42 protein-coding genes and 1 other RNA gene are annotated in these 53,797 nt (G+C 58.7%); 27 read left to right on the top strand and 16 right to left on the bottom strand.

Annotated elements, in window-relative coordinates:
- Positions 1-104 precede the first annotated feature (104 nt).
- The 3 genes from M9827_RS05585 to M9827_RS05575 all read left to right on the top strand — a co-directional run bounded on the left by M9827_RS05585 (position 105) and on the right by M9827_RS05575 (position 3,507).
- Entirely contained in the window at positions 105-905 is an 801-nt protein-coding gene (locus M9827_RS05585; RefSeq protein ID WP_250604064.1) for a glucose 1-dehydrogenase, read from the top strand.
- Entirely contained in the window at positions 898-2,724 is a 1,827-nt protein-coding gene (locus M9827_RS05580; protein WP_250604062.1) for a glycoside hydrolase family 15 protein, read from the top strand. Before M9827_RS05585 ends, M9827_RS05580 begins: the two co-directional genes overlap by 8 nt.
- A gap of 393 nt (positions 2,725-3,117) precedes the next feature.
- The gene (locus M9827_RS05575; RefSeq protein WP_250604060.1) at positions 3,118-3,507 is read left to right on the top strand and encodes a hypothetical protein; all 390 of its coding nucleotides are present in this window, start codon (positions 3,118-3,120) and stop codon (positions 3,505-3,507) included.
- A gap of 1 nt (position 3,508) precedes the next feature.
- Here M9827_RS05575 and M9827_RS05570 read toward each other — a convergent pair whose 3' ends face one another.
- Entirely contained in the window at positions 3,509-4,492 is a 984-nt protein-coding gene (locus M9827_RS05570; RefSeq protein WP_250604058.1) for a GlxA family transcriptional regulator, read from the bottom strand.
- A gap of 90 nt (positions 4,493-4,582) precedes the next feature.
- On the opposite strand from M9827_RS05570, the gene inhA reads away from it, so the two are divergent.
- From inhA to M9827_RS05555, 3 genes are all read left to right on the top strand, one after another.
- Positions 4,583-5,269 carry an isonitrile hydratase gene (gene inhA, locus M9827_RS05565; protein ID WP_250604056.1) on the top strand — a complete coding sequence of 229 codons (687 nt, stop codon included), beginning with the start codon at positions 4,583-4,585 and terminating at the stop codon, positions 5,267-5,269.
- Between the two features lie 230 nt (positions 5,270-5,499).
- Positions 5,500-6,291: a CPBP family intramembrane glutamic endopeptidase gene (locus M9827_RS05560; RefSeq protein ID WP_250604054.1), complete on the top strand. Its 792-nt coding sequence runs from the start codon at positions 5,500-5,502 to the stop codon at positions 6,289-6,291.
- Between the two features lie 101 nt (positions 6,292-6,392).
- Entirely contained in the window at positions 6,393-7,958 is a 1,566-nt protein-coding gene (locus M9827_RS05555; RefSeq protein WP_250604052.1) for a methyl-accepting chemotaxis protein, read from the top strand.
- Positions 7,959-8,766: 808 nt separating this feature from the next.
- On the opposite strand, the gene M9827_RS05550 is transcribed toward M9827_RS05555, so the two are convergent.
- Together M9827_RS05550 and M9827_RS05545 are read right to left on the bottom strand one after the other, a co-directional pair.
- Positions 8,767-9,132, bottom strand: coding sequence for a DUF6124 family protein (locus M9827_RS05550; RefSeq protein WP_250604050.1), 366 nt, complete (start codon positions 9,130-9,132; stop codon positions 8,767-8,769).
- 539 nt (positions 9,133-9,671) lie between these two features.
- Positions 9,672-12,539 carry an AAA family ATPase gene (locus M9827_RS05545; RefSeq protein WP_250604048.1) on the bottom strand — a complete coding sequence of 956 codons (2,868 nt, stop codon included), beginning with the start codon at positions 12,537-12,539 and terminating at the stop codon, positions 9,672-9,674.
- Positions 12,540-12,812: 273 nt separating this feature from the next.
- Between M9827_RS05545 and M9827_RS05540 the strand changes: the two genes are divergently transcribed.
- Both M9827_RS05540 and M9827_RS05535 read left to right on the top strand, forming a co-directional pair.
- Positions 12,813-16,778: a DUF4365 domain-containing protein gene (locus M9827_RS05540; protein ID WP_250604045.1), complete on the top strand. Its 3,966-nt coding sequence runs from the start codon at positions 12,813-12,815 to the stop codon at positions 16,776-16,778.
- Between the two features lie 635 nt (positions 16,779-17,413).
- Positions 17,414-18,469 (top strand): hypothetical protein, encoded by a 1,056-nt coding sequence (locus M9827_RS05535; protein ID WP_250604043.1) that lies wholly within the window; start codon positions 17,414-17,416, stop codon positions 18,467-18,469.
- 209 nt (positions 18,470-18,678) lie between these two features.
- Here M9827_RS05535 and M9827_RS05530 read toward each other — a convergent pair whose 3' ends face one another.
- Positions 18,679-19,359: an alpha/beta family hydrolase gene (locus M9827_RS05530; protein WP_250604041.1), complete on the bottom strand. Its 681-nt coding sequence runs from the start codon at positions 19,357-19,359 to the stop codon at positions 18,679-18,681.
- 94 nt (positions 19,360-19,453) lie between these two features.
- On the opposite strand from M9827_RS05530, the gene ccoN (M9827_RS05525) reads away from it, so the two are divergent.
- From ccoN (M9827_RS05525) to M9827_RS05480, 10 genes are all read left to right on the top strand, one after another.
- Entirely contained in the window at positions 19,454-20,878 is a 1,425-nt protein-coding gene (ccoN, locus tag M9827_RS05525) for a cytochrome-c oxidase, cbb3-type subunit I (RefSeq protein ID WP_221399117.1), read from the top strand.
- Between the two features lie 10 nt (positions 20,879-20,888).
- Complete coding sequence (ccoO, locus tag M9827_RS05520; protein WP_003223389.1) at positions 20,889-21,497, top strand: cytochrome-c oxidase, cbb3-type subunit II; 609 nt, start codon at positions 20,889-20,891, stop codon at positions 21,495-21,497.
- Positions 21,498-21,502: 5 nt separating this feature from the next.
- Positions 21,503-21,700 carry a cbb3-type cytochrome oxidase subunit 3 gene (locus M9827_RS05515; RefSeq protein ID WP_250604039.1) on the top strand — a complete coding sequence of 66 codons (198 nt, stop codon included), beginning with the start codon at positions 21,503-21,505 and terminating at the stop codon, positions 21,698-21,700.
- Positions 21,697-22,650 (top strand): cytochrome-c oxidase, cbb3-type subunit III, encoded by a 954-nt coding sequence (gene ccoP / locus M9827_RS05510; RefSeq protein ID WP_250604037.1) that lies wholly within the window; start codon positions 21,697-21,699, stop codon positions 22,648-22,650. Before M9827_RS05515 ends, ccoP (M9827_RS05510) begins: the two co-directional genes overlap by 4 nt.
- A gap of 482 nt (positions 22,651-23,132) precedes the next feature.
- On the top strand, positions 23,133-24,575 hold the full coding sequence (gene ccoN / locus M9827_RS05505) for a cytochrome-c oxidase, cbb3-type subunit I (protein WP_123463551.1): 1,443 nt from the start codon (positions 23,133-23,135) through the stop codon (positions 24,573-24,575).
- Positions 24,575-25,183 carry a cytochrome-c oxidase, cbb3-type subunit II gene (gene ccoO / locus M9827_RS05500; protein ID WP_007905434.1) on the top strand — a complete coding sequence of 203 codons (609 nt, stop codon included), beginning with the start codon at positions 24,575-24,577 and terminating at the stop codon, positions 25,181-25,183. Before ccoN (M9827_RS05505) ends, ccoO (M9827_RS05500) begins: the two co-directional genes overlap by 1 nt.
- A gap of 5 nt (positions 25,184-25,188) precedes the next feature.
- Complete coding sequence (locus M9827_RS05495; protein WP_003175465.1) at positions 25,189-25,374, top strand: CcoQ/FixQ family Cbb3-type cytochrome c oxidase assembly chaperone; 186 nt, start codon at positions 25,189-25,191, stop codon at positions 25,372-25,374.
- Complete coding sequence (gene ccoP / locus M9827_RS05490; protein WP_123463553.1) at positions 25,371-26,354, top strand: cytochrome-c oxidase, cbb3-type subunit III; 984 nt, start codon at positions 25,371-25,373, stop codon at positions 26,352-26,354. Before M9827_RS05495 ends, ccoP (M9827_RS05490) begins: the two co-directional genes overlap by 4 nt.
- A 530-nt stretch (positions 26,355-26,884) precedes the next feature.
- Positions 26,885-27,139 carry a type II toxin-antitoxin system Phd/YefM family antitoxin gene (locus M9827_RS05485; protein WP_191630901.1) on the top strand — a complete coding sequence of 85 codons (255 nt, stop codon included), beginning with the start codon at positions 26,885-26,887 and terminating at the stop codon, positions 27,137-27,139.
- Positions 27,139-27,558, top strand: a complete 420-nt coding sequence (locus M9827_RS05480; RefSeq protein WP_250604035.1) for a type II toxin-antitoxin system VapC family toxin — start codon at positions 27,139-27,141, stop codon at positions 27,556-27,558. Before M9827_RS05485 ends, M9827_RS05480 begins: the two co-directional genes overlap by 1 nt.
- Positions 27,559-27,595: 37 nt before the next feature.
- Here the strand turns inward: M9827_RS05480 and M9827_RS05475 are convergent, their stop codons facing one another.
- The gene (locus M9827_RS05475; RefSeq protein ID WP_250604034.1) at positions 27,596-28,600 is read right to left on the bottom strand and encodes a metallophosphoesterase family protein; all 1,005 of its coding nucleotides are present in this window, start codon (positions 28,598-28,600) and stop codon (positions 27,596-27,598) included.
- 579 nt (positions 28,601-29,179) lie between these two features.
- Between M9827_RS05475 and ccoG the strand changes: the two genes are divergently transcribed.
- From ccoG to hemN, 6 genes are all read left to right on the top strand, one after another.
- Positions 29,180-30,595 (top strand): cytochrome c oxidase accessory protein CcoG, encoded by a 1,416-nt coding sequence (ccoG, locus tag M9827_RS05470; RefSeq protein ID WP_250604031.1) that lies wholly within the window; start codon positions 29,180-29,182, stop codon positions 30,593-30,595.
- An 11-nt stretch (positions 30,596-30,606) separates the two neighbouring features.
- A complete protein-coding gene (locus M9827_RS05465) occupies positions 30,607-31,146 on the top strand; it encodes a FixH family protein (RefSeq protein WP_250604029.1) in 540 nt (179 codons plus the stop codon).
- A gap of 320 nt (positions 31,147-31,466) precedes the next feature.
- The gene (locus tag M9827_RS05460; protein WP_250604027.1) at positions 31,467-33,917 is read left to right on the top strand and encodes a heavy metal translocating P-type ATPase; all 2,451 of its coding nucleotides are present in this window, start codon (positions 31,467-31,469) and stop codon (positions 33,915-33,917) included.
- Between the two features lie 24 nt (positions 33,918-33,941).
- Entirely contained in the window at positions 33,942-34,154 is a 213-nt protein-coding gene (ccoS, locus tag M9827_RS05455) for a cbb3-type cytochrome oxidase assembly protein CcoS (RefSeq protein WP_016984738.1), read from the top strand.
- Positions 34,147-34,830: a sulfite exporter TauE/SafE family protein gene (locus M9827_RS05450; RefSeq protein ID WP_016984739.1), complete on the top strand. Its 684-nt coding sequence runs from the start codon at positions 34,147-34,149 to the stop codon at positions 34,828-34,830. The genes ccoS and M9827_RS05450 overlap by 8 nt, the downstream gene beginning before the upstream one ends.
- Positions 34,831-34,997: 167 nt before the next feature.
- Positions 34,998-36,380 (top strand): oxygen-independent coproporphyrinogen III oxidase, encoded by a 1,383-nt coding sequence (hemN, locus tag M9827_RS05445; RefSeq protein WP_250604025.1) that lies wholly within the window; start codon positions 34,998-35,000, stop codon positions 36,378-36,380.
- On the opposite strand, the gene M9827_RS05440 is transcribed toward hemN, so the two are convergent.
- Complete coding sequence (locus tag M9827_RS05440; protein WP_250604023.1) at positions 36,377-36,859, bottom strand: hypothetical protein; 483 nt, start codon at positions 36,857-36,859, stop codon at positions 36,377-36,379. The two genes, hemN and M9827_RS05440, sit on opposite strands and share 4 nt — an antisense overlap.
- A 154-nt stretch (positions 36,860-37,013) precedes the next feature.
- Between M9827_RS05440 and fnr the strand changes: the two genes are divergently transcribed.
- Together fnr and M9827_RS05430 are read left to right on the top strand one after the other, a co-directional pair.
- Positions 37,014-37,748, top strand: a complete 735-nt coding sequence (gene fnr / locus M9827_RS05435) for a fumarate/nitrate reduction transcriptional regulator Fnr (protein ID WP_123448571.1) — start codon at positions 37,014-37,016, stop codon at positions 37,746-37,748.
- Between the two features lie 78 nt (positions 37,749-37,826).
- Positions 37,827-38,375: an adenine phosphoribosyltransferase gene (locus M9827_RS05430; RefSeq protein WP_034152844.1), complete on the top strand. Its 549-nt coding sequence runs from the start codon at positions 37,827-37,829 to the stop codon at positions 38,373-38,375.
- A gap of 90 nt (positions 38,376-38,465) precedes the next feature.
- Here the strand turns inward: M9827_RS05430 and M9827_RS05425 are convergent, their stop codons facing one another.
- The 5 genes from M9827_RS05425 to dnaX all read right to left on the bottom strand — a co-directional run bounded on the left by M9827_RS05425 (position 38,466) and on the right by dnaX (position 44,239).
- Complete coding sequence (locus M9827_RS05425; RefSeq protein WP_250604021.1) at positions 38,466-39,614, bottom strand: acyl-CoA dehydrogenase family protein; 1,149 nt, start codon at positions 39,612-39,614, stop codon at positions 38,466-38,468.
- Between the two features lie 154 nt (positions 39,615-39,768).
- Positions 39,769-40,371, bottom strand: coding sequence for a recombination mediator RecR (recR, locus tag M9827_RS05420; RefSeq protein WP_122607290.1), 603 nt, complete (start codon positions 40,369-40,371; stop codon positions 39,769-39,771).
- 66 nt (positions 40,372-40,437) lie between these two features.
- Positions 40,438-41,472, bottom strand: coding sequence for an NADPH-dependent curcumin/dihydrocurcumin reductase (curA, locus tag M9827_RS05415; protein ID WP_250604019.1), 1,035 nt, complete (start codon positions 41,470-41,472; stop codon positions 40,438-40,440).
- Between the two features lie 264 nt (positions 41,473-41,736).
- The gene (locus M9827_RS05410) at positions 41,737-42,075 is read right to left on the bottom strand and encodes a YbaB/EbfC family nucleoid-associated protein (RefSeq protein ID WP_016984747.1); all 339 of its coding nucleotides are present in this window, start codon (positions 42,073-42,075) and stop codon (positions 41,737-41,739) included.
- A 67-nt stretch (positions 42,076-42,142) separates the two neighbouring features.
- Positions 42,143-44,239 carry a DNA polymerase III subunit gamma/tau gene (dnaX, locus tag M9827_RS05405; protein ID WP_250604017.1) on the bottom strand — a complete coding sequence of 699 codons (2,097 nt, stop codon included), beginning with the start codon at positions 44,237-44,239 and terminating at the stop codon, positions 42,143-42,145.
- A 145-nt stretch (positions 44,240-44,384) separates the two neighbouring features.
- On the opposite strand from dnaX, the gene M9827_RS05400 reads away from it, so the two are divergent.
- Positions 44,385-45,134 (top strand): substrate-binding periplasmic protein, encoded by a 750-nt coding sequence (locus tag M9827_RS05400; RefSeq protein ID WP_250604015.1) that lies wholly within the window; start codon positions 44,385-44,387, stop codon positions 45,132-45,134.
- Between the two features lie 211 nt (positions 45,135-45,345).
- Here M9827_RS05400 and ffs read toward each other — a convergent pair.
- The 5 genes from ffs to smc form a co-directional block, all read right to left on the bottom strand.
- An RNA gene (gene ffs / locus M9827_RS05395) (signal recognition particle sRNA small type) lies at positions 45,346-45,442 on the bottom strand.
- Between the two features lie 134 nt (positions 45,443-45,576).
- On the bottom strand, positions 45,577-46,740 hold the full coding sequence (locus M9827_RS05390; RefSeq protein WP_250604013.1) for a zinc-binding metallopeptidase family protein: 1,164 nt from the start codon (positions 46,738-46,740) through the stop codon (positions 45,577-45,579).
- A 186-nt stretch (positions 46,741-46,926) separates the two neighbouring features.
- Positions 46,927-49,284: an NAD-dependent DNA ligase LigA gene (ligA, locus tag M9827_RS05385; protein ID WP_250604011.1), complete on the bottom strand. Its 2,358-nt coding sequence runs from the start codon at positions 49,282-49,284 to the stop codon at positions 46,927-46,929.
- Positions 49,285-49,429: 145 nt separating this feature from the next.
- Positions 49,430-50,293, bottom strand: a complete 864-nt coding sequence (gene zipA / locus M9827_RS05380; RefSeq protein ID WP_250604009.1) for a cell division protein ZipA — start codon at positions 50,291-50,293, stop codon at positions 49,430-49,432.
- Positions 50,294-50,553: 260 nt separating this feature from the next.
- Positions 50,554-53,797, bottom strand: a 3,244-nt coding sequence (gene smc / locus M9827_RS05375; protein ID WP_250604007.1) for a chromosome segregation protein SMC, incomplete at its 5' end; no start/stop codon positions are given.

Raw genomic sequence — 53,797 nt, 5'->3', positions numbered from 1 at the left:
TGGCGAAACCGTCGGCGAAATCACCACAGCCTTTTCTGCCGAATGAACTCTCACTATTGGCAACCGGTCAGCTATGTAGGCCCTCACTCAAGGCGCGATTTTGCATGCATATTTCCCTCGCCCGACAAACAGCCCTGATCACCGGCGCCAGCTCCGGCATCGGCCAGGCGTGCGCCAAAGCCCTGGCCGATGCCGGCGCGGCAGTGGTCATCAACTACAACCGCCAGGCCGAACCTGCCGAAGCACTGGCCCGGCAAATCATCGCTGACGGTGGGCAGGCCATCGCCATTCGCGCTGATGTCTCCAAGGAAGACGAGGTGGAGCAACTGTTCTCGGCGGCCATCGATGCCTTTGGTTCGCTGGATATTCTGGTGGCCAACTCGGGTATGCAAAAAGATGCTGCCGTTGTGGATATGTCACTGGACGACTGGAACACGGTGATTGGCGTCAACCTCACCGGACAGTTCCTCTGCGCCCGCGCTGCCCTGCGGATTTTCAATCGCCAGGGCGTTCGCGAAGGTGTATCGCGCGCGGCCGGCAAGATCATCCACATGAGTTCGGTGCACCAGCGCATTCCCTGGGCCGGGCACGTCAATTACGCCGCGTCCAAGGGTGGCGTCGATCAGTTGATGCAGACCCTCGCGCAGGAAGTCAGCCACCAACGCATTCGTATCAACGGCGTCGCGCCGGGGGCGATTCGCACGGCGATCAATCAAGATGCTACAGAAGGCGCAGCCGGCGAGAAGCTGCTTGATCTGATTCCCTACGGGCGCATCGGCGACGCGGAAGACGTCGCCAACGCCGTGGTGTTTCTCGCCTCGGATGCCTCCGATTACATCGTTGGCACCACCCTGTTCATCGACGGCGGCATGAGCCTCTATCCGGAGTTTCGCGGCAATGGCTGAGCATCACCTGGAACGACAAAGCCCGATCGACGCCCACGGCATCATCGGCGACATGCGCAGTGCGGCACTGGTCAACGACCGGGGCAGCGTGGATTTTTTCTGCTGGCCGGAGTTCGACAGTCCATCGATTTTCTGTTCGTTGCTGGACACCCCGGACGCGGGGATTTTCCAGTTGGCGCCGGACTTGCCCGACGCCCGCCGCGAACAGATTTACCTGCCCGACACCAACGTTCTGCAAACCCGCTGGCTGAGTGAACGCGCCGTCGTCGAAGTCACCGATCTGCTGCCGGTGGCGGACAACGCCGATGACCTGCCACTGTTGATGCGTCGGGTGCGCGTGGTCAGCGGCGAAGCGACTTTCACGATGCGCTGCGCCGTGCGCCACGATTACGCCCGAGCCGACACCCGAGCTCAGATGGATCAACAAGACGTGACATTTAGCGCCTCCGGCCAACCGTCACTGCGCCTGGCTTCGGACCAGCCGATGCAGATCGACGCGCAAGCGGCGGTGGCACAATTCACGCTCAAGCAAAATGAAACGGCGGCGTTCATGCTCGGGGCGACTGATGATCCACGATTCGCCGAAGGCGCCGGACACTTGTGCATGGAACGCACATTGAAGTTCTGGCGCGACTGGATCGGCCAGTCGATTTACCGTGGACGCTGGCGGGAAATGGTCCACCGCTCCGCCCTCGCCCTCAAGCTGCTGACCTCGCGCAAACACGGCGCGATTCTCGCCGCCGCCACCTTCGGTCTGCCGGAAACCCCGGGCGGCGAGCGCAACTGGGATTACCGTTACACGTGGATCCGAGATGCCTCGTTCACGGTGTATGCCTTTATGCGCCTGGGCTTTGTCGGCGAAGCCAATGACTACATGCGCTGGTTGCGCGGACGGGTCAGCGATTGCTGCGGCAAGCCGATGAAGTTGAACATTCTCTACGCCATCGATGGCCGTCAGGAATTACCGGAAACCGAACTTGATCACTTGTCGGGACACGGCGACGCAAAACCGGTGCGCATCGGCAACGGCGCGTACGACCAGGTCCAGCTCGACATCTTTGGCGAGTTGATGGACGCCGTGTATCTGGTCAACAAATACGGCGACGCAATTTCCCACGAAGGTTGGCAACACGTGCGCGAAGTGGTCGATCAAGTCTGCGAGACCTGGCAGACCAAGGACGTCGGCATCTGGGAAATGCGCGGCGAGCAACACCACTTTCTGCATTCGCGGCTGATGTGCTGGGTGGCGCTGGACCGGGCCATTCGACTGGCTTCGAAGCGCTCGCTGCCGGCACCGTTTGCGCAATGGGACACGACCCGGCAGGCAATCTACGCGGATATCTGGGACAACTTCTGGGATGAAGAACGCGGGCACTTCGTCCAGTACAAGGGCGGCACGGCGCTGGATGGCTCGATGTTGTTGATGCCGTTGGTGCGCTTCGTCAGCGCCAAGGATCCGCGCTGGCTCTCCACTCTTGAGGCGATCGAAAAGACCCTGGTGCGCGACGGCATGGTTTACCGCTATCGCAATGACGACAGCAATATCGATGGCCTGGCCGGCACCGAAGGCGCCTTCGCCGCATGTTCGTTCTGGTATGTCGAATGTCTGGCTCGCGCCGGGCAAATTGAAAAAGCGCATCTGGAGTTTGAGCAATTGCTGCGTTATGCCAATCCGCTGGGCCTTTACGCCGAAGAATTCGACGCCCATGGCCGGCACTTGGGCAACACCCCGCAGGCCTTGACGCATCTGGCGTTGATCAGCGCGGCGAGTTTTCTCGACCGCAAGTTGAGTGGGGAAAAGAGTTATTGGCAGCCGTAATTGTCACCAAGCTCTGTAGGAAATAGTCCGCATCAACAGCCAATTGTAGGACTGACACCTACGCAAAAGCAGGCTCACTCCCACCCCCTATGGCGAGGGAGCTTGCTCTCGCCGGGTCGCGAAGCGGCCCTGAAACCTGCCTCCCCAATCCCATTGAAGCACCGGGTTGCCTGACTTTGCGTCTGCTGCGCAGCCGAGCGGGAGCAAGCCCCTCGCCACAGTTTTCACTCGCCAGAAGACTACAAGCGGTCAACATTCTCTGACCCGTGCATACGCTGCAACTCGCAGTCACACCCGGTAATACCCTGTTGCCAGCTGTTACATCCACCCCTACCATCCACCGCAACGGGCACAGCGGAGCTGTCCAATAAAACCCGAATTCAAGGAACCAGAATGACCCAGCATGTCCACCGCACCATCGACACGCCCCTTCGTAGCGGCCTGACCCGCGACCAACTCTGGGAAGCCGCGGACAAAGGCCTGATCAAATGCTGGGAAATCGGCCGCCAGCGCGCCACCCGCTTCCCCGACCTCGCGCAAAAATGCCTTGCCGGCGAACTGCCCGTGCTCGGCTGGAAAGGCGGCGTCAGTCGCAGCCTGAAGAAAAACGAAAAATTCGGCTCGCTGAAGTATCTGGCGCAGTGGCAAGGCTTGCGCGGTGAGGATCTGGATATTGCTTTGAGTGAAGAGCGTTCGCTGACGTGCTCGCGGACGAAGATGCGGGTGACGTTTACCCCGGATCGGAGCAAGTATTTCAATCAGGTGGCGGAAGCCGAGGTTTAACTCAAGGCATTACTGGATCTGTAGCAGCGCTGACCGAAAACCGCTCCCGATAAGCCTGCGGCGTTACGCCAATCGCTCGCAGAAAACTTCGGCGCAACGTCTCTTCACTGCCAAACCCGCAATTGGCGGCGATGCGTTTGACCGGCAAACCTGTGTCACTGAGCAATCGCCGGGCGGTTTCGACGCGGATCAATTCAATCGCCCGCGCCGGGGTCTGGCCGGTGTCGGCGCGGTAGTGGCGGACGAAACTGCGTTCGCTCATGCCGGCCTGCTCGGCCAGGGTCGGAACGCCGAGGTCGCAAGTGAGATTCTCGGCGATCCACGCGTGCAGTTCATCAAAGCGATTGCCCTGATTCTGCAACGACAAAGTCACGCTGAATTGCGATTGCCCGCCCGGGCGTTTGAGGAACACCACCAGATGGCGGGCGACGTCCAGGGCGATGTCGCTGCCCAGATCCTCTTCAACCATCGCCAGCGCCAGATCGATGCCAGCGGTCACCCCCGCAGAGGTCCATACCGGGCCGTCGTTGATGAAGATCGGATTGGCCTCGACGCGCAAATTCGGATGTTGCTGCGCCAGTTGCTCGCAACGAGTCCAGTGGGTAACCACGCGGCGGCCATCGAGCCAGCCACTGGCCGCCAGCAAAAAAGCCCCTGTGCACACCGAGGCCACGCGTCGGCATTTCGCTCCATGTTCGCGTACCCAATCCACCAGAAGCACGTCTTCAGCGGCAGGATAAATGCCCCAGCCACCGGCGATGATCAACGTATCGCTGGGCGCTTCTGGCAACGGTTCGGCTAATACCGCCAGACCCGCCGAGGACATCACCGCCCCGCCGCCGCTGGCAATCACGCTCGGCGCGTACGGGATCGGCAAACCGCGCTGGCGGGCGATGTCGTTGGCCGAAGCAAACACCTGCAACGGCCCGGTGACGTCGAGAATCTGCATGTTGGCAAACGCGAGGACATGAATGGTTTTGGGCATTTGGCGTAATTCGTGGGGATATTGGCGTATGCGCCAGAACCTACGCGCCTACAGTGAAGCCGTCCACCCCTTTTTCATGGAGCAAGAACAATGACGCTGCAGATCGGTTTTCTGTTGTTCCCGCAAGTTCAGCAACTCGACCTGACCGGACCGTACGACGTGCTCGCCTCGTTGCCGGGCGTGCAGGTGCATCTGATCTGGAAAGATTTGATGCCGGTTACCGCCAGTACCGGTCTGTTGCTGAAGCCGACGACCACGTTCGAGGATTGCCCGGCTCTTGATGTGATCTGCATTCCCGGTGGCGGCGGTGTCGGGCCGTTGATGGAAGACGCGCAGACGCTGGACTTCATCAAACGCCAGGCCCTTCAGGCGAAGTACGTGACATCGGTGTGCACCGGCTCGCTGGTACTCGGCGCGGCGGGTCTGCTGCAAGGCAAACGCGCGACCACGCATTGGGCGTATCACGATCTGCTGCCAACACTGGGCGCGATCGCGGTGAAGGATCGGGTGGTGCGTGACGGCAATCTGTTTACCGGTGGCGGGATTACGGCGGGGATCGACTTTGCTCTGGTGCTGGCGGCGGAATTGTTCGATGCCGACACGGCGCAACTGGTGCAGTTGCAGCTGGAATATGCACCAGCGCCGCCGTTCAACTCGGGCAGCCCGGAGACTGCGCCGAGTGCGATTGTCGATGAGGCTCGCCTGCGTGCCGCGCCATCGCTGAAGTTGCGCACGGAAATCACCGAGCGTGCGGCCGTGAAACTCAACTTGCACTGATTTCCAGCCATCCACAAAACCCTGTGGGAGCTGGCTTGCCAGCGATAGCGGTGGACCAGTCTATAAAGATGTCGGCTGAACAGGCCTCATCGCTGGCAAGCCAGCTCCCACAGGTAACGGGGTTGACCACAGGTTTGTTTGTCGTCCCCACTTCCCGCCTCACCTTCACTTGTCCCCCGCCGCTCGTCCGTGTAGAAAGCCCTTCCACAAAATTTGCACAGGGACTTTCGATGAAGGCTTTGCCATGGCTCTATCTGGCGCTTCTCAGCCTCGGTTATGGATGGGCGCTGAGTTATGGCCACCTCGGCTGGCTGGCGCTGATTTCCATTGGGCTGCTGGTGTTCGCCGGTTTTGCGGTGCGCCAACAACAGGTGCCGGTCGCACGTTTTCTAGGCCATGGTCTGTTTATCGTGCTGGCCGTGGCGCTGGCTCTGCACTGGCTGCCGGGGTTCGCCAACGGTAGAGCGATTGATCCGCAGCGCTTCACCGACAACGCCGTGCCGTTCGCGATGTACCTGAACCTCGACAAACCGCTGGTTGGCTTCTGGCTGTTACTGGTGTGTCCGTGGATTGTCGGGCGACGTTCGTTGCGCCTGAGCGTCTACGCCACCGCCCTCGCCCTGACCTTGTGCGCGGTTCTCGCCCTCGGCGGCGCGCTGTTGCTGGGCGTGATCGCCTGGGCACCGAAGTGGCCGGATCAGGCGTGGTTGTGGGTGCTGAACAATCTGCTGCTGGTGACCTTGGTCGAGGAAGCGCTGTTTCGCGGATATATACAGGGCGGTCTGAGTCAGCGCTTCAAACACCTGCCTTACGGCGAAAACCTCGCCCTGCTGTTGGCCTCGTTGCTGTTTGGCCTGGTGCACGCAGGCGCAGGCTGGACCTGGGTGTTACTGGCGGGTCTGGCGGGTGTCGGCTATGGTCTGGCCTACCGTTTTGGCGGGCTCGGCGCGGCGATCGCCACGCATTTCGGGCTGAACCTGCTGCACTTCGGCCTGTTCACTTATCCGATGCTCGCTGGCTGAAGCAAGCGCCGTTTTGCGACGCTGTGCTGATTATTGAAAAAAAATTTCAATAAAAAGCTGTCACCGCCGACAACCTTTCAAAGCCTTGCGGATTGAAAAACATGCGTAACAACCAGCCCATTACACAACGCGAACGGACTTTCCCGGCTCAGCAGCGGTTGATTTCCACAACCGATGCCAAGGGCGTGATCACCTACTGCAACGACGCTTTCGTCGAAATCAGCGGGTTTTCGCGTGAAGAACTGATCCGTGCGCCGCACAACCTGGTCCGTCACCCAGACGTTCCGGCGGCGGTGTTTTCGCACATGTGGGGCACACTGAAACAAGGCTTGCCATGGATGGGCATTGTCAAGAATCGCTGCAAATCCGGTGACCACTACTGGGTGAACGCCTACGTGACTCCGGTGTTCGATGGCAGTCAGGTGATCGGTTACGAGTCGGTGCGGATCAAACCCACCGCCGAACAGATCCGCCGTGCCGAAGCGCTCTACCAACGCATCAACCAAGGCAAGTCGGCGATCCCTTCCAGCGATAAATGGCTGCCAGTGCTTCAGGACTGGCTGCCGTTCATTCTGGTCAGCCAACTGAGCTTCGTGATCGGCGCGACCCTCAACTCGCACTGGGGCTTCGCCCTCGCGGCCGGTTTGTCGGTGCCACTGGGCCTGATGGGCCTGCAATGGCAGCAACGCGGGCTCAAGCGCCTGCTGCGCCTGGCCGAACAGACCACCTCCGACCCGCTGATCGCACAAATGTACACCGACAGCCGTGGCGCCCAGGCGCGTCTGGAAATGTCCATCCTCAGCCAGGAAGCGCGCCTGAAAACCTGCCTAACCCGTCTGCAGGACACTGCCGAACACTTGACCGATCAGGCCAAGCAGTCCGACCGACTGGCACACAGCAGCTCGACCGGCCTGGAACGTCAGCGGGTGGAAACCGAACAGGTCGCCACCGCCGTCAACCAGATGGCCGCGACGACTCAGGAAGTCGCCAGCCACGTGCAGCGCACCGCCGACGCGACTCAGGAAGCCAATCGCCTGACCGGTCGCGGTCGTGACATCGCTGGGGAAACCCGCGAAGCCATTCAGCGTCTGTCCGTCGTCGTGGGTGAAACCGGCCTGACCGTCACTCAACTGGCCAAGGACAGCGACGAAATCGGCGGCGTGGTTGACGTGATCAAAGGCATCGCCGACCAGACCAACCTGCTCGCACTGAACGCTGCGATTGAAGCCGCGCGTGCCGGCGAAATGGGCCGTGGTTTCGCGGTAGTGGCCGATGAAGTTCGCCAACTGGCGCAACGCACCAGCGAATCGACCGGGCAGATTCATGCCCTGATCGCCAAGTTGCAGCAGACAGCTTCAAGCGCCGTGCAGACCATGGAAGCCGGGCATCGTCAGGCTGAAGAAGGTGTAGCGCGGGTGCTGGAAGCGGATCAGGCGTTGGTCGGGATCAGTGAAGCGGTGGCCAACATCACCGACATGACCACGCAGATTGCTGCGGCGACGGAAGAGCAAAGTGCGGTGGCTGAAGAGATCAGCCGCAACATCAGCAATATTTCGGAACTGGCGGATCAGACCTCCGAGCAGGCGCATAACTCGGCGTTGTTGAGTGAAGAACTGACGAAGACGGCGAATACGCAGTACTCGTTGGTGGAGCGGTTTAACCGCTAAAAGCAAAAGATCGCAGCCTTCGGCAGCGCCTACAGGAACATGCATTCCAATGTAGGAGCTGCCGAAGGCTGCGATCCTTTGATCTTCAAAGCCCGGACGGCGAAAGCTTCCGGGTTTTTTGTTGCTTGTCTGAAAGTGATGGTGCTTGGCAGACCGCTTTCGCGAGCAGGCTCGCTCCTACATTGGATCTGTGGTGATCACAGATTATGTGTCCGACGACAATCCCCTGTGGGAGCGAGCCTGCTCGCGATGAGGACATCTCTGCCAACGACGATCTCGCTCAAGCAATGCAGACACTGCCTACAACTGCGCCAGAATGCGCCGACTGGTGCTTGATGAAGCCAGGTTCTATCGTTTGCCGGTAGCTACTCAACCACGCAGACCGGCCAGCATGAATACAACCCCCGCCCGAAAACCCGCAAAACAGAAAGTTCGTGATGAGCTGACATTCCATGATGTTCGACAAGCTGCGCGTGATGGTCAGAAAGTGTTCGATAAATTTGTGATCACTGGCAGGCTAACCATTACCTAGTAAATCAAAAAGATCGCAGCCTTCGGCAGCTCCTACAGGAACATGCATTCCAATGTAGGAGCTGCCGAAGGCTGCGATCCTTTGATCTTCAAAGCCCGGACGGCGAAAGCTTCCGGGTTTTTTGTTGCTTGTCTGAAAGTGATGGTGCTTGGCAGAGCGCTTTCGCGAGCAGGCTCGCTCCCACTTTGGAACGTAGTGGGATCACAGATTTGTGTCCGACGACAATCTCCTGTGGGAGTGAGCCTGCTCGCGAAGAGGCAATAACAGCCAGCGAAATTATTGAGGCAACTTCAGCTTATCCAGCAGCCGATTAACCAACAATTCGTTGAGCATGATCACCTGTTGCAGCGCCAGCAGCGGTTTGCGCTCCGGGCCGCCGATTGAGTTGGCGATATTGCCGGCCATGGCATGGGCGTATGAAAGCGACTCGCTCGCCTCGACCAGCAGGGTTTCGTCATCCAGCGTGGGATCGACGAGATAGACGGGGCGAAACTTGGGTGAGCTTGGCGGGGCCGCCAGGTCTTCGGGTTTGAGGTAGTAGTCGAGGGCGCGGTCGATTGCTTCTTTGACCTTTTTCGGGCTGAGCGCGGGGTCGTGAGGGATTGGATCGTTAACGGGCGGATTTGGCGTGATTTTGAACATAGGTGTAACTCCAGTTTCGAATATTAGGAGCCATCACCCTCGCTACCAAACGAGTGGGTGGTGGCCATACGTGGGTTGGTAGACCGGTCGAAACGGGAAACCCGGCGCTCACGAATGAGCCCCACGCATGTCCACCATAAAAATCTGAGCCCCCAAAAAAGGGACTGCATACGGTGACACCATACGGTTTCGAAGCGGGCTACCAAACCCGATCACTGTTTTCCAGTGACAGGGAAACGATACAACCCACCTCATAGCCGCGTAAGCAGGCGGATTCTGGCGTACGCGTAGGCAACGACGCAAGGTGTTGTAGCCCTTATGGCGTAACGGTTCGTGTACTTTAAACGTGGTCGCGCGATCATGTTTATGCGCTGGAAATGCTGGGATTGGGGAGCTTTCAGTTTTTGTGGCGTGTCAGTGAGATCTTCCCCCTCACCCGAGCTCTCCTCCCGTGGGAGAGGAGACTTATTGAGCTAAAGCCCCCTGGAATCTCAGGGAGAATCGAATTAGCTAGATAAACGAACTAACCTTTCAGGGCACTAGGCAGGCGGCAACTCAGCGGGCAGCTCCCCTGCTCGCTCGCGGTCAGCCATGCTCACTACACAGCGCTCGATGAACTGAAGCTCCTGGGTGAGCTCAAGGGCGCGCTTTTCCAGCGCCTTCAACCCTGCCTGATGTTCTTTCTGCACCTCTTCAGGTGCTCTGGCGAGTCCTGCTAATTTCCTGCGGCCCTTCTCGACTTTCTCATTCACCTCTGCAAGGTACCTTTCTCCGGACTCCTTCTTTTTGTCCATGAAAAGCTGACATTCCAGGAAACGGATCGCGTCGTAGATTTTCGAAACCTCACCACTGGTCTTGGAGTGCACAAAGTTCAGGCTTCCTTCATCAAAGGCATGGTGTTCTTGGTTTTGGCCACCCCAGTTCACCAGATCATTCTTGATGAAATTGAAATACGATAGGTCATAGTCAATGAAGGGCTCCACCAGCTTGAAGGTGTGCTCCAGGCTCACCTGCAGGTACATACTCTTCTTGAGCTGAGATTTGTTGAAGTTCGCGGTGACCTGGACGCCGTTTTCAATGCAGAACTCCAGCACCATGGACTCGAACCAGATCCGGCAATACAGCAATGCTTGCCGAACGTCGAAGACCGTCAGCGCCAGATGCACCTTTTTCTGAAAACCACCTGCGTGATCAATGACCACGATGCCTTTGTTCGTGTAGCTAAGCACATGGTTTGCGTGCTGGTCGCATTGAGGATGACGGTCAGCGATGATGCAAAAGCGCTCCCAGAAGAGGCGATCATGGGTGGTCACCACCATCTGGATCCGACGCAGGTAAGTATCATTGAAAAACAGATCAATGATGTTGGATCGGTGATCCGTGTCGATCGCATTGACGACGTCATCAAAGACGATGAGCGGAAAATTGTTTTTTTCCGCCATCGCCAGAAGAATCGATAAGCCCAATGCCCTCAGATGCCCCTCGCTGAGCACAGCAAACGCATCCAGCGGAGATCCGTCCACGTTGGTGATCCTGATCCGGTAGCTCTCCGTGAGCTTTTCAAAGGCCAGTGTCCGTATCTGCTCATGGTCATCGTCATGGTTATTGATCGCTCGGTAGTACTCGGCAGCCTTGGCTTCGATCCCTGTAATGCGCGCTTTTTCGAGCTCTAACTTATAACCCAGCAGATCGCCATACAGTGTCCGGTATTCAACCTCAAGATCCTTGAGCAACTGGTTGTAGTGACTGTTATCCACAGAATCGTTGAGCAAAACCGTTCTCTGCCCCATAAAGGCAAGCATCCTGTTATTGGCGGTTTTGAATTCGTTTTCTGCACGGGTTTTGATATCGAACTGCCGCTTTAACGATTCATCTACCTTCTTGAGGTGTTCGATGAGTTCATCGAGACGGGCCGCTTGAACTTCTGCCTGGTCAACCTCTCTCCGCTTACGCTCGCATGTGCGCAGATAGGCCTGGATTTGGGTTGTACTGTCAGCACAGAGCGCGATGAAAGCATTGAGGACAGACGCCGCCACTGTAGAGCGATCAGTAGCCGTATGGAATTCTGTGAGCACCGTTTCCAACGCTTCCATCGCCAGTGGACAAGGTACACCAGCGTAAACATTACCTTTCAAGGAACTGATCTCAGTAGCGATCCTTGAAGCCCACAGGACAACTTGAGCATCATTTCTCAGCTTGGATTGCTTCAGGGCCTCCAATGCTCCGAGCGTTTTGATCTGGTCGCGAGCTCTTTCAAACGGGTTCACCGTGACATGGTCAAGTGGCGTCAAACAGGCAGGACAGGTCTGCTCAGACTGTTGTTCAATGGCTTCCAAGGCTTCAAAAACAGCGCGATAGTTAACGTCACTGGCCCTTTGCAGAAAAATTGTTTCGATCTGAGCTCTGCGGTTGAGCAACCGCTTGGCGATGGCAGAAGTACGTGCAACACCTTTTATAGGAATGACCACTGGTGCTTTGGCCGCTCGCAGTCGCTCGGCCCCACGGATGTGAATGTCTATCGTTTTGCGCAGCCGCTGTACCTTTGGACGAATTTCGAAATCCTGATCAGGCCGCAGTCCCAAGAGCTTACAGATTTCCGAAATCGCGGCTTGAAGATCTGCCCTGTGCTTGCTCCGCTGTTGACCTAGTTCTGTTTGAGCGCGTTCAAGGTTCGTCAGTGCCTCGGCTTGGTCGGCACGCATAAATGCTTTGAGTGTAAAGCTTTCAGGGCGGACGAAACGAGAAATGACTTCTTGGAGCTCTTCTAAGCCGAACAAGGTGGCCAAAACATCACTTTCGCCACTGCCTGTGTCCTTGGAGCCCAAGAGCGAAAATTCCTGAAGGCGATTGCGATCAATGAAACAACTCGACCAACTGATACTAGGCGTAATTTTGAGCTTATTCGTTCCTATGAGGGCGAGCTGAGGCTTGTTTTCCCCACGTGCAATGTACTGTTTGACCTTGGTCTTGCGCCTGGCTGCTTCCTTGATGTCCCCAGTGGTGCAAATTTCGATGGCTTCGCAGAGCGATGATTTACCGCCACCATTGGGCGCGTAGAAAATGTTTTTCCGTTTACTGAATCGAATAAACGTGCCCTTATCGTCGGCGCCAAACTCCCCAAAGCCACGGAAATTCTTGACGCGAAGGTTATCCAACGCCCCCAAGCCCGAGGGTGGTATTCGATCCAGTTCCGGCCTTTTATCGAGCACTTTCTTGAAGCGAGCAGCGACACGTTGGTAGTTGCGACCCAGCAGCTGATTCGACGCCGTGGTGATTTGTGATTTGATGTGGTCGGAGTAGCGGCCTTTGTTTTGGTCAGCCTGATAGATACACCAGAGAAGCACCAAGTAAGCATCAGTGCGCCCCTCAAGGTTCTGCCTTGCAAAACTTAAAAGGTACTGACTCATCGCTCGTCCTCCCTGATAAACATCAGCGTAACCGGACTGGCATCAAGAAGCCATTACCAGGTGCTCTGGAAAGGCGGGAGCTCGGATAACCTTGGACAGTCTCGTGCAAGACTGGTATGCGCCCAACCTGTCTCTTAGCCCAAATACAAAGATATTGATCCCGTAGTCTGATCCCAAGCCCTGTTTAGAGGGCTGTATACTCCTGAAAAAAATGCACCGAGAAACGCATCTTTACGCCATCAGCGCCCTTTTAGATTATGCCGAGGAAGCACCATGCCAGTTGACGGGCCTTTACCTGGGACGGGGGATCAGCACGACATCAATGCCGACGCAACACGTTGCCTGATGGCTCGTCATCCCAAGGATTGGAGATTGCAAAGCCTGGAAGGGACGGACGACTATGGCTATGACTTCCAAGTGCAGACCACGCCCAATCAACGCGCGACGGATATTTTCCGTATCCAACTTAAAGGCACCCGCTCTCCAAACCTGACGGAGGATGGCGATTACATTTCGGTCACTCTGAAAGCCACCACTGTCCGCTATTACGCCCGAGCCGTTGAACCAGTGCTCTTAGTAATCTGCGACCTTTCGGTAAACGAAGATCCTGTTGACTGCCCCCTTTACTACGTCTGGCTCAGGGATGAGCTGATCCGCATCACCGTCGATGATCTGTCTCCCGAACAGAAATACGTCAATCTTCGCGCGCCAACAAAGAACATTCTGAAAAGAACTACAGATCTTTCCGAGAGCATTCGCCACCAGAACGAACTGTCTCACGTGGGGCACATCCTGAGCCAGCGCGCGGAGCAAACCCACCCTGGGATGCAAGCAGATGACCGCTTAACCTTGGTTCAGGGTGTGGTAAAAGGCGTGGCTGCAAGGGGGGCTGCCCTGATGAACGCCTTAGCAGGCTCAACCGAAGACTACTGGGTCAACCCAGCTCGGGACACGCTTGCCTGGAATCTGACTCAGGCCAAGGCAGATCTACGGGTAACTGCGCTGGATCGAGCAAAGATACAGCTCGACGAGGCAGAGCCCAAGCTCGAAGAATCGACCACCCTTGAGCGCGCAGAATATTGGCGTCTACGTGGCAACTGGCAGGTTCAAACAGGGGATAACCAAGCGGCTGCATCTTCATACCAGAACGCGTATCAGGCAACGCCTTTGCCCAAGTACCGAGCCGCTTGGGTAGAAGCAGAGATCCGCATCAGATTTGAAAACGATAGCGAATCCCTTGCAGAACTGCATGATCTACTGGAGGGTGAAGACCCAATATTCATTGCCGTTCGTTCCCGGCTACACGCGGTGCAAGGGCATTACGAGCTGGCAGTTGAGCTGGCTGATTTACTTCCAGAGCCTCAACGGTCTTTCGCCAGAGCGTTTGCACATTGGTTGTCTGACGAGCCTGCAAATGCCTTGGCGGACTGCGAGGCGGGCCTTGAATCCTGCGAGGGGTCCGCTGACATACGCGAACTATTGCTTTTGCTTAGAGCCCGAGCCAAATTTGCCCTCGCGGTGGCCACCGCCACTACGCAGCGACGTGAATCTATCCCACCAGCAGGTCTTCCGGGTGTAGACCTTCAAAAGCTTGAAGAGGCTTGGGCTGCGATTAACGACGCTGTCTTGTTCATAAAGGCATCAGGCTGGGGTTCCAACATAGAGCAGCTCGTCGACATATGGGGGGCTACAGCTTCGGCACTCGGCAAGGCAGAGTCGATACTTGCAGACCTGAAGGATGCTGCGCAGAAACGTCCGGACTTGCCCCATATCCATGAGGTCTTACGGGGCATTGCGGGTCAGTTGTCGGACTTCACCCTCGCGTTGTCGGCAAATGATCAGTTGCCCGACTCACCAGACAAGCATATCTGGAACACGCTTTTGCTCTATGAGACCCGTAAATTCCGGGCATGCTACCAAAGCTTCAGCGCATACATCGACAACGTGGATCGCAGCCATTCCCTGTTTGGGTCGGCTGTCACCGCAGCCTCTATTTCTGCTCACAAATCAGTTCAGCCTGGCCACGTAAAACAGTGGATGGGCCTGCTCGAATCAGATCCTGATCTAGCCCCCCAAGCCGCCCTCGCACATTTTTATCTCCAGTTGGAAATCAGCAGGTTGGCCAAAGATGAGGCTTTGAGGTCGCTGCAGGCCAGGTATGAGGAACTGGATCGGCCCGTGAGCATTGCACTCACACTCATCCACGAGCTTGATCCTACCGACCCGGAAAGTGCGATGGAGTGTGTTCGACTCTCCGAAAAAATAACTGAGCACTATGTACTCTCGCCTGCGATGGCTGCGCGCCTCGGGATGGCGTTAGTGACTTTGAAAGATTGGCAGGGCCTCGTAGAACTGTGTCAAAGCAATAGAGTCCGCGTTGAATCTGGTGATCGAATGGGAGCCTTCGAGGCATTGGCACTTGATCATCTAGGCGAAACGGAAAAAGCCCGCGATCGGTTGTTGAAAATTGTAGCTACAGGATCCGACGACCCACTAGCTCTAAACACCTATGTCACGATCGCCACTCGTTGCGGCTACGTCGATGACGCAGTAGAGGCGGCGGAAAGGGCTCTCGAAACAGCGAAGTCCAAAGGGGAACAGTTGGAGTTCGTGAAGTTACTGTTTTTTCTCATTCAGTTTTCCGACCCAACGAGCGACAGGCTATTGGAGTTGGCCTTGCGAGCAGGCGAACTGGTGGATCAGAGCGTAGAGAGCCAGGAAGGTACCTACTTGATGATGCATCTGAGTGGCACTCTGGGTGGACGCAGTGACATCGACCTTGCAAAGGATAGAGAGCAATTCCGAACACGCGCCGATGCATTCTTCAGAAACTTCCCAAATTCCCGGATGCTCTGGAAAGGCGAGGTTCGAGAGGGTGCCTCTGGCAAAGAGTTGGTTGAAAGTCTGAAAGCACTTATTGGACTGACGCCCGGCAGAGAAGCGTTCCAGAAACGGCTGGAGCGGTCCTTACAGCAGGGATTAAACACCATCCCTTTCTCATGGCGCCCGCGACTGGTCCTGTCCTGCATTTCCGATATCGTACATCTGTGGGAAGTTGCCAAGGTGTCCAGCCGGGATGATCGCCAGTATCACCTAGTGATGGTTAACGATATTGGTTGGCAACCGACCGGTGCCGATGCCCTGCGCAAGCGAGTGCCTTTGCTGGATTGGACAGCGCTGTTAGTCCTCAACGACTTGGGGCTGATCGACGCTGCCATCACTTTCTTCGGTCAAATCGCAGTGGCCAGAGCCACGATGGAGGAGCTTGCCGAGTTCACGAATCCTATATTCGGAAGTCCAATGCGAAGCAAATGTTTGGACCTACAAAACGCCTTGAAACCCCACCTCGCTTCGATCCTCCAACCCTCCGCTCCAGAGGAAGCAAGCGAAACACCGCCCTCTAAAGTCATTGGGCGAAGCAACAGCGAAATGGCGGAGATATGCGCAAAAGAGCCAGAACGTTACAGACTCTATTCTGATGACGAAGCGCTGCGCATATTTTGTGCCGCAGGTTCCGAGGTCGATGGCTTCTGCACGCTTGACGTCTTGGCCGCACTGACAGAGGTGGGGCGGCTCTCACCACTTGAAAAAGCGGGCAAAATTGCGCAGCTATGCGAATGGCGGGTCGGAGTCATCGTACAGCTACCCGAAATTGTGCAGTTACTCCCTCCGGCAGCCTTTACTGCACGAACCGTACGTCAAGGCGTAGAAATCCTTGACGCAGAACCTAAGTTCATTTCGGTTATCTCGGCGGTCTGGGATTTCCGCGCGCCCTTTGATAAAGCTTTGGAGCATGCTGCATCGGTGCTACGTGCATTGATGGAGCAGGCTCTACTTCCTGAAATTGGGCTAGCTGCGTTGATGCGACACTGGCATGTCAAAGCAGCCATGAAAAATGATGCCCCTGATCAGGCCCTTGAGACCATAGTCATTTTGATCATCACCGCCGCACTTCTGGGGCATTTGCAGGAGGCTTGCGCCAAACGACTCTGGGCGGTTTACAGATTGTTGGTCGAGTCTCACCATGGTGACCATATGGATGAGCGTCTTGAGAATGTTGCGATCCGGTTGCTCGGTTCGAAATGTGCTCAGTTGGAATCCGTAGCGGCTGGCGAAGGGTTGCGAATCTTTACAGAGCTCAATGAGAGCCTAACGAAGGGCACGACTGACCAGTCCGAGTTCGCCGACGCTTACACCACAGCACGAATAGCGGCACAAAGCCCCAAATTCGGACGATGAGTGCGGGGTCGAAAACGCTAGACGCTGCGCTATGTAGCTTCAATATTGTCGAGGCTAGGCGCCTCGCGGGTCGGAGCAAATACCTCCCACGCGTTCTCGAAGCGCTCTTGATCACCGGAGCGAAATCATCCACATGACGGGCCGATGAGACCACGCGCCGCTCTACACCCGCTAGTTAGCACGAGTCGGCCTCGTGACAGAAACGGCCACCGATGCTTTTCGGCCTGTCCAGTTTCTGGCCCGGACTGGTTATCATCGTAGCCACAACACGACATGGCAACGAGCTCATGACCTACGCACTGATTGACAATGCCACTCTCACAGCTGTCCAACGTGCCACTGGAGCTGTCACGGTACAAAACACCGATACTATCAATGGAGACCTATGCGCTGTGGAGAATTTTCTCCAGGGCATTCTTTTTTACGATGACCTGTTGTGAATCGACAACTACAAGCCTCAGCACCGAGAAGCGCGGAAAAAGCAGTTCCCGTATCTGCGCTTCGTTGACCCAACTCAGTTCGAACTGCAGACGGTCGACGAGGTTGCACAACGAGAAGCCGCGCTGATCCGCCCCGAGATTCGCGGCGGTGAGTTCGTCGATGAGGACTTCGCCGCTCTCCTAGAGCAGCTGAAAATGAACATGGTCTGCACCTGGGATAAATCTTCCAGCGTGTACTACCTGACCATGAGAATGCTCGGGCACCAGGCCACTGATGCCTACGGCAAGTACAGCGCCTTGAGCGCTGCAATATTTGCCGAATTGGCAGACGTGAGCGACACACGGGGACGCTGGTCGCAAGAAGTGAAACTGGTTGGCTCCGATGGCCACGTCTTCACCGAGCAAGACTTCGCCAGGAAGAAGCCCGAAGACTTCGGTGGCGCCACAAAGCAGCTGGAAATGTTCATCGCTTCCCTGAACTGGCTGGCCTACAAGTCCATCTACTATTCCATGGCAGCCAAGCACCTCAAGGCTGACTCGTTCATTCATCCGATACGTCATGCCTATCAGCTGCACTGGCTGAAAAAAAGCGGCTTCTTTGGTCACGACTTTACGTCTCGCCTCTTAGCCAACCTTTCCAGCAAAACACAGACGAGCATCGCTGAAATCAAGTCTCACGGGGGGGCACAGACTGTCGCTCTCGACCTGCCACTTTTCTCCGCCTGGATGACCCAAGTCTCCGGCAGCGTGCCGAACGCGATCATGGCTGCCAAGCAGATTCGCAACGAAGACCATTTCGTCACCATCCGACAGACCCTGAAGGAAATACGGGTAGCGTTCGATGAAAAGGGCCTCGGTGACGGCAACAAGTTGGTGACCAAACTGATAGGCGACGTCGACAAGATTTGCGGCGACCTTAAACGCAAATACGGTGTGCCCTCGGCCCAAGGCATCCAGGGAAGCTTCCTGATCAAAGCGGTAAATACCACCATTGGATGGGCCGGCATTCCGGGCTTACCGGATCGTGAGTTTGCCCTGTCCACCCCTGAGTTCATGAAGTCGCAGTCGACCAAGGCGTTCACGACCGTCGTCAAGGACATTACATCTGAGCTGACGTCTATGGAACGGCTCGGTGGTGTTCGAGACCTCATGGCCAAATCGTTCGTCATCGACGAAGAAAAATTTGGCAGCCCGAAGGTTCAAAACCCCCGGTACCGTTACGCCACCTCTGATTGGCAAAAACCAATGTAAATGGCGCTGCGTAGCCCGCCCCAGGGCATTGCTATGCACAGGGCGGGCCGTTCTGCTGAAGGGGGGGCTGGTTATATCGTTAAGGGGGATGCTGGGCCTGTCCCGTGACTACGGACGCCAAGAAGCTGGCTATTTAGCCCTCTCCTCCAAGGGGGCGAGGGAGAAAGGGAGCCGATCTTCATGAGTTTCAAAATTTCATCTCGGCTCAGTCAATACTGAAGAAACGCAGCCACCTTCTGCGCGGCGTTAGCCAAATGCTGCTCATGGGTAAACCCGGAAACCTTGAGCGGCTTCAAATCATGGTCCCCCGCCGCCAACCAATACACTTCAATCCTCGGCGATAGATCGTAAGCCTCAACGGCGTCCTGATTCCCCAGCGCATCCCGCTCGCCTTGCACAATCAACGTCCGAGTCTGCAAACCAGCCAAATGCTCAACCCGAGGCTTCTCCGGTTTCCCCACCGCATAAAACGGATACCCCAGACACACCAGCGCATCAGCCCCCAACTCATCAGCCAGCAGACTCGCCATCCGCCCGCCCATCGACTTCCCGCCAATGGCCAAAACCCCAGTGACATGACGCCGCACCTCGGCATACACCTCACGCCAACATTCCTGCAATTTCCCCGCAGGATTCGGCGGCCGCTTCACCCCATCAACCCGCCGCTGCGCCATATAAGGAAACTCAAACCGCAACACATTCACCCCAAGCCCGGCAAGGCGCCCAGCCATATCAGTCATCCACTCGCTATCCATCGGCGCACCAGCACCGTGGGCGAGGATCAACGTCGCGGAAGCGTCACCACTGGCGGCGTCCCAAAGCCATCCATGATCGAGCACACACTGCGCCCATTGATCCCCGTCAATACTGGCCTTGTGCTGTTTGTCCATGCTTGCCTCGCTTTTAGTCTGCCTATAACTCCAGACGAAGGATTCGCGGCGTTCTCGCGCGCGCTCACTTCGGCTGAACCGTGGATGGGGAACCATGAACACTTCTATCAGTACCGCCTACAACTACAAGGTGGTCCGCCAATTCGCCATTATGACGGTGGTGTGGGGCATCGTCGGCATGGGCCTCGGGGTTTTTCTCGCGGCTCAATTGGTCTGGCCCGAACTCAACTTCAATTTGCCCTGGACCAGTTTCGGCCGTCTGCGCCCGCTGCACACCAACGCGGTGATCTTCGCGTTTGGTGGCTGTGCGCTGTTCGCCAGTTCGTTCTACTCGGTGCAACGCACCTGCCAGACTCAGCTGTTTGCGCCGAAAATCGCCGCATTCTGCTTCTGGGGCTGGCAACTGGTGATCCTGTTGGCGGCGATCAGCCTGCCACTGGGTTACACCAGTTCCAAGGAATACGCCGAACTGGAATGGCCGATCGACATCCTGATCACCATCGTCTGGGTCGCCTACGCCATCGTGTTCTTCGGCACGATCATGCAGCGCAAGACCAAGCACATTTATGTCGGTAACTGGTTCTTCGGCGCGTTCATCATCACCGTGGCGATCCTGCACATCGTCAACAACCTTGAGTTGCCGGTGAGTTTCACCAAGTCCTACTCGGTGTATGCCGGTGCAACCGACGCGATGGTGCAATGGTGGTACGGCCACAACGCCGTGGGCTTTTTCCTCACCGCCGGTTTCCTCGGGATGATGTACTACTTCGTGCCGAAACAGGCCGAACGTCCGGTGTATTCGTATCGCCTGTCGATCGTGCACTTCTGGGCTTTGATCACCCTGTATATCTGGGCCGGCCCGCACCACTTGCACTACACCGCGCTGCCGGACTGGGCACAGTCGCTGGGCATGGTGATGTCGCTGATCCTGCTGGCACCGAGCTGGGGCGGCATGATCAACGGCATGATGACCCTCTCGGGCGCGTGGCATAAGTTGCGCAGCGACCCGATCCTGCGTTTCCTCGTGGTCTCGCTGGCGTTCTACGGCATGTCGACCTTCGAAGGTCCGATGATGGCGATCAAAACCGTCAACGCCCTCTCCCACTACACCGACTGGACCATTGGCCACGTACACGCTGGCGCCCTCGGCTGGGTGGCGATGATTTCCATCGGCGCGCTGTACCACATGATCCCGAAAGTCTTCGGCAAAGAGCAGATGCACAGCGTCGGCTTGATCAACGCGCACTTCTGGCTCGCCACCATCGGCACCGTGCTCTACATCGCCTCGATGTGGGTCAACGGCATCGCCCAGGGCCTGATGTGGCGCGCGGTCAACGAGGACGGCACGCTGACCTACTCCTTCGTCGAAACCCTGGTGGCCAGCCACCCAGGCTTCGTCGTGCGGCTGATTGGTGGGGCGATCTTCCTCAGCGGCATGTTCCTGATGGCTTACAACACCTGGCGCACCGTGCGGGCCTCGCAGCCTGCTGACGTCGTTGCTGCCGCGCAGATGGCCTGAGGAGTCCGCCATGAAACACGAAACGATTGAAAAGAACGTCGGCCTGTTAATGTTGCTCATGGTATTCGCCGTGAGCATCGGCGGCCTGACCCAGATCGTCCCGCTGTTCTTCCAGGACGTCACCAACAAACCGGTGGAAGGCATGAAGCCCTACACCGCGCTGCAACTGGAAGGCCGCGACATTTACATCCGCGAAGGCTGCGTCGGTTGCCACTCGCAGATGATCCGGCCGTTCCGCGCCGAAACCGAACGCTACGGGCACTACTCGGTGGCCGGTGAAAGCGTCTGGGATCACCCGTTCCTGTGGGGTTCGAAGCGTACCGGTCCGGACCTCGCCCGGGTTGGCGCGCGCTACTCGGATGACTGGCACCGCGCGCACTTGTACAACCCGCGCAACGTCGTACCGGAATCGAAAATGCCGGCCTACCCGTGGCTGGTCACACAAGCGGTCGACAGCAGCCACACCGAAACCAAGCTCAAGACCATGCGCACCCTCGGCGTGCCGTACACCGACGACGACATCAGCGGCGCGGTGGCCAGCCTCAAGGGCAAGACCGAAATGGACGCCCTCGTCTCCTACCTGCAAGTGCTCGGCACTGCGATCAAGAGCAAGAGGTGAGCACGATGATCATTGAAATGAGTGCAGGCCTGATTCGCGGCCTCGGCACAGTCGTGGTGTTCGTCGCCTTCGTTGGGCTGACGCTTTGGGTGTTCAACCGCAAACGCACCCCGGAGTTTGCCGAAGCACGTCTGCTGCCGTTCGCCGACGAGCCGCAACCCGACACTACCCCCGCATCTGAAACAAGGAGTACCCGGCCATGACCACCTTCTGGAGTACGTGGATCTGCGTACTGACCATCGGCAGCCTGATCGGCCTGACGTGGCTGCTGATCGGCACCCGCCGGGGCGAAACCAAGGGCAGCGTCGACCAGACCATGGGCCACAGCTTCGACGGCATCGAGGAGTACGACAACCCGCTGCCGCAGTGGTGGTTCATGCTGTTCGCCGGCACGCTGGTGTTTTCCGTGGGCTATCTGATCCTCTATCCGGGGCTGGGCAACTGGAAAGGCATCCTGCCGGGTTACGAGGATGGCTGGACCGGCGTGCACGAGTGGGAAAAGGAAATGAACAAGGCCGACGCCAGGTTCGGGCCGATCTTCGCCAAATTTGCCGCGATGCCGGTGGAAGAAGTGGCGAAGGATCCGCAGGCGCTGAAAATGGGTGGTCGGCTGTTCGCTTCCAACTGCTCGGTGTGCCACGGCTCCGACGCCAAAGGCGCGTTCGGTTTCCCTAACCTCGCCGACAGCAACTGGCGCTGGGGCGGCGACGCCAACACCATCAAGACCACCATCATGGGTGGCCGGATGGCGGCGATGCCGGCGTGGGGCGAAGTGTTGGGCGAAGCCGGGGTGAAAAACGTCGCGGCGTACGTCCGTCACGAACTGGCCGGTCTGCCATTGCCAGCCGATAACAAGGCTGACCTGCAAGCCGGACAGCAGGCGTTCAGCACTACTTGCGTGGCCTGTCATGGGGCGACCGGCCAAGGGACTGAAGCCATGGGGGCGCCGAATCTGACGCACCCGGCCGGGTTTATCTATGGCACCAGCCTGACTCAACTCGAGCAGACCATTCGCCATGGTCGCCAGGGTCACATGCCAGCGCAGAACGAACTGCTGGGTAACGATAAAGTGCAATTGCTCGCCGCTTATGTGTACAGCCTGTCGCATGGATTGAATACAGAAAAACTGATTACTGAAGACAACAAGAAGTAATCATTGCGTACACCTCTGCCGCACCATTCTCGGTGCGGCAGCATCCCGCCTCTTTGCGACGCATTGTCGCACCCCTTCACACCCTCTCCTTTCGGTTCCTCTGAATCGGGTCTACGCTTGCTCGATGCGGGCTGGCTTGTGCCGGTTCCAGGTCAACGTTGACTGCTGTGTTCTGCGAACCGGCTGACTGATGTGGCCGCAAACGCCGGTAGATACCGGCTGTCGTGCCATATACCGTCCGTCACCCGAACCGGGCGTTTGAACACACCCCGTTACAAGCGACCTGAACCCCTCGCTTTTTTCGTCCGCTGCGACATTTTGTCCGAGGCCGATTTTGTCCTTACGCGGCGCATGGAAAGGCCGCAGAATCAGCGTTGGAAAGCATTGACCCAGGTCATGGCGCGTTGCAATGACCCCCTGCTCTCTGCATACTTGCGGCCGATTTTAATCCTAATAAAACACCCAAACCGTGGAACCTTAGAATGAGCACAGCAATCAGTCCGACTGCTTATAACTATAAGGTAGTCCGCCAGTTCGCCATCATGACGGTGGTCTGGGGGATCCTTGGCATGGGGCTCGGTGTCTTCATCGCCTCGCAACTGGTCTGGCCGGAATTGAACTTCGGTCTGCCGTGGACGAGCTTTGGACGCCTGCGCCCGTTGCACACAAACCTGGTGATTTTCGCCTTCGGTGGTTGTGCACTGTTTGCCACTTCCTACTATGTCGTGCAGCGAACCTGCCAGACGCGACTGATTTCCGACAGCCTCGCGGCCTTCACCTTCTGGGGCTGGCAAGCGGTGATCGTCGGCGCGATCATTACCTTGCCGCTGGGTTACACGACCACCAAGGAATACGCGGAACTGGAATGGCCACTGGCTATTTTGCTGGCGATTGTCTGGGTCACCTACGGTCTGGTGTTCTTCGGCACCATCACCAAGCGCAAAACCAAGCACATCTATGTGGGTAACTGGTTCTACGGCGCGTTCATCGTCGTCACGGCGATGCTGCACATCGTCAACCACGCCTCCCTGCCGGTGAGCTTCTTCAAGTCCTACTCCGCCTATTCGGGCGCGACCGACGCGATGATCCAGTGGTGGTACGGCCACAACGCGGTGGGTTTCTTCCTCACCACCGGTTTCCTCGGGATGATGTACTACTTCGTGCCAAAACAGGCCGAACGTCCGATCTACTCCTATCGCCTGTCGATCGTGCACTTCTGGGCACTGATCACCCTGTACATCTGGGCCGGCCCGCACCACCTGCACTACACCGCACTGCCGGACTGGGCACAGTCGCTGGGCATGGCGATGTCGATCATCCTCCTGGCACCAAGCTGGGGCGGCATGATCAACGGCATGATGACCCTCTCGGGCGCCTGGCATAAGCTGCGCACCGACCCGATCCTGCGCTTCCTCGTGGTCTCGCTGGCGTTCTACGGCATGTCGACCTTCGAAGGTCCGATGATGGCGATCAAGACCGTCAACTCGCTCTCGCACTACACCGACTGGACCATCGGCCACGTACACGCCGGCGCTCTGGGCTGGGTGGCAATGATTTCGATCGGCGCGATCTACCACATGATCCCGAAACTGTTCGGCCGTGCGCAGATGCACAGCGTTGGCCTGATCAACGCGCACTTCTGGCTCGCGACCATCGGCACCGTGCTGTATATCGCGTCGATGTGGGTCAACGGCATCACTCAGGGCCTGATGTGGCGTGCAATCAACGACGACGGCACCCTCACCTACTCGTTCGTTGAGGCGCTGCAAGCCAGCCACCCGGGTTACATCGTTCGTGCCCTGGGCGGTGCGTTCTTCGCCAGCGGCATGTTCCTGATGGCTTACAACGTCTGGCGCACCGTGCGCGCCTCGAACCCGGCTGAAGCCGAAGCCGCTGCCCAGATCGCTGTCGTTGGAGCTCACTGATGAAGCATGAAGCTGTCGAGAAGAATATTGGCCTGCTGGCCTTCTTCATGGTCATCGCCGTCAGCGTTGGCGGCCTGACCCAAATCGTTCCGCTGTTTTTCCAGGACGTGACCAACAAGCCGGTGGAAGGCATGAAGCCGCGCACCGCCCTTGAACTGGAAGGCCGCGACGTTTACATCGCCAACGGCTGTGTCGGCTGCCACTCGCAGATGATCCGTCCGTTCCGTGCCGAAACCGAACGCTATGGTCACTACTCGGTGGCCGGTGAAAGCGTCTGGGACCACCCGTTCCTGTGGGGTTCCAAACGCACCGGTCCGGACTTGGCGCGTGTTGGCGGTCGTTACTCCGATGACTGGCAGCGTGCGCACTTGTACAACCCGCGCAACGTGGTGCCTGAGTCGAAAATGCCGGCTTACCCGTTCCTCGTAGAAAACAAGCTCGACGGCAAAGACACCGCCAAGAAAATGGAAGTGTTGCGCACGCTCGGCGTCCCTTACACCGACGAAGACATCGCCGGGGCCAAGGATGCCGTGAAGGGCAAAACCGAAATGGACGCGCTGGTGGCCTATCTGCAAGGCCTGGGCACCATCATCAAAAGCAAACGGTGAATTAGATGGATATCGGGATGATTCGTGGCCTGGGCACCGTTGTCGTGATGGTGGCCTTCATCGGTCTGGCGCTGTGGGTGTTCAGCCCCAAGCGCAAGTCGGAGTTTGAAGACGCGACCTTGTTGCCTTTTGCGGATGATCCCGAAGCCATCAAGCACGTCGAGCAAGCTTCTAGGAGTAACAAAGAATGACTACATTCTGGAGTCTGTACGTCACAGTCCTCAGTCTCGGTACGATCTTTTCCCTGACCTGGCTGCTGCTGTCGACCCGCAAGGGCCAGCGCAGCGAACAGACGGACGAGACCGTCGGGCACTCTTTCGACGGGATTGAGGAGTACGACAACCCGCTGCCGAAATGGTGGTTCATGCTGTTTGTCGGCACCATCGTTTTTGCCTTGGGTTACCTGGTGCTGTACCCCGGCCTGGGCAACTGGAAAGGCCTGCTGCCGGGCTACAACTACCTCGATAACGACAAGCAGACCGCGTTCGCCAACGGCCAGACCGGCTGGACCGGCGTGCACGAGTGGGAAAAGGAAATGGCCCGCTCGGACGCCAAGTTCGGTCCGATCTTCGCCAAGTTCGCCGCGATGCCAATCGAAGAAGTCGCCAAGGATCCGCAAGCACTGAAGATGGGTGGCCGCCTGTTCGCCTCCAACTGCTCGGTGTGCCACGGCTCCGACGCCAAGGGCGCTTATGGTTTCCCTAACCTGACCGACGCCGACTGGCGCTGGGGCGGCGAGCCGGAAACCATCAAGACCACCATCATGGGCGGTCGTCACGCGGTGATGCCGGCCTGGGCGGAAGTGATTGGCGAGCAAGGCGTTGCCGACGTGGCAGCCTTCGTGGTGACCAACCTGGATGGGCGCAAATTGCCCGAAGGCACCAAGGCAGACCCGGCCAACGGCGGCAAACTGTTTGCGGCCAACTGCGTGGCCTGCCACGGTCCGGCTGGCAAAGGCACACCCGCCATGGGCGCGCCTGACCTGACCCACCCGGGTGCGTTCATCTACGGTTCGAGCTTCGCGCAACTGCAGCAGACCATTCGTTACGGCCGTCAGGGCCAGATGCCTGCGCAGGAACAACTGCAAGGCAACGACAAGGTGCACTTGCTGGCGGCGTATGTTTACAGCCTGTCCCACGGTGAAAAAGCACCGGAAGCGAACGCCGAGTAAGGCCAACGCTTGAAGCAAAAAAGGCCCCGCCAATGTTGATTGACGGGGCCTTTTTTCGTGCCGGCATTCATGACTTGAAACGTTTGCTCAATAGACCTGAGGAAAGCTGCCCTGTAGGTTTTTCTCACGCCGATGAGCAGCATCGGGACAACCTTCAAGGATGAAGCCCACATGTCAAAAAATCACGAAAATACACTGCCAAAACGGTTGCAACCTCGCCCTGATCATGAGGCAACGCCGGTAAAAACGCCCATGGCACCCGCACGCTCACCATCGCCAGACACCGTGGGCCATCCACGTAACGAGGGCGGTCTGGACGGTCTCGGCGGCGGCCGATTGCCCTGACAGGTGGCAGCAAAACACAGCGAATATACGTCCAATATCCTGCGCCCCAGCCCTCTGGCTGGGGCGCTTTCGCCGGTGCCGTTATGACAGTGATAAACCGATCGTCCGCAACCCACCTTTCCGATTGCTGGGCAAACGCCAACGTAGTAACGTTTCTACACCCGAATCACTGGAGGCCGAAAATGATGGCCATCACGACCATTTCCAGCCGCGAGTTCAACCAGGACACCAGTGCCGCCAAAAAAGCCGCGCATCAGGGCCCGGTCATCATTACCGATCGTGGCAAGCCTGCCCATGTACTGCTGAGCATCGAGGAATACCAGAAGCTGACCGGTAGCCAGACCAGCATCGTCGATCTGCTGGTGATGCCGAATGCGCCTGACATCGAATTCGAACCCGAGCGCGCCGTCATCACTCCTCGCAGCGTGGATCTGTCCTGATGTTTCTACTGGATACCAATGTAGTTTCCGAACTGCGAAAACCCCAGGCCGACAAGCAGGTGGTGACATGGGCACACAGCGTCGCCCCGGCCAGCCTTTATTTATCGGCAATCACTGTGCTGGAGCTGGAAACCGGCATTCTGCGTATTGAACGCCGCGACCCGCCACAAGGAGGGAAGCTGCGTCACTGGCTCGAGCATCACGTCAAACCCGCATTTTCCGGAAGAATCCTCTCGGTCGATACCGCCGTCGCTACCCGTTGCGCACAGCTGCATGTACCTGATCGCAGCAACGAATGCGACGCCTTGATCGCCGCCACCGCACTTGTACATGGACTGACGCTGGTCACCCGTAATGTTGCCGACTTCCAACTCAGCGGCGTTCATCTGATCAACCCATGGACCGCTGCCAATCACTGATCATAAAAGCCCCGCCAGATCACTGGCGGGGCTTTTTTCATGGGCGATTGGCAAAGATCGAATGCACCGCCGTGGTATCGATCAGCGTTCGATTGCGCCACTGGTTGTCCTTCACCAGATAGACCTGCAACTGCTTGCGGTCTTCGGTAAAACTGGCAATCAGATAGGTTTGTTGAGACGTACTGCCGCTCAGGTACATGGGCACGTTACCCTCCCAATAGGAATCGCCTCCCTCCTTATGCAAATGGCCAGCAAAGATCGCCGTCACTTGGTATTTATTGACCATGTCGTGGAAGCGCTTCTTTTGCGCCTGGGTCCCCTTGTGGTTGAACGGTTTATGCATATTGATGATGATCGCGTACCCCGAGACTCGCGCCAGTCTCAGATCCGTTTCGAGCCAGTCCAGCGCATCGTTGATTTCAAACGTCGTCGGGTTCAGTGGATGAGCAATCCGGTTGGTATACGTCGGTTCGTTATTGAGCTGAACCATATGAACTTCGCCGATGTTTTTTGAATAGGCGAGACTGCCGGAGTACTTCTTGCTGAGAAGGCCACTGGTGATTTTCAGATCAAAGCTGTCGACTTTTCCCTCATGATGCTCTTTGAACTCGACGATACTTCCCGCGGCACAACTATTGGTAAAACAATCATCAACATTATTTTCATAATCGTGATTACCCAAGCCGTACAAGTAATCACCTTTGAAGTGTTTATTCAGTAAGTCCTTCATGAACGAACGCTGCCAGCCATGACCAAACGCGGTGATATCGCCATTGATCATTAAAGGTACTTGCGCTTGAGAGCCGTGCTGATTTCTGAATTCGGCAATACTCCCTAGCTGAGTATCAACCAGCCATTTCGAGCGGACACCGAATTCGGCATCGGATTCGGGGTCGCGGTCGTCGGTCTTGTCGGTCCAGGGATATTGAGTATCCGAGGCAAACACCATGTGTTTCGGCGTTCCGGTTATAGCCTGCGCCGAGGCAACCGCCGCCAATAAACAAACACCCAGCACTACACTTGCCAACTTGTTAAAAGTCATACATTGAATTCCATTCAAACTAATTATTTACACGCGAAAGACGTTTCGCGAAAACAGAACTTATTCGAAAAAACAGAAAACTTCAAAGCACTCACGAAGAACAATCAATTAGATATATTTCAGACACAGAGAACCTACAACTTGAACAACCAGCAAAACACTTACATCAAACATGAAAATCTGCACGACCTGGCGCCGCGCAAACAACCTTCAAAGCCTCGTTTAAAACAGGCAAGCGTCGAGTGGTGCAAGCGTTCCTGAACATGACGCCATTCGTACGCGCGCCAGATTGAACCAGGTTTTTTCGCAGGATCGCGATGGCAGTGACAGCGGATTGCTCTCCCATGGAAACAATGAAGTAGCCCTCAGGCCAAAACCGTCCATACTCAACAAGTCAATTGACCTGCATCATGCTTTGCTGCATTCGCTACACCATTCAGGTTTTTTACCCAACGCGACCAAAGGTCGCACCCTTGAACCAGAGCGACCGGCGTATCATTGCGCCACTGCAACACCCCTTTTTGACCTGGGTTGGCACGTATCGACCGAGGCATTTTTCCACTGCCGTGGGATGCAATGATGAGCAACCAGATTCCGGTACACGACGTCACACCACCGAGTAAAAACGCGAACAACAGCGTTGATCTTTACGCCTCTCGAGAAAAAATCTACACCCGTGCTTTCACCGGCCTGTTCCGCAACCTGCGGATGATGGGCGGCGCGGCATTGTTCCTGCTGTACTTCGGGACGGTGTGGTTGAACTGGGGCGGTCATCAGGCCGTTTGGTGGAACCTGCCGGAGCGCAAGTTCTTCATTTTCGGTGCGACCTTCTGGCCACAGGATTTCATTCTGCTCTCGGGCCTGTTGATCATTGCCGCGTTCGGGCTGTTCTTCATTACCGTGTATGCCGGGCGAGTCTGGTGCGGCTACACCTGTCCGCAAAGTGTGTGGACGTGGATTTTCATGTGGTGCGAGAAGGTCACCGAAGGCGACCGCAACCAGCGCATCAAGCTCGACAAGGCGCCGATGAGCGGCAACAAGTTTCTGCGCAAATTCGCCAAGCACGCGCTGTGGCTGCTGATCGGTTTCGTCACCGGCATGACCTTCGTCGGCTATTTCTCACCGATCCGTGAACTGGTCTTTGAGTTCTTCACCGGCCAGGCCGATGGCTGGTCGTATTTCTGGGTCGGTTTCTTCACCCTCGCCACCTATGGCAACGCCGGTTGGCTGCGCGAGCAGGTGTGCATCTACATGTGTCCGTACGCACGCTTCCAGAGCGTGATGTTCGACAAGGACACACTGATTGTTTCCTACGACCCGCGTCGCGGTGAAAGCCGTGGTCCACGCAAGAAAGGCGTCGATTACAAGGCCTTGGGCCTGGGCGACTGCATCGATTGCACCATGTGCGTTCAGGTCTGCCCGACCGGTATCGACATCCGTGACGGTCTGCAAATCGAGTGCATCGGCTGCGCCGCGTGCATCGATGCCTGCGACAGCATCATGGACAAGATGGATTACCCGCGCGGGCTGATCAGCTACACCACCGAACACAACCTCTCGGGCCAGAAAACCCATAAACTGCGCCCGCGCCTGATCGGCTATGCCGTGGTGTTGCTGGCGATGATCAGCCTGTTGGTCACCGCGTTCTTCATGCGCTCGCTGGTCGGTTTCGACGTCAGCAAGGACCGCGTGCTGTATCGCGAGAACGCCGAAGGCCGGATCGAAAACGTCTACAGCCTGAAGATCATGAACAAGGATCAGCGCGACCACACCTATGTGCTGGAAGCCGCCGGTCTGCCGGACCTGCGCCTGCAAGGCAAGCGCGAGATCAAAGTCGCAGCCGGCGACATCGTCAGCATGCCCGTCGAGTTGTCGAGCGCACCGGAACAACTGCCATCGAGCACCAACGAGGTGAAATTCATCCTCAAGGATGCCGATGACGACAGCGTCCACGTTGAAGCCAAGAGCCGATTCATCGGCCCACAAATCCGTTGAGAGAACTGAACATGCCCGCAGCAAACGCCGCAAGTCCCTGGTACAAGCACCTTTGGCCATGGATCATCATCGCGATTCTGGCCTGTTCGGTGACCCTGACCCTGTCCATGGTAACCATCGCGGTGAACAACCCGGACAACCTGGTCAACGACAACTACTACGAGGCCGGCAAAGGCATCAACCGTTCGCTGGACCGTGAGCTGTTGGCGCAGAATCTGAAGATGCGCGCGGCGGTGCATCTGGATGACGTGACCGGCGAAGTTGATCTGCGCCTGAGCGGTGACAGTCAACCGAAAACGCTGGAGTTGAACCTGATTTCGCCGACGCAGCCGGAGAAGGATCGCAAGATTGTCCTGACCCGCAGCGAGACCGAAACCGGGCGTTACATCGGTCAGTTGGGTGACAAGGTTGAAGGTCGCCGGTTTGTTGAACTGCTCGGTAGTCAGGATGATCACGTCTGGCGTATGTTCGAGGAAGAGCTGGTCAACCATGACAAGGAGCTGTTGTTGGGTGATGAGCCGCTGCAAGGTGCCGAAGACTTGAAGAAGTAAACAACTTCAAAAGCCCCCTCACCCTAGCCCTCTCCCCCAGGAGAGGGGACTGATCTCGAGCGTTTGCACGTTTTGTGTATGACAGTGAAAATCCAGGCGACTGAGCCTGTTTTCAGGCTCACACCGATCGGCTCCTTCTCCCTCCGGGAGAGGGGACTGATCTCGAGCGTTTGCACGTTTTGTGTATGACAGTGAAAATCCAGGCGACTGAACCTGTTTTTTCCGGCTTACACCGATCGGCTCCCCCTCCCTCCGGGAGAGGGCTGGGGTGAGGGCAAGCGGACAACTCCAATGCAAGGGCTTACTCCCTCAACGATGCCATGACCACTCCACTCCCCTGCTACCACTGCGCCCTGCCCGTCCCGTCCGGCAGCCGCTTCACCGCTGTCGTACTCGGGCAACCCCGCGAGTTCTGCTGCCCGGGCTGTCAGGCTGTGGCCGAAACCATCGTCGCCGGCGGCCTGGAAAGCTATTACCAACACCGCAGCGAAGCCTCGGCCAACCCCGAAGCGCTGCCAGTGCAGCTGACCGATGAACTGGCGCTCTACGACCGCGCTGACGTCCAGCAACCCTTCGTTCGTCATGAAGGCGATCTGGCCGAAACCACGCTATTGATGGAAGGCATCAGTTGTGCCGCCTGCGGCTGGCTGATCGAAAAACACCTGCGCACGTTGCCCGCCGTGGCCGAAGCAAGGCTGAACCTGTCCAACCATCGCTTGCATGTACGCTGGGCAGACGCGCAATTGCCGCTGAGCCAAGTGCTCGCCGAACTGCGCCATATCGGTTACGCCGCCCACCCGTATCAGGCCGATCGCGCCAGCGAACAACTGGCCAGCGAAAACCGCCTGGCCCTGCGCCAGCTCGGCGTGGCGGGGCTGTTGTGGTTTCAGGCAATGATGGCGACCATGGCCACCTGGCCGGAATTCAATATCGACCTCAGCCCGGAGTTACACACGATCCTGCGTTGGGTGGCGCTGTTCCTGACCACGCCGATCGTGTTCTACAGCTGCGCGCCGTTCTTCAAAGGCGCGATGCGCGATCTGCGCACACGCCACCTGACCATGGATGTCTCGGTGTCGCTGGCGATCGGCAGTGCTTACATTGCCGGGATCTGGACCTCGATCACCGGGGTCGGCGAGTTGTATTTCGACGCGGTGGGAATGTTTGCGCTGTTCCTGCTTGCCGGCCGCTATCTCGAACGCCGTGCCCGCGAGCGCACCGCCGCCGCCACGGCACAACTTGTGAACCTGTTGCCCGCCTCGTGCCTGCGCCTGGACAACGACGGTCAGAGCGAACGCATCCTGCTCAGCGAACTGCGCCTCGGCGAGCGGATTCTGGTGCAGGCCGGCTCGATTCTGCCGGCGGACGGCAAGATCATCGACGGCCAATCGAGCATCGACGAATCGCTGCTCACCGGCGAATACCTGCCGCAACCGCGCAGCCTCGGCGACAGCGTCACCGCTGGCACGCTCAATGTCGAAGGCGCGTTGACCGTGGAAGTTCAGGCGCTGGGCCAGGACACGCGCCTGTCGGCCATTGTCCGTCTGCTCGACCGCGCCCAAGCAGAAAAACCGCGACTGGCGGAAATCGCCGACCGCGCCGCGCAATGGTTTTTGCTGCTGTCGCTGATTGCCGCAGCGGTCATCGGCTTGCTCTGGTGGGAGCTGGATTCGTCGCGGGCGTTCTGGATTGTCCTCGCCATGCTCGTTGCCACCTGCCCCTGCGCGCTCTCACTGGCAACGCCGACCGCGCTTACCGCCGCCACCGGCACCCTGCACAAACTCGGCTTGCTGCTGACCCGTGGTCATGTGCTGGAAGGCTTGAATCAAATCGACACGGTGATCTTCGACAAGACCGGCACCCTCACCGAAGGCCGACTGGTGCTGCGCTCGATTCGCCCACTTGGCGCGCGCGACAGCGATGAATGCCTGAGCCTTGCCGCCGCACTGGAAAACCGCTCGGAACATCCGATTGCCCGCGCCTTCGGCCGTGCGCCGTTGGCCGCTGAAGAAGTTCATAGCAGCCCGGGGCTTGGCCTCGAAGGCTTGGTCAATGGACAGCGTTTGCGCATTGGTCAGGCGGATTTTGTCTGCGCCCTCAGCGGTGCGAGCGCGCCCGACATGCCGAACGAGGCCGGCCAATGGCTGCTGCTCGGTGACACTCAGGGGCCGCTGGCTTGGTTCGTTCTTGACGACCGCTTGCGTGACGACGCCCCGGCGCTGCTCGCCGCTTGCAAGGCGCGTGGCTGGCGCACATTGCTGCTGTCCGGCGACAGTTCGCCGATGGTCGCCAGTGTGGCGGCAGAACTCGGCATTGATGAGGCCCGCGGTGGCTTGCGCCCGGACGACAAACTGCAAGTCCTGCGACAGTTGCACAAGGAAGGTCGCAAAGTGCTGATGCTCGGCGACGGCGTCAACGATGTGCCCGTGCTCGCGGCGGCGGACATCAGCGTGGCGATGGGTTCGGCCACCGATCTGGCGAAAACCAGTGCCGATGCGGTGTTGCTGTCCAACCGCCTCGACGCCTTGGTGCAGGCCTTCACGCTGGCGCGGCGGACCCGTCGGGTAATCATCGAGAACCTGCTGTGGGCGGCGCTGTACAATGGCCTCATGTTGCCGTTCGCCGCCCTCGGCTGGATCACCCCGGTATGGGCTGCCGTCGGCATGTCGATCAGTTCGTTGACCGTGGTGCTCAATGCCCTGCGCCTGACTCGTCTGCCGAGTCCGCCGCCGGCCAGCACCCGATCGCACACCCGCCCGCTGCCGGCCTGAGCCGCACGGGCACCTGGAGTACCGATGCCAGCTCTCTACGTGATGATCCCGGCCGCCCTGCTGATCGTGGCCATCGCCGTTTACATCTTCTTCTGGGCGGTGGACAGCGGCCAGTACGACGACCTCGACGGCCCGGCGCACAGCATCCTCTTCGACGATCAGGATCCTAACCACACCGCGGCGGTCGACGAAGCCAACCCCAACAAACCGGACGACAAGGCCCCACCCCATGCTTGAACTGGCGCCACTGCTGGTATCGGCATTGATCCTCGGCTTGCTTGGTGGTGGCCATTGCCTGGGCATGTGCGGCGGCTTGATGGGCGCGCTGACCCTGGCGATTCCCAAGGAACAGCGCAGCCGGCGCTTTCGCTTGTTGCTGGCGTACAACCTGGGGCGAATCCTCAGTTATGCCACGGCCGGATTGCTGATTGGCCTTGCAGGCTGGGCGGTCGCGAATAGCCCAGCGGCATTGTTCATGCGCGTGCTGGCCGGGTTGTTGCTGATCGCCATGGGTTTGTATCTGGCCGGTTGGTGGAGCGGGCTGACCCGCATTGAAAGCCTTGGACGCGGTCTGTGGCGCTACATTCAACCGGTTGCCAACCGCCTGCTGCCAGTGTCGAGCCTGCCCCGGGCGCTATTGCTTGGCGCGTTATGGGGCTGGCTGCCGTGCGGGCTGGTTTACAGCACACTGCTGTGGTCAGCGAGTCAGGGCAATGCACTGGACAGTGCGTTGTTGATGCTCGCGTTCGGCCTCGGCACCTGGCCGGTGCTGCTCGCCACAGGCCTTGCGGCGGAACGCGTCACTGCCATTTTGCGTAAACGCAGCGTGCGCATGGCCGGTGGATTGCTGGTCATTCTGTTCGGCATCTGGACATTGCCCGGCCCGCATCAGCATTGGCTCATGGGCCATTAAGATCAAAAGATCGCAGCCTTCGGCAGCTCCTACCTTTGGAATGCGTTTCCCTGTAGCTGCCGAAGGCTGCGATCTTTTGATCTTATGCTGTTGATGCAAATCAAGAGCCCCACCACCGCCCCCCGATAGACTCGCCACACTGCCAGCCTATCCGGGGGAATGCCCGCATGCTCGACGCCATTCGTTGGGACTCTGATCTGATCCGCCGCTACGACCTGGCGGGGCCGCGCTACACCTCGTATCCGACGGCCGTGCAATTTCACAGTCAGGTCGGTACGTTCGACCTGTTCCATGCCCTGCGCGACAGCCGCAAGGCCCTGCGCCCGTTGTCGCTGTACGTGCACGTGCCGTTCTGCGCGAACATTTGCTACTACTGCGCCTGCAACAAGGTCATCACCAAGGATCGTGGTCGCGCCCTGCCCTACCTGCAGCGGCTGGAGCAGGAAATCCAGTTGATCGCCTGTCACCTCGACCCGGCCCAGAAAGTCGAGCAACTGCACTTTGGCGGTGGCACGCCGACTTTTCTCAGTCATGACGAACTGCGCCAGTTGATGGCGCACCTGCGCAAGCATTTCAATCTGCTGGATGACGATTCCGGCGATTACGGCATCGAGATCGACCCGCGTGAAGCCGACTGGTCGACCATGGGCCTGCTGCGCGAACTCGGCTTCAATCGGGTCAGCATCGGCCTGCAAGACCTCGATCCGGCGGTGCAGCGTGCGGTCAATCGCCTGCAAAGTCTGGAGGAAACCCGCGCGGTGATCGATGCGGCGCGCACCCTGCAGTTTCGCTCGATCAATATCGACTTGATCTACGGCTTGCCCAAGCAGACCCCGGAAAACTTCGCCCGCACCGTTGAGGAAGTCATCAGCCTGCAACCGGACCGACTCTCGGTGTTCAACTATGCGCACCTGCCGGAGCGTTTCATGCCGCAGCGGCGGATCAACAGCAATGAACTGCCTGCGCCCGCGCAAAAACTGGAAATGCTTGAGCGCACCATCGAGCAACTGACCGCCGCCGGCTATCGTTACATCGGCATGGATCATTTCGCCCTGCCCGATGATGAGCTGGCCATTGCTCAGGAAGAAGGAACCCTGCAGCGCAACTTCCAGGGTTACACCACTCACGGCCATTGCGACTTGATTGGTCTGGGGGTTTCTGCAATTAGCCAGATCGGTGATCTGTACTGTCAGAACAACAGCGATCTCAGCCAATACCAGAACACCCTCGCCGCTGCTCAACTGGCGACCAGCCGGGGCCTGGTGTGCAATGCCGATGATCGCTTGCGTCGCGCGGTGATCCAGCAGTTGATCTGCAATTTCAGCCTGGAGTTCGCCGCGATCGAGCAGCAGTTCAACATCGATTTTCAGGGTTATTTCGGCGCGCTGTGGCCGCAGCTGCAAGGCATGGCCAGCGATGGCCTGATTGAACTGGATCGCGAGCGGATCGTCGTGTTGCCGGCAGGACGTCTGCTGGTGCGCTCGGTGTGCATGGTGTTCGATGCATACCTGGAACAGCAGAACCGTCAGCGTTTTTCGCGGGTAATCTAGTTTTTTGTCAGCAACGAACCAACGCTCAGATTCTGATCCGCGGTCAGCCCGGACTGCCCGACCACTTTGGACAAAGCCAGATTGGCCGTGATCAGACCGGTATTCAACGCGGCGATGGCGCCGCGCAGTGCAGCAGCCTTGATGATTTTTTCTTCGTTGGAAAGGCGCTTGTCGGCCATGATCGCTTCGATGAGTGCCTTTTTCTCGGCAATCTGTTTTTGCAATTTGCGGATCATCTTCAGCAATTGCTGGATGTTCTCGGGGAGGCCGCTGTTCTCGATATCGCTGTTTTCGCCCCCGACACTGGCGGATTTTGCAATCGATGCACCGGACAGCGACACTTTGACGCCCTCGACCAAGGTCGGGGTTGCCTCTTCGGACAAACCGGGATCGCGCGCATTGCCGGACGCAACTTTAAACGCTTCCGGCGTTGCCGCAATGTCGCTGCTACCGGGGCCCAGCGTACCAATGGCGGCCATCGAATCGTTCCTTGTATGCACGTTGATACCTGTTTATCGGCTGCTGGCCCTGCGGCTTTACGCCCGTAGGGCAAAGTCGCCCCAGACTGGCCTGAATGTCCTCCCGTGGGTTACCCTTACGGCTTATGTGTGTTTTCCCACAAGGATCTAAGAAATGTCCGAGCCAGTTAAACTGCGCGCTCACAACCAGGCCCATTGCAAGGATTGCAGCCTGGCCCCTCTCTGCCTGCCACTTTCTCTGAATCTGGAAGACATGGATGCGCTGGACGAGATCGTTAAACGCGGCCGCCCGCTGAAAAAAGGCGAGTTCCTGTTCCGCCAGGGCGACACGTTCGATTCCGTTTATGCAGTACGCTCCGGCGCCCTGAAGACATTCAGCCTGAGCGACGGCGGCGAAGAACAGCTCACCGGTTTCCACCTGCCGAGCGAACTGGTCGGTCTGTCCGGCATGGACACCGAGAAACACCCGGTGTCGGCCCAGGCGCTGGAAACCACCTCGGTCTGCGAAATTCCCTTTGAACGCCTCGACGAACTGGCCCTGCAACTGCCGCAACTGCGCCGCCAGTTGATGCGCGTGATGAGCCGCGAAATCCGCGACGACCAACAGATGATGTTGCTGCTGTCGAAGAAAACCGCTGACGAGCGCATCGCCACATTTCTGGTCAACCTGTCGGCACGCTTCCGCGCTCGCGGTTTCTCCGCCAACCAGTTCCGTCTGAGCATGTCGCGCAATGAAATCGGTAATTACCTCGGTCTGGCCGTGGAAACCGTGTCTCGTGTGTTCACGCGTTTCCAGCAGAACGAACTGATTGCCGCCGAGGGCAAGGAGATTCACATCCTCGACCCGATTCAGCTCTGTGCGCTGGCCGGTGGCTCGATCGAAGGCTGATCTCGATCCGCGGTTGAGCGAAGCGTTTCAGCCGCGGGTATACTGCGCCGTTTGCAGCCCTGCCAGGACACCTCGACGATGGTCTTCGACTCCTTCGACATCAAATCGCTTATCCGCCCTGTGATCGACTTCCCGAAACCGGGCGTGATCTTCCGCGACATCACCCCGCTGTTTCAATCGCCAACGGCCCTGCGCCTGGTGATGGACAGCTTCGCCCACCGTTACGTCGAAGCTGATTTCACCCATATCGGCGCGATGGATGCCCGAGGTTTTCTGATCGGCTCGGTGTTGGCCTATCAGTTGAACAAACCACTGGTGCTGTTCCGCAAGCAAGGCAAACTGCCGGCGGACGTGCTGGCCGAAGGTTACGCGACCGAATACGGCGAAGCGTTCCTGGAAGTGCACGCCGACAGCCTGTGTGAAGGCGATTCGGTGGTGATGTTCGATGATTTGATCGCCACCGGCGGGACGTTGATTGCAGCAGCCAACCTGATTCGCCGCATGGGCGCGCGGGTGCATGAGGCGGCGGCGATTATTGATTTGCCGGAGCTGGGCGGGTCGCAGCGGCTTGAGGACATGGGCATTCCTAGCTTCTGCCTGACGCAGTTTGCCCTGACCGATAAATAGTAAAGATCAAAAGATCGCAGCCTTCGGCAGCTCCTACAGGGAAACACACATCCCTATGTAGGAGCTGCCGAAGGCTGCGATCTTTTGCTTCTAAAGCCCCATCTGCTTGCTGATGATCTCGTTCATCACCTCTCGCGTCCCGCCGCCAATCGACAGAATGCGATTATCCCGATACAGCCGCTCCACCAGACTCTCGCGCATGTAACCAAGCCCGCCAAGAATCTGCACCGCCTCGGTGGTGATCCGGTCCGAGGTGTCCGTGGCAAAGTTCTTCGCCATCGAAATCTCCTTGATCACACTCTGCCCCGCCGCCATCTTCGCCGCTTGCCGGTAAGTGAATTCCCGCGATACCTCAAGCGCTGTGGCCATCTCGGCGAGGCGATGCTTGATCACCTGAAACTTGCCGATCGGCTTGCCAAACGCTTCGCGCTCGCGTGCCCACTTCAGGCTTTGCTCCAGCGCAAGCTGTGAGGTCATGTTGGCCATCAGCGCCAACGCCAACCGTTCGCTCTGGAAGTTGCCCATGATGCAGGCGAAGCCCATGTTCTCGGCGCCGATCAGGTTTCCTGCAGGCACACGGCAATCGTCGAGGAACAACTCAGCCGTGTCCGACGCCCACCAACCCATTTTTTTCAACTGACGGCCAACGGTGAAGCCCGGCGTACCCTTCTCGATCAGCAGCAGGCTGATGCCGCCAAACCCCGGCGCACCGGTACGCACCGCGACGGTGTAGAAATCCGCGCGCACGCCACTGGTGATAAAGGTTTTGCTGCCGCTGACGCGATAGACATCGCCGTCGCGCACGGCACGGGTTTGCAGGTTGGCGACGTCGGAGCCGCCGCCCGGTTCGGTGACCGCCAGGGCGCTGATCTTCTCGCCACGGAGTACTTGCGGCACGACGCGCTCGCGCACTTCGGGGCGAGACCATTTGACGATCGGCGGCAGGCCGATATCCAGCGAGCCCAGCCCCGCTACCACGCCGCCAGAGCCGCAACGCATCAACTCCTCACTGGCGGCGACCTTGGCGAACAGATCGCCTTCATGGCTGCCTCCCAGCGCTTCCGGGTAACCGATGCCGAGGATGCCCGCCGCGCCAGCCTTCAGATACAACTCACGGGGAAAGCTTTCGGCCTCTTCCCACTGATCGATGTCCGGCAGGATCTCGCGTTCGACGAAACGCCTGACGCTGTCGCGGACCAATTGATGGCTGGGGTCGAAGTATTCCTGAAAGGCAGGCATGGGCGAGCTCCACGGAAGGGTTCACCGAACTTAACCGAGCGCTTGCTTGGTTTACAAGGTACAGAAGATCAAAAGATCGCAGCCTTCGGCAGCTCCTACAGGGAAACGCGTTCCAAGGTAGGAGCTGCCGAAGGCTGCGATCTTTTGATTTTTATTAGAGGGAAATCGGTTTACGCCCGGCAAACGAATGCGCCAGCGTGCCGCCATCGACCAGCTCCAGCTCACCGCCCAACGGCACGCCGTGAGCAATCCGCGAGGCGATCAGGCCTTTGTTGCTCAACAGCTGAGCAATGTAATGCGCCGTCGCCTCACCTTCCACGGTCGGGTTGGTCGCGAGGATGACCTCGGTAAACGTACCCGCCTCTTCAATCCGCGCCATTAGCTGCGGAATACCGATTGCCTCCGGCCCCAGGCCATCGAGCGGCGACAAATGCCCCTTGAGCACAAAGTAGCGCCCACGGAAACCGGTCTGCTCGACCGCATACACATCCATTGGCCCTTCCACCACGCACAGCAAGGTGTCGTCACGGCGGGTATCGGCGCATTGCGGGCACAGATCGTCTTCGGTCAGCGTACGGCACTGGCGGCAATGACCGACCCCTTCCATGGCCTGGCTGAGGGCCTGGGCCAGGCGCAAGCCGCCACTGCGGTCACGCTCGAGCATCTGCAACGCCATGCGCTGGGCAGTTTTCTGACCCACGCCCGGCAAGGTGCGCAAGGCGTCGATCAGTTGGCGAATCAAAGGGCTGAAGCTCATGGGTAAAAAGTCCGACAAAACAACGAGACGCGGTTTATACCCGCGCCTCTGGCCAGCGTCAAATACTCAGTCCTGGGCGACCTTCACCACCAGTTTGCCGAAGTTGCGCCCCTCGAGCAGACCGATAAACGCCTCGGGCGCCTGCTCTAGGCCTTCCACCACGTCCTCGCGGAATTTCACCTTGCCATCGCGCACCCACGGCACCATGTGGCTGATGAATTCCGGCTGCCGATCACCATAATCATCGAACACGATGAAGCCCTGAATGCGCACGCGTTTGGTCAACAGTGTGCGTTGCAGCATTGGCAGACGATCCGGGCCTTGCGGCGCTTCGGAAGCGTTGTAACCGGCGATCAGGCCGCACAGCGGAATGCGCGCCTTGGGGTTGAGCAACGGCACCACGGCATCGAACACATGCCCGCCGACGTTCTCGTAATAGATGTCGATGCCATTCGGGCAGGCCTTGGCCAATTGCTCGGCAAAATCGGGCGCCTTGTGATCGATACAGGCATCAAAACCCAACTCTTCGACTACGTATTTGCACTTCTCGGCACCGCCGGCCACACCGACTGCGCGCAGGCCTTTGATCTTGGCCACTTGGCCGACCACCGAGCCGACCGCGCCGGATGCAGCCGCCACCACCAGCGTTTCGCCTTCTTTAGGCTGACCGATGTCCATCAGCCCCATGTACGCGGTCATACCGGGCATGCCCAACACACCCAGCGCCATCGACGGGCTCGGCAGCCCGGCAGGAATCGGGATGATATCCCGGCCATCGCTGATGCTATGGCTCTGCCAACCGGTAGCGCCGACCACCAGATCGCCTTTGTGGAATTTTGGATGACGCGAATCTTCGACACGGCTGACCGCGCCGCCGGTCATCACTTCGCCGATTTGCACCGGTGCGGCGTAGGACGGTGCGTCACTCATGCGCCCGCGCATGTAGGGATCAAGGGACAGGTAGAGGGTTTTCAGCAGCACCTGGCCATCCTGCAGATCCGGCAAGGCTTCGCGTTCGAGGCGGAAGTTTTCCGGGGTCGGCGCGCCAACCGGACGCGAGGCGAGGACAAAGCGTTGATTGAGGGTGAGAGGATCGGACATGTCAGCGTCTCCTGTGAAGTGTGAATTCAGCGGGTATAGGGAGCAGACCGTTGAGGCTTTTGCGCGTTCGATGTTTATTCAGTTGTAACGAGGTGAGTTCATTCGCGAGCAGGCTCGCTCCCACCTTTGGAATGCATTTCCCTGTGGGAGCGAGCCTGCTCGCGAAGGCGACCTCAAAGACACCGCACTTCCAAGAGTCAGAAACAAAAATGCCAGGCGCAATGCCTGGCATTTTGTGTAGCTCATCTGCCGCCGAATGGCGAATCAGAATGGCAGTTTCATACCGGCCGGCAGGTTCATGCCGGCGGTCATGTTGCCCATTTTGTCCTGGCTGTTCTTTTCGATCTTGCGCACAGCGTCGTTGACGGCAGAGGCAATGACCGCTTCCAGCATCTCTTTGTCGTCTTCGCTCATGCCTTCGACCAGGCTTGGGTCGATGCTCACGCTTTTGACGTCGTGACGACCGGTCATCACCACGGTGACCATATCGCCGCCGGCCTTACCGGTGACTTCGGCGTTGGCCAGTTCTTCCTGCATCTTGGCCATTTTTTCCTGCATCTGCTGCGCCTGCTTCATCAGGCCGGCCATGCCACCTTTCATCATGGGAATCACCTCAAAAGTACTTGGATCAAAACAGCGTCCGGCCAGCGAGGCCGGGCACCTTCAGTTATTAGCCTTGGGCGACCAAGGCGTCGACAGGTTCAATAGTATCGTGTCGCACCACCGCGCCGAACTGCTGAACCATCTGCTGGATGAACGGATCGCCGTGGATCGACTCTTCCGCCTCGCGCTGACGGTTGGCGCGCCGGCGGGAGGCGGCTTGCGCCGGGGTTTCCTGCTCGGGCTTGATCAGCTCGATGGTCAGGCTCAGCGTACGACCGTGGAACTGGTTCAACGCGTCGTTCAGACGTCGCTGCTGCGTGGCGTTGAACAAAGCGCTATGCGCCGGATCGAGGTGCATCAGCCAATGGTCGCCATCGACCGCGATCAACGTGCAGTTGGCGGCGATGCTGCCGGTCATGCCGGAGATCGGCAGTTTCGGGAACAGTTCCAGCCATTGCAAGGCCAGACCTGTGGCCGGCGCCGCAGCCGGTTCTGGCTCGGGCTCCGGGGCTGGTTCGGCGGCGTGTTCGCTGGCCAGTTCGTCGAGGTAGCTGTAGGCCGAATCGATGTCCGGCTCGATGTAATCCTCATCCAGCGGCGGTTCGTCGTCCAGGTCAATGCCCGGTGTGGCGGCATCAACGTCGGCGACCGACGGCTCGGGAATCGGTGCGGCGGCCCATTCTGGAGCCTCCGGCACGACGCTGTCCGGGGTCGGCAGCGGCATCGGCGGCAACTCGGGCTGCTCGGCGGTGGTTTCCAGAACCGGTTCGACGGCGGGTTGCTGTGCAGGTTCGGGGTCAGCCTCGGGCTCTACCGGGTCATTCCACGGCAGGTCGACGACGGCCTCGGCAACGACTGGCGCAGGTTCAGGTTCAGGTTCTGGTGCAGCAACGGGAGCAACCGGCGCCGGCTCGGGAGCCGGTGCAGGGGTTGCAACAGGTGCCGGCGCTGGAGCCGGCGCAACCGCCGCAGCGACTACCGGCGCAGGTTCAGGCGCGGCAGCCACGGAGTTTGCGGAATCAACTGTGGCCTGGCTGATCCCCACTGGCTTTAGCGGTTGCCTCGGGGCGTCCGCGGTATCGGCGGGCCGGAACGCGAGCATCCGCAGCAGGACCATTTCGAAGCCACCGCGCGGATCCGGCGCCAGCGGCAAATCGCGGCGGCCGATCAGGCCCATCTGGTAATAGAACTGCACGTCTTCGGCCGGCAAGGCCTGCGCCAGTGCCAACACGCGATCGCGGTCGCCATGGCCATTGTCGACACCTTCCGGCAACGCCTGAGCGATCGCCACGCGGTGCAGCACGTTGAGAATTTCCGAGAGCACGCCGTTCCAGTCCGGACCTTGTTCGGCCAGGTGACGCACGGCTTCGAGCAACGCCTTGGCGTCACCTTCGATCAATGAATGCAGGACGTCATAGACCTGACCATGATCCAGCGTGCCAAGCATTGCTCGCACGTCGGTGGCCAGAACCTTGCCTTCACCGAAGGCAATCGCCTGATCGGTGAGGCTCATGGCATCACGCATCGAACCGTCAGCGGCGCGACCGAGCAACCACAGTGCATCGTCTTCGAACGGCACGTTTTCGGCGGTCAGTACGTGGGTCAAATGCTCGACCACACGCTCCGGCGTCATGTTCTTCAGCGAGAACTGCAGGCAGCGCGACAAAATCGTTGCCGGAAGTTTCTGCGGATCCGTGGTCGCCAGGATGAACTTGACGTACGGCGGCGGCTCTTCGAGGGTTTTCAGCAGCGCATTGAAGGAATGGCTGGAAAGCATGTGCACTTCGTCGATCAGGTAGACCTTGAAGCGCCCACGGCTTGGGGCGTACTGCACGTTGTCGAGCAGTTCGCGAGTGTCTTCGACCTTGGTGCGGCTCGCGGCGTCGATCTCGATCAGGTCGACAAAGCGCCCTTCGTCAATCTCACGGCACACCGAGCACTCGCCGCAGGGGCTGGAAGTGATACCTGTCTCACAGTTCAGGCATTTGGCAATGATCCGCGCAATCGTGGTTTTACCCACCCCGCGCGTACCGGTGAACAGGTACGCGTGGTGCAGCCGCTGGCTGTCCAAGGCATTGATCAGAGCCTTGAGCACATGGGTCTGGCCGACCATTTCGCGGAACGAGCGCGGACGCCATTTACGTGCAAGAACCTGATAACTCATCGAAAACCGTCGCAACGAAGGAAGCTGAAGCGGCTAATGCTAGCGGAGCAAGGGCAAAATTGCATCCGGTGTCCTCGTCTAATATGGCTAAGCTGCATGAGCAGAGGCTTTTATCGGCTCGGGATCGGGAATTACCGGAGCGTTTATGCGGTGGGCCGTGGGGGCGTTGCTGGGAATCAGTCTGAGCGTAACGGCAGCGGAAGCCCCGTTGCGCTTCGCCATGCCCGACAGCTGGGCGATGCCGATGGTGCAATTCGAACGCGGGCGCCCGACCCAGGGCATCCTCTACGACCTGATGCTCAGCCTGGCCACCCAGGTCGGCGTTCCGGCCGAATTTAGCGTCCTGCCCCGCGCCCGCGTGCAGACCGCCATGGAACACGGCGATATCGACGTGCGCTGCTATGCCGCGCAGTCGTGGCTGCCGAATCAGTCGGGGGATTACATCTGGAGCATTCCGCTGCTGTTTCAGCGTGATCTGCTGGTCAGCCGCAAAGATCAACCCGCCAGCGCCAACCCCGCGCACCTGCCCCGCCAAGCCATCGGCACCGTTCTTGGCTACACCTACCCGACTCTGCAACCGCTGTTCGATGCCGACCGACTACAACGCGAAGATGCGCGTAATCAGGAGCAGGTGCTGGAAAAACTGCTGGCCGGGCGTTATCGCTATGCGGTGAGCAACCAGTGGACGCTGGACTGGTTCAATCAGCGATTGATGCCGGAGCAACAACTGCAAGGGGTAGCGGTGTTGCAGGAGCAGAAGGTCGGTTGTTATGTGAGGAATGATCCGCAGGTGCCGGTGCAACGGATACTGCGCACGTTACTGCGGATGAAAATGTCGGGGGAGATTGATGAGATTATCCGGCTCTACACCGGCCACTCCGACAACGCCCCATAACCTTGTGGGAGCTGGCTTGCCAGCGATTGCAGATTTTCAGTCAAATAGATGAACCTGACCCACCGCTATCGCTGGCAAGCCAGCTCCCACAGATTCCTAATCAACGGATGGGATTTGTGTCGATTTGGTAAATCGCAGGCACAAAAAAACCGCAGTGGGCGAAACCCATGCAGTTCTGTTTGAAGCGTTCGATTGTTCGTTAAGGTGGTAACCCCACCAGCCACACCCCGGCACACAATGTTCCCGCTGTGGCTGCTGCCTTCCGGCTCTGACCAGGTTCACGGGTAATCGTTGCGGGGGGACCGATGGGGTCACCATAACGACGCTTGCCTGTCGGCGAGCCGCGCCATTGTACCTATCTGAGACGAAGTTACAACCGTTGGTTGCAGAATAAAAATATGAACGGGTTCAAGGACATAAAGATCGCAGCCTGTGCCAGCGCCTACAGGGCCAGAACTTCATCCGCCCTGCCGCCCGCCTGCTGGATCACCAGATGAATAAAGTGCAGTTTGGCAATCGCCGGCGCCGGCAATACGAACGGATAGAAATCCGGCTGGCCCATGCTCCGTGACAACTCATTGAGCATCCCGGCCAGTTCAATCCATGCGTTGACGAACGACAAAAAAGCCGCGCCGCCGGGATGCTCCGGGTCGTACAGCGTGCTGGTGGGAAACGGCTGGTAATCAAAATCCATTTCCCGCGCGCTCATGCCAAAGCCCAGCGCCGTGTCCACCGCGTCCATCATGTGCAGGTAATGCGCCCAGGTTTCCGCCCAGTCTTCCCACGGATGCATGGTTGCGTAGGCGCTGACGTAATGCTGCGGCCAGTCCAGCGGTGCGCCTTGTTGATAGTGACGATCGAGCGCTTCGGCGTAACTGGCGCGTTCATCGCCGAACAGACTGCGGAATGAATCGAGCCAGGGGCCGTTGGCGATCAGGCGATCCCAGTAGTAATGCCCGACCTCATGACGAAAATGCCCGAGCAGTGTGCGGTAGGGTTCGTGCATCGCCGCCCTCACCTGCTCGCGATGGGCGTCGTCGGCTTCCTTGATGTCTAGGGTGATCAGGCCATTGGCGTGGCCGGTCATCGGCGCGTTGCCTTCGAGGTCGACGCCAATGAAGTCGAACGCCAGCCCGGTGTCTTCATCGACGGTTTTCGGGATGACTTGCAGGCCGAGGGTGATCAATTGCGCAACGAGGCGGCGCTTGGCGATTTCGACTTTGCGCCAACGCTCGGGGTTGTCCGGGGTGGACAGGTCGGGGATGGTGCGGTTGAGGCTGCAAGCGATGCACAGGCTGTCGTGATCGTTGGCCGGCAGCAGCCAGTTGCACGCGGCAGCTGTATCGAGGTTGGCGCAGCGGCGGAACAGCCCGGCCTCGGGGTCAGCGTCGAGCGTCCAGGTGCCCTCGTATGGCCCCGGTTGCAGCGAAGTCAGGCGACTTTCTTCGGGTTGATAACCAAGCAATGCGTTGCAGGCCAGGCACTGGCTGTTGCGAAAGAACAGCGACTGGCCGCAGCGGCACGGCCAGACTTTGCTGTTGCGTGAGGACTCGCCCATAAACGGCGCGATGATGCGGGAACTGAGCTGCTCGAAAAAGCGGTGCATGGCGATCTCTCCCTGGGGCTTGCCAAGACTAGATCATTCTCGCGGGTTGATCGTTCCAACGCTCTGCGTGGAAAAATCAAAAGATCGCAGCCTTCGGCAGCTCCTACAGGAGATCAGTGAACACCCGCGTTATCGTGGTGGAACATTAACCCTGTAGGAGCTGCCGCAGGCTGCGATCTTTTGATCTTAAACGGCGACGCCGTGGGTTTTGAGGAAGGCGATGAAGGTTTCTTCGTCCATCACCTTCACGCCCAGCTCATTGGCCTTGGTCAATTTGGAGCCGGCGCCGGGGCCTGCGACCACGCAATGGGTCTTCGCCGACACCGACCCTGCGACTTTCGCGCCAAGGCTTTCCAGATGCTCCTTGGCGACATCACGACTCATCAACTCAACCTTACCGGTCAGCACCCAGGTCTCGCCGGACAATGGCAACCCTTCAACGACTTTCTTCTCGCTCTGCCAGTGCATGCCGAAATCGCGCAGTTGCTTCTCGGATTGCTCAGCCAGTTGCCGATGCTCAGCCGACGCAAAAAACTCGCGAACCGAATTCGCCTGCTTCTCCGGCAAGGCCTGACGCATGTCCAGCCAGTCAGCAGTCATCACCGCTTCCAGCGAACCAAACTTGTCCGCGAGTTTCTGCGCGCCGCCCGGGCCGACCGAAGGAATGTGCAGCTTGTCGAGGAAGCCGCCCAGCGTGGTGCTGGCAGCAAACTCGGCGCCCAGCTCACCCTGATCCTGAATCTGCAGACCATGGCCCAGCAACTCAGCGATGACCTGCCGGTTATGCGCATCTTCAAAGAAGCTGTGAATCTCGTGCGCCACTTCCAGCCCGACATCCGGCAGGTAGGTCAGCACCTGCGGCAACGCCTGCTGCACGCGCTCCAGCGAACCCAGCGAGCGGGCCAGCACCTTGGCGGTCTCTTCGCCGACATCGGGGATCCCCAGCGCATAGATGAAACGCGCCAGCCCCGGTTTCTTGCTGTCTTCGATGGCCGCCAGCAGTTTGTTGCTCGACACCTCGGCAAAGCCTTCCAGATCGACGATGTCGTCGAACTTCAGCGCATACAGATCGGCCGGCGAACTGACCAGACCTTCGTCCACCAATTGCTCGACACTCTTGTCGCCCAAGCCTTCGATGTCCATCGCCCGACGCGAGACGAAATGAATGATCGCCTGCTTCAGTTGCGCGCCACAGGCCAGTCGACCCACGCAGCGGTACACCGCGCCTTCGCTGACGGTTTCCTTGCCCTTGCTGCGCTTGATCAGTTGCGTGCGCTCAACGTGCGAACCACACACCGGGCAGCTCTCTGGAATCTGCACCGCGCGCGCGTTTTCCGGGCGGCGATCCATGACCACTTGCACCACTTGCGGAATCACATCACCGGCGCGGCGGATGATCACGGTGTCGCCGATCATCAGGCCCAGACGCGCAACTTCATCCATGTTGTGCAACGTGGCGTTGGCCACGGTGACACCGGCAACTTTCACCGGTTTCAGTCGTGCCACCGGCGTAACGGCGCCAGTGCGGCCTACCTGGAATTCCACATCGAGCAGCTCGGTGAGTTCTTCCATCGCCGGGAATTTATGCGCAATCGCCCAACGCGGTTCGCGGGCGCGGAAGCCCAGTTCGCGCTGGTCGGCAATGCTGTTGACCTTGAACACCACGCCGTCGATTTCATAGGCCAGCGCGTTACGGCGCTCGCCGATGTCACGGTAGTACTCCAGGCATTCGCCGATGCCCTTGGCCAGCTTCAGTTCGTGGCTGATCGGCAGGCCCCACTTCTGCAACTGTTTGAGGTTGCCGATGTGGGTATCGGAAATATCGTGGGAGACCTGACCGATGCCGTAGCAGCAGAATTCCAGCGGACGGTTGGCGGTGATCTTCGAATCGAGCTGACGCAAGCTGCCGGCTGCGGCGTTGCGCGGGTTGGCGAAGGTCTTGCCGCCGACTTCCAGTTGCGAGGCGTTGAGCCGCTCGAAACCGGCCTTGGACATGAATACTTCACCGCGCACTTCCAGAGTCGCCGGCCAGCCTTCGCCGTGCAGCTTCAGCGGAATGTTGCGCACGGTGCGCACGTTGACGCTGATGTCTTCGCCAGTGGTGCCATCGCCGCGTGTGGCGCCGCGCACCAGCACGCCGTCCTGATACAGCAGGCTGACCGCCAGGCCATCGAGTTTCGGCTCACAGCTATATTCCACCGCCGCACCGCCACCGAACAGATCGCCGGCCGGCAGGTCCAGACCTTCGGTCACCCGGCGATCGAATTCGCGCATGTCGGTTTCTTCGAAGGCGTTGCCGAGGCTGAGCATCGGCACTTCGTGACGCACCTGGGTGAACGCGGTCAGCGCCACGCTGCCGACGCGCTGGGTCGGCGAGTCGCTGGTGATCAGTTCAGGATTGGCCGCTTCCAGCGCTTTGAGCTCGTGGAACAACCGATCGTACTCGGCGTCCGGAATACTCGGCTCGTCGAGGACGTGATAACGGTAGTTGTGCTGATCGAGTTCAGCGCGCAGCTCTAGAATGCGGTTTTTGGCGGCGGTCATGGGTGTTCTCTCATAAAGCAAAAGAGCAGCCGAGGCTGCTCCAGTTTCATCCTTAAAAGATCGCAGCCTCGTTGCACTCGAGAGTTCCTACAGGATCGCGATCCTCTGTAGGAGCTGCCGAAGGCTGCGATCTTTTGATCAGGCCTTAGCGCTTCTGGGTCAATGCGCGGCGTTCGAATTCAACAATGCGCTGACGGTAGTGTTCGATGGTCTGCGCGGTGAGGACGCTGCGCTGGTCATCTTTCAGTTCGCCGTTCAGCTCCTGCGACAGCTTGCGAGCGGCGGCCACCATCACGTCGAAGGCTTGCTTCGGATGACGCGGGCCTGGCAGGCCGAGGAAGAAGCTCACCGCCGGGGTGCTGAAATGGTCGATGTCGTCCAGATCGAAGATGCCCGGCTTGACCGCATTGGCCATGGAGAACAGCACTTCACCGTTGCCGGCCATGCTTTCGTGACGGTGGAAAATATCCATCTCGCCGAAACGCAGACCGCTTTCGAGAATGTTCTGCAACAGCGCCGGGCCTTTGAAGCCAGCGGCGTCACGGCAAATCACGCTGATCACCAGGACTTCCTCAGCTTGTGGCTGATCCTTGTCGGCCACCGCTGGCGCAGGCTTGCTGCCTTCAACAAAATCGTCGTCACGGCTGCTGAAGCTCGGGCCGCCGTCCAGATCCAGGTCGAGGTTCAGGTCGCCCTGAGCCGGGCCGTTGCTGCCACGCTTGCCACGTTTCGAACCCGATTCGCGAGGCTCGCGTGCTTCGCGGTCCGGCATGCTCACCGACGGCAGATCGTGTTCATCCAATTGCGGCTCTTTATGAGTGTCCAGCACGCGAGCCGGGCCCAACAGCTCAGCGCTGGTGTCCTCGTCCGGCAGGTTGGACAGACTTCGGTCAAGACGGAATTTCAGTTTTCCCTTGCCGCCGCGCATACGGCGCCAGCCATCGAAAAGAATACCGGCTATCACAATGATGCCGATGACGATCAGCCACTCGCGCAGACCGATTTCCATGTAATCCCGTGCCTCTATAAAAAATGCTGAAAAATAAGGGGTTTACATTGTGCAAACCGCTTTAAAACGTGGCGCCAACTCTATGTTCTGACAGGCGTTTTGCCCACGTATACGAAAAATTGACATTAAACTAGCACGACCAAAGACAACTTTACACCGTCTGTCTCATTGGCTTGCGCGAATATGTCGATTGGCCAGCAAGTCGAGCCCCGGTAAAAAAGTCCTACAACCCCCAATTACCTTTCCGACACCACGCTGGCTCAGGCGTCCACCATCGCCATCGCCTCCTCGACATCCACCGCTACCAGTCGCGAACAACCCGGTTCATGCATCGTTACGCCCATCAACTGCTCGGCCATTTCCATGGCGATCTTGTTATGGGTGATGTAGATGAACTGCACGGTCTGCGACATCTCTTTGACCAAGCGTGCGTAGCGTCCAACGTTAGCGTCATCCAGTGGCGCGTCAACCTCATCGAGCATGCAGAACGGCGCCGGGTTCAATTTGAAGATGGCAAAAACCAGTGCCAGTGCGGTCAGGGCTTTCTCCCCGCCGGAGAGCAAATGGATGGTGCTGTTCTTCTTCCCGGGCGGCTGCGCCATGATCGTTACCCCTGTATCGAGTAGATCTTCGCCCGTCAGTTCCAAATACGCGCGCCCACCACCGAAAACTTTCGGGAAAAGCGCCTGTAAACCGCCATTGATCTGATCAAAGGTATCTTTGAAGCGGTTGCGGGTTTCCTTGTCGATCTTGCGAATGACGTTTTCCAGGGTCTCCAGCGCTTCGACCAGATCGGCGTCCTGCGCATCCAGATAACGTTTACGCTCGGACTGTTGCGTGTATTCGTCGATGGCCGCGAGGTTGATCGCGCCCAGGCGCTGAATCCGCGCATTGATGCGTTCGAGTTCTTCCTCGGCTTCGCGTTCACTGGCTTGAGCTGTCAAGGTCGCGAGCACGCCGTTGAGATCGTAGCCGTCTTCGAGCAATTGATCCTGCAACGCCTTGCGGCGCACGGTCAGGGCTTGCCATTCCATGCGTTGCTGTTCGAGTTGGCCGCGAATCAGTTGCGACTGCTGCTCGGCCTGAGTCCGGCGTTTTTCTGCGTCGCGCAGTTCACGGTCGGCATCTTCCAGCGCGATCTGCGCGGTTTTCAGTTCTTCGTCGACGGTCATGCGCTTGTCGAGCAGTTCTTCGAGTTTCAGGCGCAGCTCTTCCAGCGGTGCCTCGCCCTCCTCCAGATTCAGACTCAACTGCTCGCGCTTTTCGGTCAGGCGCTCGGCCTGCATTTCCAGACGTTCCAGCGCCTGGCGCGTGGAGTCGTGCTGCGCGCGCAACGAGCCAAGACGCACGGCCAATTGGTGGGCATGATCCTTGTGCTGCCGCGCTTCCTGACGCACGCGGTCGAGGCGTTCGCGCAGGCTGTCGCGCTGAGCCAGCAGTAACTCGCGCTGCTCGGTGTCCAGCGCCATGGCATCCAGCGCTTCCTGCAATTGCATGCGCGCTTCGCCGATCTGTTCGTGCTCGAGTTCGCGTTGTTCGCCGAGCTCGACCAGCTCCTCATCGAGGCGCGTACGACGCAAAGTCAGCTGTTCGGCCTTGGCTTTGCCGGCGGACAACTGAGCTTTCAGCTCACCTTGCTGACGCGCTTCGTCTTGCAGCAAACGGCGCAAATGCTCGCGACCGTTTTCCTGCTGGCGCTGTTGCGCACGCAGGGTTTGCAGACGAGTTTCCATGGCCTCGACCGTAGCTTCTTTCTCTTCGCGCTCAAGGTGCAGCGCTTCGATTTCCTGACCACGAGCGAGCATGCCGCTCTCCGCTTCGCTGGCCCGGCGCACGCGCAGGAAGTGCCGGCCGACCCAGTAACCGTCGCGGCTGATCAGGCTCTCGCCAGCGCTCAACTGCCCGCGCAAGGCCAAGGCCTGCTCAAGGCTGTCGACCGGCTTGACCTGACCGAGCCACGGCGACAGATCGATCTGCGCGTCGACCTTGTCGAGCAAACTGCCCGCAATCCGCACGCCATCGCTGGCCGGGCTGAGCAGGCGCAGATCGCCTTGAGTGAAACCGGATAAATCAAAACCGTTGAAATCGTCGACCAGCACCGCTTGCAGATCGGCACCGAGCACGGTTTCCACCGCCAGCTCCCAACCGGCCTCGACCTTCAGGCCTTCGGCCAGACGCGGGCGCTCGGCGAGGTTGTGTTCCTTCAGCCATTCGGCGGTGCCGGTGCCCGGATCGAGCGCGGCTTGCTGCAAAGCTTCCAGAGAAGCCAGGCGACCGTTGAGGCGCTGCAAATCGCCCTGCGCCTGTTGCTGCGCGGTCAGCGCTTGCTGCAATTCCTGGCGCAGTTGTTCAAGCTTTTCGACCTGCGCTTCTTCGCTGGTCTGCAAATCTTCGAGGGTCGCTTCGGACTCGGCGAGCTGCTCATTGAGCTCCATGATCGCCGCGTCTTCCGGGTCAGCCGAGAGCAACGCGCGCTCTTCGCCGAGACGCTTTTGTCGATCAGCGAGGCGTTCCATGCTGGTTTCCAACTGCTGGATGCGCGACTGCTGCACTTCGGCCTGCCGGCGCGGTTCGGCGGCGGTCAGGTTGAAGGCGTCCCACTGCTCCTGCCAGCCGTGCATGACGCTTTCGGAATCTTCCAGCGCAGCGGCGGCCTCTTCGGCGGCGGCGCTGGTGACTTCCTGCTCGGGGGTGAGCAGGTCCAGCTCTTCGCCGAGGGTCAGCAGCAACGTGCGGTCGTGGCCCAGATGGGATTCGGTTTCCAGACGCGCGCGCTCGGCTTCTTTCAAATCGTCCTGCAACTGCCGCAGACGTTGCTGGCCATGCTGGATACTTTGCTCGACCCGGGCGATGTCGCCGCCGACCGAATAGAAGCGCCCCTGCACCAGATTGAAGCGTTCGGACAGGTCATGGTGACCGTCGCGCAGACGTTCGATGGCCGCATCCGCATTGCGCTGCTCAGCGACCAGCGCTTCGAAGCTGATTTCCTGGGTACCGATGATCGACTCGCGCTGACCGACCTGATCGTTGAGATCCTGCCAGCGCAAGGCCGACAGTTGCGCCTTGAGCTGGCGTTCTTCGGCTTTGAATTCCTGGTACTTCTTCGCCGCTTCGGCCTGGCGGTGCAGACGTTCGAGTTGCCGTTCGAGCTCTTCGCGCAGGTCAGTCAGACGCGCGAGGTTTTCGTGCGTGCGGCGGATACGGTTTTCAGTCTCGCGGCGGCGCTCTTTATATTTCGAGATGCCGGCAGCTTCTTCGATGAAGTTACGCAGGTCTTCGGGCTTGGATTCGATCAGCTTGGAGATCATCCCCTGCTCGATGATCGAGTAGCTGCGCGGGCCGAGGCCGGTGCCGAGGAAGATATCGGTGATGTCGCGACGACGGCATTTGGTGCCGTTGAGGTAATAAGTAGTCTGGCTGTCGCGGGTGACTTTACGGCGGATGGAAATCTCCGCGTAGGCCGCGTATTCGCCGAGCAAGGTGCCGTCGGAGTTGTCGAAGACC

It is taken from the genome of Pseudomonas sp. AKS31, assembly GCF_023634765.1.
In the GTDB taxonomy this organism is placed as follows: Bacteria; Pseudomonadota; Gammaproteobacteria; order Pseudomonadales; family Pseudomonadaceae; genus Aquipseudomonas.
The sequence above is the reverse complement of the archived record's forward strand: the minus strand, read 5'-3'. Positions and strand labels throughout refer to the sequence as shown.

Coding starts and splice junctions, on each gene's coding strand:
- M9827_RS05585 (WP_250604064.1), top strand. CDS start 105: ATGCATATTTCCCTCGCCCGACAAACAGCCCTGATCACCGGCGCCAGC.
- M9827_RS05580 (WP_250604062.1), top strand. CDS start 898: ATGGCTGAGCATCACCTGGAACGACAAAGCCCGATCGACGCCCACGGC.
- M9827_RS05575 (WP_250604060.1), top strand. CDS start 3,118: ATGACCCAGCATGTCCACCGCACCATCGACACGCCCCTTCGTAGCGGC.
- M9827_RS05570 (WP_250604058.1), bottom strand. CDS start 4,492: ATGCCCAAAACCATTCATGTCCTCGCGTTTGCCAACATGCAGATTCTC.
- inhA (WP_250604056.1), top strand. CDS start 4,583: ATGACGCTGCAGATCGGTTTTCTGTTGTTCCCGCAAGTTCAGCAACTC.
- M9827_RS05560 (WP_250604054.1), top strand. CDS start 5,500: ATGAAGGCTTTGCCATGGCTCTATCTGGCGCTTCTCAGCCTCGGTTAT.
- M9827_RS05555 (WP_250604052.1), top strand. CDS start 6,393: ATGCGTAACAACCAGCCCATTACACAACGCGAACGGACTTTCCCGGCT.
- M9827_RS05550 (WP_250604050.1), bottom strand. CDS start 9,132: ATGTTCAAAATCACGCCAAATCCGCCCGTTAACGATCCAATCCCTCAC.
- M9827_RS05545 (WP_250604048.1), bottom strand. CDS start 12,539: ATGAGTCAGTACCTTTTAAGTTTTGCAAGGCAGAACCTTGAGGGGCGC.
- M9827_RS05540 (WP_250604045.1), top strand. CDS start 12,813: ATGCCAGTTGACGGGCCTTTACCTGGGACGGGGGATCAGCACGACATC.
- M9827_RS05535 (WP_250604043.1), top strand. CDS start 17,414: ATGAACATGGTCTGCACCTGGGATAAATCTTCCAGCGTGTACTACCTG.
- M9827_RS05530 (WP_250604041.1), bottom strand. CDS start 19,359: ATGGACAAACAGCACAAGGCCAGTATTGACGGGGATCAATGGGCGCAG.
- ccoN (WP_221399117.1), top strand. CDS start 19,454: ATGAACACTTCTATCAGTACCGCCTACAACTACAAGGTGGTCCGCCAA.
- ccoO (WP_003223389.1), top strand. CDS start 20,889: ATGAAACACGAAACGATTGAAAAGAACGTCGGCCTGTTAATGTTGCTC.
- M9827_RS05515 (WP_250604039.1), top strand. CDS start 21,503: ATGATCATTGAAATGAGTGCAGGCCTGATTCGCGGCCTCGGCACAGTC.
- ccoP (WP_250604037.1), top strand. CDS start 21,697: ATGACCACCTTCTGGAGTACGTGGATCTGCGTACTGACCATCGGCAGC.
- ccoN (WP_123463551.1), top strand. CDS start 23,133: ATGAGCACAGCAATCAGTCCGACTGCTTATAACTATAAGGTAGTCCGC.
- ccoO (WP_007905434.1), top strand. CDS start 24,575: ATGAAGCATGAAGCTGTCGAGAAGAATATTGGCCTGCTGGCCTTCTTC.
- M9827_RS05495 (WP_003175465.1), top strand. CDS start 25,189: ATGGATATCGGGATGATTCGTGGCCTGGGCACCGTTGTCGTGATGGTG.
- ccoP (WP_123463553.1), top strand. CDS start 25,371: ATGACTACATTCTGGAGTCTGTACGTCACAGTCCTCAGTCTCGGTACG.
- M9827_RS05485 (WP_191630901.1), top strand. CDS start 26,885: ATGGCCATCACGACCATTTCCAGCCGCGAGTTCAACCAGGACACCAGT.
- M9827_RS05480 (WP_250604035.1), top strand. CDS start 27,139: ATGTTTCTACTGGATACCAATGTAGTTTCCGAACTGCGAAAACCCCAG.
- M9827_RS05475 (WP_250604034.1), bottom strand. CDS start 28,600: ATGACTTTTAACAAGTTGGCAAGTGTAGTGCTGGGTGTTTGTTTATTG.
- ccoG (WP_250604031.1), top strand. CDS start 29,180: ATGAGCAACCAGATTCCGGTACACGACGTCACACCACCGAGTAAAAAC.
- M9827_RS05465 (WP_250604029.1), top strand. CDS start 30,607: ATGCCCGCAGCAAACGCCGCAAGTCCCTGGTACAAGCACCTTTGGCCA.
- M9827_RS05460 (WP_250604027.1), top strand. CDS start 31,467: ATGACCACTCCACTCCCCTGCTACCACTGCGCCCTGCCCGTCCCGTCC.
- ccoS (WP_016984738.1), top strand. CDS start 33,942: ATGCCAGCTCTCTACGTGATGATCCCGGCCGCCCTGCTGATCGTGGCC.
- M9827_RS05450 (WP_016984739.1), top strand. CDS start 34,147: ATGCTTGAACTGGCGCCACTGCTGGTATCGGCATTGATCCTCGGCTTG.
- hemN (WP_250604025.1), top strand. CDS start 34,998: ATGCTCGACGCCATTCGTTGGGACTCTGATCTGATCCGCCGCTACGAC.
- M9827_RS05440 (WP_250604023.1), bottom strand. CDS start 36,859: ATGGCCGCCATTGGTACGCTGGGCCCCGGTAGCAGCGACATTGCGGCA.
- fnr (WP_123448571.1), top strand. CDS start 37,014: ATGTCCGAGCCAGTTAAACTGCGCGCTCACAACCAGGCCCATTGCAAG.
- M9827_RS05430 (WP_034152844.1), top strand. CDS start 37,827: ATGGTCTTCGACTCCTTCGACATCAAATCGCTTATCCGCCCTGTGATC.
- M9827_RS05425 (WP_250604021.1), bottom strand. CDS start 39,614: ATGCCTGCCTTTCAGGAATACTTCGACCCCAGCCATCAATTGGTCCGC.
- recR (WP_122607290.1), bottom strand. CDS start 40,371: ATGAGCTTCAGCCCTTTGATTCGCCAACTGATCGACGCCTTGCGCACC.
- curA (WP_250604019.1), bottom strand. CDS start 41,472: ATGTCCGATCCTCTCACCCTCAATCAACGCTTTGTCCTCGCCTCGCGT.
- M9827_RS05410 (WP_016984747.1), bottom strand. CDS start 42,075: ATGATGAAAGGTGGCATGGCCGGCCTGATGAAGCAGGCGCAGCAGATG.
- dnaX (WP_250604017.1), bottom strand. CDS start 44,239: ATGAGTTATCAGGTTCTTGCACGTAAATGGCGTCCGCGCTCGTTCCGC.
- M9827_RS05400 (WP_250604015.1), top strand. CDS start 44,385: ATGCGGTGGGCCGTGGGGGCGTTGCTGGGAATCAGTCTGAGCGTAACG.
- M9827_RS05390 (WP_250604013.1), bottom strand. CDS start 46,740: ATGCACCGCTTTTTCGAGCAGCTCAGTTCCCGCATCATCGCGCCGTTT.
- ligA (WP_250604011.1), bottom strand. CDS start 49,284: ATGACCGCCGCCAAAAACCGCATTCTAGAGCTGCGCGCTGAACTCGAT.
- zipA (WP_250604009.1), bottom strand. CDS start 50,293: ATGGAAATCGGTCTGCGCGAGTGGCTGATCGTCATCGGCATCATTGTG.